The sequence below is a fragment of the Paraperlucidibaca wandonensis genome, from assembly GCF_042677145.1.
Lineage (GTDB): Bacteria > Pseudomonadota > Gammaproteobacteria > Pseudomonadales > Moraxellaceae > Perlucidibaca > Perlucidibaca wandonensis.
In genome coordinates this window covers 1890522-1947438 of sequence record NZ_JBHTIT010000001.1, presented here as the reverse complement: position 1 = coordinate 1947438, position 56917 = coordinate 1890522, and the positions used below count along the sequence as shown (strand labels likewise).

Here is a 56917-nt window from a genome sequence, read left to right as displayed (position 1 = left end):
CCGACGCGAAACAGCGCTTCATTGGCGTAAATATTGCCGACACCGACCACCACGTGACTGTCCATTAGAAAGCTTTTGATCGGTGCAGATTTTCCGCGGCTGAGGCGAAATAGGTGTTGGTCATCGAAGGCTTCACTTAATGGCTCGGGCCCCAGCGATACCAAAAGTGGGTGTTGCTCGACGGGTAGCTCCAGCCATAGGCAGCAACCAAAGCGCCGCGGGTCGTGGTAGCGCAATTCCCATTGCGGCTCGGCATCTAGATCGTCTTCGCGATCGCTCAGACTAAACACCAAATGATCGTGGGTTTTACGATCGGTGCCAGGCTCAACTAAGCGCAGGCTGCCGGACATGCCTAAATGCACCATCAGCACGCCAACATGACCGTTGGCCTCGTGCTCGCAATACAGCAGCAAATACTTCCCACGTCTGTCGATGCGCTGAATGAGGCGGCCAGTGAGAGTGTCGGCTAATGATTCGGGCACAGGCCAGCGCAGGCGTGCGTTATGCACAGCAACTTCGCTAACGCGGCGGCCGATGCAATGCGGCGCGAGGCCTTGGCGGGTGGTTTCTACTTCGGGTAATTCAGGCATGGCTTGTTGGCGTGGCAGATTAATGGCGCAAGCGTAACCCATGTGCAATGAGATCGCGTAAGACTGTGCGCACCATGGTCGCGACTTCTTGTGGATGTGCTTGAGGCATAGCGCTGCAAATGCGTGCAATGAGCTCAGAGAGTGCGAGCGGTGCTTCGGCCTGAGTTAGCGCTTCGAGCAAAAAGGCGGCAAATGGCGTGATCTCATGTATTTGCAGCGAGAGTGCGGCGTCATCAGCGCGCAAGGCCATTAAGCAGACAGACTCTTGCTTTACGACGCTTAGGTCGCTGTCTTCGCGCCATTCATGCACGCGCCATTGGTAGGCTAGTGCCCATGCTGGACCGGCGAGCTGAAGTTGCGGGTCATGATCGGCCGAGAGCGCCTCATCCAAGGCGTTGGTATCGACGCCTAAAGCCATTGGGCGATCATCGATGTCGGCAACCAGCTCCATCCATTCGTAATGCATGAGCGACTCTAGCCAAGGCAAGGCGAGGAGGTCTGGCCAATCTAAGCTTTCAGTGAACTCTCTGAAATGTAGCGAAATATCGTAAAAAAATGGCGAAGTGCAGTTAAAGTCGGCGAAAAAGCGATTAGTAAGTCGCGACCATAAGGCCTCGCCAAGCTGCGCTTTGGCGATAGGGAAAGTGATATCGACAAAATTAATGACGTTGTTAAACAGCAGCTCGCGATAAGTCGCTAAGCGCTCGGACTTAATGCCTACTGGTGCGGCGGCTGCTTCGGGGTCGCGCAAATGCGCAGTGAAGGCGTATTGCAGGCGCTGAAACTCGGGCAGGTGGGCAGATTGATACTTGGTTTGCTGCGCACTCATGGCCTCAGCCTCAGTTGAGACAGATGCTTTAAGCGGCACGGCTAATGGCCTGTGTTTGTGCGCGGCGAATCAGCTGCATTTCGCTCAATAACTCGGCCATTGGCGGAATATTAAAGTCGCGCTCAAGCAATGTTGGCAGCACGCCGAAATGCGCATAGGCCTGATCAAGTAGAGCCCAAACATCATCGCAAACCGAGTCGCCGTGAGTGTCGATGCGTAAATCTTCAGCCTCGCGATAATGCCCAGCAATATGCACATAGCTGATGCGCTCAGCCGGTAAGGCGAGCAGGTATTCGCGAGCATTGAAGCCATGATTGATGCTGTTGACGAAAATATTGTTCACATCCAACAACAAACCGCAGTCGGCAGCTTTTAGGACTTCGCTGACAAATTCGTGCTCGGCCATTTCTGAGCCGGGCGCGGCATAGGTCGAGACATTTTCCAAAATTAAGCGGCGACCTAAAACATCCTGCGCTTGGCGCACGCGAGCGGCGACATAGTCCACGGCTTCACGCGTCATCGGGATGGGCAGCAAATCATAGAGATGGCCTTGATCACCGGTATAGCTCAAGTGCTCGGAATAGGCGCGAATCTGATGTGTGTCGAGGAAGTCGCGGATGCGCTTGAGTAAATCAATATCGAGTGGTGCAGGGCCGCCAATAGATAGGGACAAGCCATGGCATAGAAAGGGATAGCGCTCGGTGAGTTGGCGTAAGTCACGAGCATAGCGGCCGCCAAGACCAATCCAGTTTTCAGGTGCTATCTCAAAAAAATCGGGGCGTGTAGCGTTCGTGATGGCTTCCGACTCGGTGAGAAACTCAGCCATAAAGCTGCGTCGCAAACCGAGACCGGTGCCATTCACCGGAAAACGTGGCTCAGAGTGAGAGACGTTCATCCGACTATCAATAACTTACTTTTTAGCGCCGCATTTAGCTTCGCCGCACTTGCCTTCGTGTGCCGCTTTTTCTGCGCCGCATTTAGCTTCAGCAGCTTTCGAGGCGGCTTCTGTTTTAGCGGCTCCGCATTTGGCTTCTTCAGCTTTCTTTGCGCCACAGCTAGCTTGAGTAGCTTCGGTTTTAGCCGCGCCACACTTGGCTTCGCCAGCTTTAGCAGCGGCGGTGTCGCCAGCGTGTACAACGCCAGTCATGGATAGAGCCAACATGGCGGCGATTGGAGTCAGAGTCTGTAGCTTTTTCATCGGTATTACCTCAAAAGTTAGGACGCTTGGCATCGTGTTTGCGCCATCGTCACAGCTTAGACAACGACGCTAGCAACAACGTTACATACAAAAAGAAACATTTTTCATTTTGTTTGCGAATAACGCTGAGCCAGCAGCGAGGCCATGGGCTCAGCTAACACAACGGTTATCAGTGAGGGTGCGTGTGGTTATGCTCTTCGAGTGCTTGCAGCCAAGCCTGCACTTGCTCTTCGCTAACAGGCTTAGCTTCACGCTTGCGCAGGGCTATCAGCATGGTGATGATTTGGATGACAGCGCGTCTGCAGTTAGCGCAGCGCACCACATGCCATGTCACCAGCAAGTTGGTTTTGATTGGCAGTGCACCGGATAAAAACTCGGTGGCATTAGTGCCGACATCACGACAATTTAGCATTCGCCTGTCTCCTCGTAATGCGACACCATAGTAAATACGCGGATTCGCGCCCTGTGCAGCAAGACACGAAAGTTAGACTGCGAAATGGCCAAGGTGTTACAAATTTCTTTCGGGGAAAGCCCTTCAATATCCTTCAGTGTTAGTGCCATGCGTTGACCATCGGGCAAGTCGGCCATGTGGTGTTCTAGGCAGTCCTGCAGCACATGCGCTTCAAGCAATGCTTGTGGGGTGTCATCGGTCCAGCGCTGAAATTGCACGCCCCATTGCGTACCGAAAGGTCCGCCAGGCACAAAAGCATTAGCCAGTGGGTCGTGCTCACCCTCGAGGCCCTCTAACGACACTTCACGTTTTTGGCTGCGAATGATGTTGTAAGACTTGTTCATGGCAATGCGTACGAGCCATGTTTTCAGGCCTGAACGGCCTTCAAAGTTGGCGATGGCGGAATAGGCCGAAATCCAGCTCTCTTGCACAGCATCTTCGGCATGACGCGGCGCAATGCTGCGTGCGGCTGCAACCATTGCACCGCCAAAGCGACGCATGGCCTCACCCCAGGCCGATTGTTGACCCCCGCGCAAGGCAGCAAGTAAATCACGTTCGCTACTGTCGGCATTGATTTTCGATTCGGTGGCTGTGGCCATCCGTAGTCTCCCTCTAGCTATTATTTTTGGACGTTGAGTTGCTGTGATCCTACCCAATGACGGGCAAATTGCTGTGCCACGCGGCCACTGCGTGAGGCTCGAGTTTGAGCCCAACGTAGGGCCTCGCCACGGATATTTTTACTCCATTCGGTGTACCCGAGCTGCTGTAAATGATGCTGCACCAAGCGCTCGTAATCGGCCTGCGAGAAGGCTAAGAATGATAGCCAGAGGCCGAAACGCTCCGACAGCGAAATTTTCTCTTCGGTGGATTCGCCGGGATGCACTTCGTCGTCTATCCATTGAAACTCTTTGTTATCGGCATGCACAGTGGGCATGAGAAAGCGGCGATTACTGGTTGCATAGATGAGCACATTATCGGCGGGTGCTTCAATGCCGCCATCGAGTGCGGTTTTCAGTGCAATAAGCGCTGGATCGGCGTTAGCTACAGAGAAATCATCAACATATAAAATAAAGCGCTCGGGCTTGCCGCGTAATGGTGCAACGATTTCTGGTAAGTCGATGAGGTCGTGTGGCGGCACTTCAATTAAGCGCAGGCCCTCATCGGCAAACTCATTGAGTAATGCTTTCACGAGGCTGGATTTGCCTGTGCCACGAGCACCGGTCATTAGAGCGTGGTTGGCGGGAAGGCCAGCAACAAACTGAGCGGTGTTTTCGCGTAGGGCAGCCTTTTGGCGGTCGATGCCGAGCAAGTCATCAAGGCGAATAGCATCAATGCGGTCGATAGCTTGTAGGGCATGGTGGCGCCAGCGCCAAGCGAGAGTTGAGGTGCTGTTCATAGGGCTCAATGATAAAAACACCACTTGAGTATAGGGGAACAAAGTCGATTCATAGACTAAACAAGATGATGTGTCCGTGAATATTCTAGCAACTGTGCTTGGATGGCTGTGAATCAGGTATTACAGTGCAGTAATAACAAGAAGACTCCTAAGGGGCGCTGCATGAAAATCGGACACTCGTTTTCGTTAAAGATGCGCCAAGCTTTAACGGTAGTCGCTGCTTGCAGCTTGATAGCTTGCGGCGATAGCGATAGCAGCAGCACTAGTTCAAGCGCTAATAATGGCAATGCTGGTGGCGCGCGTGTATTACGTGCTGAGACAGTCTTGCCTCCTGGCCAAAGTGGCAACGTCAGCTTGCTTGGACAGGCGCAAGGCTTGCTGAGTGGTAGTCCTGCCAGTTATGGCTCGCATATCGACGATCAGCGCGAGTTGTACTGGTCGTTTCGTGCAAAGCCGGCGGTGCTAGGGACACGACCTGGCAGCCCTTCCTCGCCAAAATCAGGCATAAGTATTTATCGTGATGACTTTGGCGTGCCCATTGTCTATGCCGATAACACGCAGGATGGTTGGTATGGCGTGGGCTATGCCATTGCCGAAGATCGTTTGTTTTTACTCGATGCGGTGCGTCGTACAGCCAAAGGCACGCTTGCTGAGTTGACTGGCTGCAGTGCAGTTCCAGCAGATATACAGCAGCGCCTACTGGCCTATACCGAGGCTGAATATCAAACCATGTTTGATGCCGCTACAAGCGAAGCTAAAGCCTCGGTTTTGGGCTATGTCGATGGTGTTAATGCGCGCATTGCGGCGGTGCGCAACAACCCCACTTTATTACCAGCTGAGTATGGCCTGCTCACTAGTTTGCCTGAGCCGATTACAGTAAGTGATGTGTTGGCGTCAGGGGTTTATATCACGCGCTTTGTGGCTGCAGAGGGTGGTAATGAGATGGCCAACGTGGAGCTGCTAAAGTCGTTATCGACAAGCCTAGGCTCTGAACGGGCGGGCAAAGATGCATTCCTCGATTTTACTTGGTTGGATGATCAGCAGGCAGCGGTAAGCGTACCGTCTAGCGGGCCACGTTTTAGTAATCACACCACGCCGAAGCCTGCTAGAGAGGCTGTTTTTGAGCAACAGGCGACATGGGCGATGACTTTGCCGGTTACTTTAGCTAATGGTTTGGGCACGGGCGCAGCTCCGGCGCCAGTGCCATGTGGGTTGCCGGTCATCGCTATGGCAACATCGGCCTCATCCGCTCTTGCGAGCGCGGTGCCGCGTGAAGTGCTGGTGCCGAAGGCTGGGCAAAAAATGCTGGCATGGGCTGAGCGACCATCTACATGGGTGCTAGCAAAGTCAGCATTAGTGTCACCTACTGCCGCGCAAAAATATGCAAGCCGCGAGTTGACTCAGCGAGTACAGGTGGCCATGAATGAGCTGCGTGCCTATCTGCATGGCGGTTCGCATGCCTATGCCATAGGCTCAAGTAGAACAAAGAGTGGTGGTACTTTATTGGTTGCTGGGCCTCAGCTGGGCTATGCCTATCCACTCTTGTTAGTAGAGTTTGAGATAAATATACCAGGAGTATCTGCGCGTGGTGCTTCGGTACCAATTTTGCCAGCTGTGGGCATTGGCTATAGCAATCATGCGGCGTGGGGCTTAACAACGGGGTATTCAAAAACAATAGACAGCTTCATTGAGACGCTCTGCTCCACGGCACAGCGTGGACAAGGCGAGTGTCTCGCAAATCAGTATTTCCACGATGGTTTATGGAAAAATATGAGTTGTCGGCAAGAGTCGATTAAGTATCGAGCAGCGACGCAGGGTGTGCCGTTATTGCCGGCGCTACTGAGTACATCTGCGCAGCTGTGTCGAACGCTGCACGGGCCATTGGTGGCACGAGACGATGATGCAGGCCTCGGGCGTAGTGTGAGTTATGCCATGTGGTTGCGCGAGATTGAGACTATTGAGGGGATTCAAGCGTGGAGTCGAGCGAAAACATTTGCAGAGTTTGATGCTGCCATGGCGCTCGTCACTTGGAATGAGAACACTGTCGTAGCCACTCGGGATGGCCATATTGCGTTTTATCATCCTGGGCTTCATGCCAAGCGCCATCCCAGCACTGATATGCGCCTGCCCATCAAAGGTACCGGTGAGTTTGACTTCGATGGCACCTTATCATTTAGCGCAACTCCTCAAATACGTGATCCGGCTCAAGGCTATCTGGCGAACTGGAATAATAAGCCGGCATTGGGCTGGCTTGATGGCGAAGGCTTGGGCAGTACGAGTCGTCCAGGTGGTGCTGGGCAGCGGGTGACAATTATCGCCGACCTGCTGGCCAGTCGGCATGATTGGGCTTTTAGTGATTTGATTGCGCTTGATGAAGCGGTTGGTACGACTGATCCGAGGGCACGTGAGTTTGTGCCTATCCTGCAGCGCTTTTATGATGCCCAGGCGAGTCAGCTCAGCGCGCCAAGTCGTTTATTACTTGAAGCCATGTTGAGCTGGGATCGTCGCCATTACGCTAAGGGTTTAGATATTAAGGATCCGATGGCGCGTGACACTCCTGGTGCGACAGTATTTGATGAGTGGATCAGGTCCCTGCGCGATAGCCTATTTGCGCGCCTGCGTGAGGCTCCTCTGGGCGAGGGGAGCGCCTATGATCGCTTTGCTGGTGTAGGCAGCCATGTTTTTGATCAAAGTGTGATGGATAACGTGGCGCTGCGTATTTTGGCGCCTGGTCGCTCGAGCATTGCCACGCGATGGCCGTGGGCGGCAGGGCGTAGCTTGGAGCAATTGATGGTTGAAAGCTTAAACTTGACGGCCAGTCGCTTGAGTCAGACGTGTGCCAATGGCGGCGAGCTCACGCCGGGGTTATTGGCGCAATGCCGTCGGGTGCACCCACGCAGCCAGCTTTGTTCACTGTCTGGTGTGATTGGCCCAGGCGCATCGACGGTGCCAGGCACATCGTGTGTGACCATGCCCTACCAAGATCGCGGCAGTTGGGTGCAGCGAATTGGTTTTGAGTAGATTAATGGTGCCATCTTAGGCAGATAATCAGTAAGCACAAAAAAGCCCGAACAATGTCGGGCTTTTTTGCGAGAAGCTGCAACTAATTGCTAAAAAACGGCAATTACTTGATTTTAGCTTCTTTGAACATCACGTGTTGACGGATTTTGGGATCAAATTTTTTGATCTCCATTTTTTCCGGCATAGTGCGTTTGTTCTTTGTGGTTGTGTAGAAATAGCCAGTGCCAGCAGTGGACACAAGACGAATCTTATCGCGCATGATGTGACTCCTTTACCAGCGGCTTAAACAGTAACGCCCTGAGCGCGCAGATCAGCAACGATCACGTCAACACCCAGTTTGTCGATGGTACGCATGCCTTTAGTGGACACGCGCAGACGCACGAAGCGTTTTTCGCTATCTAGCCAAAAACGTTTGTAGTGCAAATTTGGTTCGAAGCGACGCTTCGTTTTGTTGTTCGCGTGCGATACGTTGTTGCCAACAATCGGACGCTTGCCTGTAACTTGGCAAACTTTAGACATTTCGGTCTCCGCAATTCATTCAGCTCGCCGCCAAACGGCGGCCGACAGCGAGGGCGCGATTTATACCAGAACAAGTCGCACGCTTCAACGTAAACGGCGAAATTTTGTTCCAGATCGCCTATATTTGGCGTTTTCTACGATTCACGACGAGTAAAACAGAGAAATTACGCATGAGCAGAGAGATTATTTCATTAAAGTTGAGCGGCGCAAAGCACATGCAGAGTGTCATCGCTAAAAAAGCATTGCCGGCGGTCCTTCGCGCCACGATGCGTCCTTTATGGGCGAGCAAAATACCTGTGCCTACCATGCGCAGCCTCACGGAAGGCCTGTTGCGCTATGGCTTGATACCTCGTGCTGCAAAAATTAGCAGCACTCGATTGGCAGGCCGTGACTGTGAATTGATTACGCCGGCAGCAGGTGCCAGCGAGCAAGTGCTGTTTTTTGTCCACGGTGGCGGCTATGTCGCCTGTTCGCCGCGTACGCACCGGCCTTTAACTAGTCGTCTGTGTTTGGCGCTTAAGGCCACAACCTATGTGCCGACGTATCGTTTGGCGCCAGAGGCTCCTTATCCTGGCGGGCTCGATGATGTGCATCAAAGCTATCTTGCGCTGTTGAAGAAAGGTGTTTCGCCCGAGCATATCTCGCTAATGGGCGATTCTGCTGGCGGTGGCATGGCACTAGCGCTGGCTCTGCGTCTGCGTGATCGTGGCGAGCCGTTACCAGCGCGGATGGCATTGATTTCGCCTTGGGTCGATCTCACGCTGCAAGGTGAGTCGCTACAGTCTAAAAATGATCTAGATCCGATGCTTAGTCAGGCATGGATATATGCCAAAACGCCGCTCTATTTAGGCAAAACAGCTGCCGATGACCCCGGCGTGTCACCATTATTTGCTGATCTGGCAGGTCTGCCGAAGACATTGGTGCAGGTTGGCACGAATGAGATCTTGCTGAGCGACTCGGAGCGCTTAAAGGTGCGTGCAGATGCCTGCGGCTGGGCATTGCAGCTGACGGTTTGGGATGGCATGTGGCATGACTTCCAAATGCTGGCCGATATGCTGCCAGAGGCGAATGCCGCGATTGAGGCTATTGCCGAGTTTGTTGAGAGCACAAAATAGTCGCGGGCCTAGTTGAGAGGCTAGCGCGGTGCGCTCAGCCGCAATTAAGCCGAGTGATCTAAATGCGCTAGCTCGTCGCCCGTGCGAGCTGGCGCTGAGCTTGCCAATGCGCCCGATAATCGCCGGGCGTCATCCCTGTCCAATGCTTAAACGCCTTAATAAACACCGCTGCTTCGCGAAAGCCAATATCTCGCGCCACCGCGTTGATACTGGTCTGTGGCTCGCGCAGCAGCGCCATGGCATGCTCGCGGCGCAGCTCATCCTTAATTTCCTGATAGCGCGTGCCTTCGACCAAAAGCTGTCGGCGCAATGTCCGGCCAGTCATAAATAGCTCGCCAGCGACGACATCTAAGCTGGGTAGATCGGCCATGCCGCCCTGCACCAATCGGCTGCGCACGCGGTGGCTGAGGCTGCCTTGAAACACCGGCTTGATGAAAAACCCCAGCGGCAACTCACGGATTAAGACTTTCAGCTCATCTCGACTGCGTGTGACTGGCAGTGCCAAGACACGAGCGTCGAAATGCAGCGCGGTACGGTCTTGGTTGAAATGATGCGGGCAGGGATAGAGCTGATGGTACTCGGCCTCATGCGGCGGCGGCGGATAGCTAAAGTGGGTATCGGTGAGCAAAATACGGCGGTTAATTAGCCAGCAGGCGAGACGATACCAGCACAGTAAAATCGTCTCGGTGAGCACATGGCCTGGATCGCGCTCAGGCTCGCGCAGGCGCAACTCGAACTCAGCGACACCATCGCGCTCGCTAAGACGCAGCGAAATGCTATCGGTGAGTACGCGATAAAAATGCGCACCCTGGCTTAGCGCTTGCCCCAGGGTGTCGGCACTAAGCACGCTGTGCATCATCAATGGAAAGGTACCAACGCGGCTGGGCTCGGCAGAAAAGCCCATAAACTCATCATTGCTGCAGCGCCACAGAGCGCGCATGAGATTGGCGAATTGCAGCGGAAGTAGGCGGCCGCTGGTGTCCTCTAGCCAATAGCTGGGAATGCCGGCCTCTTGCAATAAAAGCTCAGGATCGAGTCCGGAATTGATGGCGTGTTGCAGCATGGCTGGCACGACGTGGCCGGAAATGGTCTGATGCAAGGGGTTCATAGCGGTCTCTTGAGCACGGCGTATCGTGTCCCAATTTACAAGTAAAAAAAGCTATAGATCGGGATGATAGCGGTTTTATAGCCAATATGTGTCCGAATTTATCAATTTTCTAGCCGCTTTTCACATTGCCCCAAGGCTCTAAGCTAGCCACACTCGCAGACGTTCAATTCAGCCTGCAAAAAGGTGTGCTATGCATTATCCAACCCTAAATCATGATCTCGGCGACACCATCGATGCTCTACGTGACAGCGTGCGTCAGTTTGTCGACGCGGAGATTCGGCCGATTGCCGACGCCGTCGATCGTGACAATGAATTCCCTATGCCGCTATGGCGCAAGCTCGGCGATATGGGCTTGCTCGGCATCACCGCACCGGAAGAGTTTGGCGGTGCAGGTCTTGGTTATTTGGCCCACACCGTGGTGGTAGAAGAGATCAGTCGCGCTTCAGCCTCGATTGGTCTGTCGTATGGCGCACACTCCAATCTTTGCGTGAACCAATTAACCAAGAATGGCTCACGCGAGCAGCAGCAAAAATACCTGCCCAAGCTCATCAGCGGTGAGCATGTCGGCGCCTTGGCGATGTCTGAGCCTAATGCTGGTTCGGATGTGGTGAGCATGAAGTTGCGCGCTGATCTGCACGGCGATCATTACGTACTAAACGGCAACAAGATGTGGATCACCAACGGCCCCGATGCCGATGTCTTGGTGGTGTATGCGAAAACCGACGTTAGTGCCGGCTCACGCGGCATCACAGCGTTCATCATCGAAAAAAGCATGCCCGGCTTTAGCACGGCGCAGAAGCTCGACAAGCTCGGCATGCGCGGCTCTAACACCTGCGAGTTAGTGTTCCAAGATTGCAAGGTGCCAGTGGGAAATGTGCTGGGCAGCGTCGGTCGCGGCGTCAATGTCCTGATGTCTGGTCTCGACTTCGAGCGCGTTGTGCTTGCTGGCGGCCCTGTTGGCCTGATGCAAGCATGCCTTGATGTGGTACTACCCTACCTTCACGATCGCAAACAATTTGGTCAGTCCATTGGCGAGTTTCAGCTCATGCAGGGCAAACTCGCCGATATGTATGTTGCGCTCAGCACCAGCAAAGCCTATCTCTACAGCGTGGCGAAAGCCTGCGACCGTGGCGAGACCACGCGCAAAGATGCCGCTGGCGTGATTTTGTACACCGCTGAGCAGGCCACTTGGATGGCCGGCCAAGCTATTCAATGCTTAGGCGGCAATGGCTATATGAACGAAAACCCCTGCGGCCGCTTCTGGCGCGATGCCAAGCTTTATGAAATTGGTGCAGGAACTTCTGAGATTCGCCGCATGCTCATCGGCCGCGAACTTTTTGCCGAAACTCTTTAATTGCAGTCGGAGATTGCCATGAAATCTATTCGTATCGGTTGTGCCTCGGCGTTTTGGGGTGATACCTCCACGGCTGCTGAACAGCTTGTAAGCCACGGCAAACTCGATTATTTGGTGTTCGATTATTTGGCCGAAGTCACCATGTCGATTTTGGCTGTGCAGCGCATGAAAGACCCAGCACAGGGTTATGCGCGCGATTTTGTTGAAGTGATGACGCCATTACTGACGCAGGTTAAAGCGCAGGGTATTAAAGTCATCAGCAATGCAGGTGGCATGAATGTCGGTGCTTGCCGTGATGCCTTAGTAGCTGCAGCGACAAGTGTTGGCATTGAGCTGCGCATTGCCGTAGTTGAGGGCGATGACCTAACCGCGCGCCAAGGCGAGTTCCGCGAAGCTGGCATTACTGAGATGGAAACTGGCTCGGCTTTCCCCGGCATGTTGGTGAGCATGAACGCTTACCTCGGCGCGCCAGCCATTGCCGAAGCGCTGCGCCAAGGCGCCGATGTCGTTATCACCGGTCGTGGTGTCGACAGCGCGGTCACGCTAGGGCCAATGATGTATGAGTTCGGCTGGACTGCCACCGACTACGACAAATTGTCACAAGGCTCGCTTGCCGGTCATATCATCGAATGTGGCGCGCAATGCACTGGCGGCAACTTTACTGATTGGCAAACCGTCTCCAATGGCTACGAAAACATGGGCTTCCCCTTTGTCGACGTACGCGAAGATGGCTCATTCCTCGTCGGTAAGCCCGAAGGCACTGGCGGTGCCGTCACGCTCGGCACCGTCGGTGAGCAAATGCTTTATGAGATTGGCGACCCGCGCGCGTATTTATTGCCCGATGTGCGCTGCGACTTCACCACCGCACGCCTCAGCCAAGTCGGCAAAGACTCTGTCTTGATCGAAGGCGCTACCGGCTACGCGCCGCCAGACACGTATAAAGTTTCTGGTACTACGCCACGTGGTAATCGCATCACTTCAACCTTTTTAATGGGTGGTCGCGAAGCGCCAGCCAAAGCTCAGCGTGTTGCTGACGCATTAATTAAAAAGTGTGAAGCCCTATTTGCCAGCAAAGGCTGGGGTCCTTTCACCGAAACATCGGTAGAGCTGCTGGGTGCTGAGTCGATGTATGGCGCTAACGCGCGCGAAGGCGCATTGGCCACGCGTGAAGTCATTGTGAAAATTGCCGCTAAGCACAAAGAGAAAGCAGCCTTAGTGTTGTTCTCAAAAGAATTGGCACAAGCTGCAACTGGCATGGCGCCTGGCCTTACCGGATATTTCGGCGGCCGCCCCAGCGTGCAGCCGGTGGTGCAGCTATGGTCATGCAAAGTGCCGAAGCGTGATGTCACTATTACCGTAGATTTTGAAGGCGTGCGCACTCCGATTGTGGTCGAAGAAGGCCTGCCATTTGATGCTAGCCAGCTCGCACCACAAGCCGCTGGTGAGGTGTGGGCTGCCACGGCAGACGCTGTGAAAGTGCCACTGATTCGCTTAGCGGTTGCTCGCAGCGGCGATAAAGGCGATCACGGCAATATCGGCGTCATGGCGCGCAAACCAGAGTATGTGAAGTACCTGCGTGCGACGCTCACCGAGGCTAATGTTTCTAAGTATTTTGCCCACACGTTGGCTGCTAATAGCACCGTGTCGCGCTGGGATTTGCCGGCTAGCAACAGCATGAACTTCCTGCTCAAGCATGCCTTGGGTGGCGGTGGTATCGCCTCATTGCGTACTGATCCGCAGGGCAAATGCTTTGCGCAAATGCTGCTCGACTACGACATTGCTGTGCCAGCCGAGTTGGCTGCTAGCTTGCCAACGATCAATGAGCCTGTGAGCGGCTGAGCGCTTTTTAAAAGCACTGGCGGCACTGACAGAAGAGATTATTTATGACTATTTTAGAATCACGAATTAACCCGCAAGACGACACCTTCAAGGCCAATCGAGAAGGCATGTTTGATGCCATCAATGCCTTACGTGCAGTCGAAAGCTCGGTGATTGCCACCGAAGAAAAGGTCCGAGCGAAATACCATAAGCGCGGACAAATGCTGCCGCGCGAACGAGTGCACTTATTGCTTGATCGTGGTTCGCCATTTATGGAGCTGTCGACGCTTTGCGGCTACAAAATGCATGACGATAAAGACGGCTCGCTGGCGGGCGGCAATACCATCGCTGGCATTGGTTATGTAGAAGGCGTGCGCTGCCTGATCGTGGCGTCAAACAGCGCCATCAAAGGCGGCACCATGACGCCATTTGGCGTGCAAAAAACCTTACGCTTGCAAGAAATTGCGCTGCAGCAAAAGCTACCGGTGGTCTCCCTCATTGAGTCTGGCGGTGCCAACCTGATGTATCAGGCTGAGCTGTTTATCCCGGGTGGTAAAACCTTCGCCAACCAAGCGCGTTTGTCGGCGGCAGGCATTCCGCAAGTCACTGTGGTGCATGGCTCGTCAACCGCCGGCGGTGCGTATATGCCTGGTCTGTCGGACTACGTGGTGATGGTGCGCAAGAAAGCTAAAGTATTTTTGGCCGGCCCACCATTGCTGTTGGCGGCGACTGGTGAGATCGCTATCGACGAAGATTTGGGTGGCGCCGAGATGCACACCCAACAAGCTGGGACGGCAGAATTTTTGGCTGAGAGCGATGCTGACGGTATTCGTATTGCGCGGGAAATTGTCCGAGGCCTGCATTGGAATGCCGACAAGCCTGATGTGCCACGCTTAGCTGCTAAAGCACCGCGCTATGACATCGATGAGCTCTGCGGCGTGGTCTCTAGCGATTACCGCAAACCGTTCGATTGCCGCGAAGTCATCGCTCGCTTGGTTGATGACTCCGAGTTTCTCGAGTTTAAGTCCGAATACGACAAGCAAACCGTCTGCGGCCGCGCCGTGATTGATGGTCATGCTGTCGGCATTATTTCCAATAACGGCCCAATCACCACCGCAGGCGCGACCAAGGCTGGGCAATTTATTCAGCTCTGCTGCCACGCCAATGTGCCGATTATTTATCTGATGAACACCACCGGCTATATGGTCGGCACTGCTTCAGAGCAGGGCGGCATTGTTAAGCATGGTTCGAAAATGATTCAGGCCGTGGCCAATGCCACTGTGCCGCAAATCACGCTGGTGATGGGTGGCAGCTTTGGCGCCGGCAACTACGGCATGTGTGGTCGCGGTTTTGGCCCACACTTTATTTTCGCCTGGCCAAACTCGCGCACCGCAGTAATGGGCGGCGAGCAAGCTGCGAAAGTGATGTCAATTATCACGCGAGAAAAATGGATCAAGCAGGGCAAGGAAATTGGTGAGCAAGAAGAGGGCATCTTGAAAATGCTGGAGATGCAAATCATCAATAAATTTGACGAAGATTCGCATCCCTTTGCTGCCTCCGCGCGTCTGTTTGACGACGGCATTATTGACCCGCGCGACAGCCGCCGCGCCCTAGCATTGACCTTGTCGGTGTGCCGCGAGTCCCAGCGTCGTGAGTTGCGCCCTAATAGCTTTGGCGTTGCCCGTTTCTAAGGCACTGAGAAGGAGACTGTTATGCTACCTAGCTGCCAATTTTTACATCTTAGCCACGATGAAAGCGCCGGCATTTTACGCGTTTCGCTAAACCGTCCGGATGCACGAAATGCACTCACGGTGGAGATGCTCGCTGAGCTTATCGCCCTGTTTGAACACTTAAAGACCCGCGATGATTTACGCGTGGTACTGATGCGCGGTCACGGTGGCCACTTCTGCGCTGGTGCTGACTTAAAAGGCGTTTTTGGCGATGCGCAAAAGCCGGTAGTCGCCGGTGAAAAAGACCCTGTAGTGACCATGAATCGCGCCTTTGGCGAGATGCTGCGCGTAGCTGAGCGCATCCCGCAAGTACTGATTACTGTGCTCGAAGGCGGCGTGCTGGGCGGTGGCTTTGGTCTGGCTTGTGTGTCAGATATTGCCCTTGCGCATCAAGCAACAAAGTTTGGTATGCCAGAGACATCTCGTGGCTTGCCGCCCGCGCAAATCGCGCCTTTTGTGGTGCAGCGCATGGGGCTCACGCAAGCGCGCCGTTTGTGCTTAACCAGCGCACAGTTTAATGGCGATGCGGCGTTGCGCTACGGTCTTGTGCACGACGTATTTGCCGATGAGGCCGCGCTCAATACCTTGCTCGCCGATACGCTAAATCAAGTATTGCGCTGCGCTCCAGCAGCGAATGCGCGCACTAAAGAGATTTTGCTCAGCGTCGGTCATATCGACCCCGATGAAGTGCTGGATAACGCCGCTATGCATTTCGCCGCTTGCGTGCGCAGCCCTGAAGCACCGGAGGGTATTGGTGCATTTTTGCAAAAGCGCCAAGCCAACTGGGCTCATACCTTTACGGCCGATGATGTGGCGCAGGCGCAAGCCGCGATCACTCAAGACATCACAGAAAAGAATGTTCAGGAGACGGCACAATGAGCCGCTTTGATACCGTATTAATTGCCAACCGTGGCGAGATTGCCGCACGCATCATTCGTGGCTGCCGCAGCCAAGGTTACACAACGGTAGCCGTTTATAGCGATGCCGATGCGCAGGCGCGTCATGTGCTAGAAGCCGATACCGCCGTGCGTATTGGCCCTGGCCCGGTGGGCGAGTCGTATTTGTCCATTGAGAAGTTGATCGAAGCAGCGAAAGCTTCTGGCGCTGGCGCGATTCATCCCGGCTATGGCTTTTTGTCGGAGCGCCACGATTTCGCGCAAGCCGTGCAAGATGCTGGCCTTGTGTTTATCGGGCCAGATCCCGATGCCATCGAAGCCATGGGCAATAAAAGCGCGTCGAAAGTGCGCATGATTGCCGCCAATGTGCCGTGCGTTCCAGGTTATCAAGGCGCTGGCCAAGAAGATGATTTGCTGGTGGCTGAGGCCATCAAAGTCGGGCTGCCGGTGATGGTCAAAGCTGCTTCCGGTGGCGGTGGCCGCGGCATGCGTTTGGTGCATGAGGAGTCGGAATTAAAAGCGGCGATCCAGTCGGCGCGTAGTGAAGCCACTAACGCCTTTGGCGATGGCCAGCTGCTTATCGAGAAGGCTGTTCTCAATGCTCGCCATGTCGAAATCCAGATTTTTGGTGATCGCCACGGCACGGTAGTGCACTTAGGCGAGCGCGATTGCTCAGTGCAACGCCGCAATCAAAAAGTTATTGAAGAGGCGCCATCGCCTGCGGTTAGCAGCGAGTTACGTGCACGTATGGGCGAGGCTGCCGTTGCCGCCGCTAAGGCTGTGAATTATGTCGGCGCGGGCACGGTGGAGTTTATGCTCGCGGCCAATGGCGAGTTCTATTTTCTTGAGATGAACACGCGCTTGCAGGTTGAGCACCCCGTCACCGAAATGATTCATGACGTTGATTTAGTGGCCTGGCAGCTCATGGTGGCCAATGGCGATCCGCTGCCGATGACGCAGGCTGAGATTGATGCCCGTCGCCACGGTCACGCCATCGAAGTGCGTCTGTGCGCCGAAGATCCGGCCGCGGGTTTCTTGCCGCAAACTGGTCGCGTATTAACCTGGCATACGCCCTCTGGCGATGGCTTGCGCGCTGATCATTGCCTGATTGAAGGTGGTGTTATCTCGCCATTTTATGACTCGCTGCAAGGCAAGCTCATGGCTTGGGGCGAAACGCGCTTGCAAGCCATCCAAAAGCTCATTGCCATGCTTGGTGATACCGCACTGCTGGGTTTGGCGAGTAACCGCGATTTTCTCATTGAGCTGTTATCGCAGCCTGAGTTTCAAGGCCCGGGCGTGACCACCGGATTTATTGCTGACCAATACCCCGCTGAGCGCATCAAAGCCTTAGGCGAGCCTGACCATGTGCATCAAGCTTTAGCCGCTGCGTTGATGGTTGAGAGCGATGCACTGGCGCTGCAAAAAGCCAACGATCTCGATGCCAGTTTACTGAGCTGGCATAGTGCCAACACCGCACCGCTGGTGATGAAGCTCGCGCGTGGCGAAAAAACGGCTGTGCTCGAAGTTGAGTGCCTGCCCAATCGCGAATACCGCACTGACATCATCACCACGCAAGAAGAGGAAGATGAGGCCGCGCGCTCAGTGCGCTTGCTCAGCATCGATGGTTCGCGCGTGAGCTATGTTTCTGAAGGTCGCCGCTTGCAGGCGCATTTTGCTCGCACTGGCAGCCAGCTTTGGCTATCCACGCCGACCTGCACCGCTTGCTATGAAGATGTGACGTATCAACCTGAGCAAGGTGCTGAAGCGGGCAGCGATGGTCGCATTCTGGCGCCTATCGACGGCAAGGTGATGACGGTCTCTGTTGTTCCCGGCCAAGTCGTCGCCAAAGGTGAGCTGCTTTTAGTACTAGAAGCCATGAAAATGGAATTCCGCCTACAAGCGCCGGTAGCGGGCACGGTGGAGCTAGTGAATGCCGGTGTCGGCGCGCAGGTCGCATTGCGGCAGCTGATTGTTCAAATCACGCCTGATGAGGTGTCTGCCGAGTAGAAATATCGAAGCGCTTGTCGCCGTGCTAATGCTATTAAAATATAGAAGCACGGCTCAAGCTACGCTGTTGCAATCTGCATAAATACAACTTATGTTCGATCCAAAGAATAATAAGAGTAGTTTGCTATGCGTAGCACCCCAGCATTCGTTATTTTGGCGCTCAGTGCAGCGCTAGCCGCCTGCGGCGGCTCATCAGATTCAAACGCTATTGCGACACAAAACCCCGAAGCCGCCAAAGAAGACACTTCACCGCTCGCAGCACTAAGTGCCATTCCATTAGTTGGCGGTGTCTTGGGTGATGTCGCCGGTGGCGTGCCCGATGACCCGAAATGTGGCAGCTACACTTCGCCATCAGCCGAATTTGCCGCCTGTGAGGCAAAGAACTTTGCACGAATAAGCGAAGCACCTCGCGAAGAATTAACCAACCCTATCTTTGTCCAACGCTTACTTGCGCTAGGTCTAGTCAACACGGGCGACTACTTGATGCGCGCGCTCAGCGATCCGAGCAGATTATTACTTAGCCCACCCATGAGCGTGTCGCTTAATACGCCGCTAACACCTTTGTGTGCAACGTATGCCTTGCCTTGCTCTGGCGATCCATTTCGCTACCCAGACATCGATCCGTTTTATAAAAATGAAGCCGTTGTAGAGAAGATCGACTTCTATGATCGTGACTGTGCACGTTTGTCTGGTCGTGTTTGGCGCCCAATCAACAGCAATGGCAAGCTATTACCGACTGTAGTTATTGAGAATGGCTCTGTGCAGGCGCCCGAGCCGCTTTACTGGTGGATGGCGCAAGCCTTGGTGCGTAGCGGTTACGCGGTAATGACATTTGATCCGCGTGGCCAAGGCCGGTCTGACCAGCAAACACCGGCATTTGGTCAGGGCACGAATATCAATCCCGCCGTATTTTGGGAAGGCTTGGTTGATGCCATCGATTTTTTCCGCTCGACACCGAGCAAGCCATATCCGCATAACGGGACATGCCAAGCTAGCTACCCTACGGCTGTGACTGCGTTCAATCCACAATACGCCGTACAAGATAAAGACCGCTTAGGCATTGTTGGGCACTCTTTGGGTGGCACAGGGGTCAGCGTCGTGCAGTCATACGGAGCCACTGGCGCTGATCCATGGCCTGGCCTCATGGACGCCGAAAATCCTGTCGATGCAGTTGTTGCATGGGATGGTCTGGCTACGCCCGGCGCTGATGGTGGAGGCTTTATTCCAAGCATGAGCGAGCGGCCGCCTGTGGTGCCACGCGTGCCTAGCATGGGGCAAAACAGTGAGTACGGTCTTGCGCCTATGCCCAACTTGCAAGCTCCTGATCCTGAAGCCAAGCTCGGCCCATTCCGTGCTTGGCAAGCGGCTGGTGTGCCAGCGTATGAGTTCACCATTCGTGGCTCAACGCACTTTGAGTGGTCATTGATCCCACTATTCCCGGCGACGTCGTGGTGCCCCGAGGTCGTCGATAACAAGTGTGTTGGTGGCTGGGGTCGGCCGATGGCTGAGTTCTTTAGCATGGCTTGGCTAGATCGCTGGCTAAAGCGCAGTGGCGAGGCGGGATTTTCTGACGCCGATGCGCGCTTGCAAAGCCAGAGCTTCAATGAACGCTTAAGCTTTTATTCACGATCGGCTCGGGATTATCCGGCTAAATCGGGCCAGCGCGTGCATTGCGAAAACTTACTAGAGGGCTGTGCGCCATGAAGACGTATGGCAAGCGCTTTGGTTTTATGAATAATCCCGCTGTTGCCGCTGAGATTGCCAGTTTAGATGCAAAAAAAGACTGCCAGCGTATTGCTCATTTGCTCACAGCCTATGAGTTTTCATGGGATCTGACGCGCTCGCTAGAGGTCGCACTTTTTTACACTTACGGCAGCGACACAGTAGCCAGCCTGCTCGATAAAACCGGTGAGTTTGAGGCTCATGGGCAAAAGCGCTATGACGACACGCGCTTACTCATCGCCCATTTTATGGATACGGGCTGGGAGCACGGCGAGGGTGCTCGTGCCTTAGAACGCATGAATAAAACGCACAGCAATTACCGCATTCCGCAAGACGATTTTCATTTTGTGCTCTGGACCTTCATCGATTTCCCCATCGAATGGATGGCTAATTACGCACGCCGCGCCATGACAGCGCACGAGCAGCAAGCATGGTTTAACTTTTGGATAGGTATTGGTGAGCGCATGGGTCTGACAAATTTACCCGCTACCAAAGCCGAGCTTGATGCTGCTGTTGATGCCTACTGCCAGCAACACATGGTGCCCAATACGGCCTCCGCACGCGTAGCCGCTGCGACCGTACGCATCATGGAAAACTGGCTGCCTAAGCCGCTGCGTGGGCTTGTTAATCCGTCGGTCTATAGCCTGATGGAAGATGATCGCTTCATCGCCGCCGTGAGCCAACAACGTCCATCAAAAGCTTTCGCCACGATGGTGCGCAGTAATTTGAAGTTGCTTGGCAAAGTACGCAAGGTTTGGGCCATTGGTGCCTATCCACAATCGGTAAAAAGTACGCTCAACCGTACCTACCCAGGCAATCAATACGAGATCGAGCAATTACAGCCTGTGCACTTGCAGCGCCGTGAAGCGCGCGCTGTAGACAATGCGGTAGACTAAGTCGGTTTAGAGCAAATCGGAGCGCATCCATGCGCAGCGTATCGCTACATCCCATTGCCATTGTTTTATTAATCTTGCGTGTTGCTGCAGTGAGCGCGTGGTTGGTTGGCGAGTTGCATTGGGGCTCGTTAATGGCGGGTATTACCGCTGTGCTGGGCTCGCTATATTTTCCATTGGTTGCCACTATTTTAGGCTGCATCGGCGCTGTGCAAGTTTGGGGCTGGCCAATTTGGGTGGCAGTGCTCGTGTTTTTGCCCGGGCTGGTGTTATCTATTGCGGCGCTGCTCGGCATTGGTGCGGCAGGCTTTATGGCTTGGCGCAAACCGGAAGTGCGGCAGGCGTTTCGTTGGGCGAAAGGCCAGCGTGCTCAACAAGAGCGCTATAGCGCTGGCTCGGCAACTCAATCGGAAGATGAGCCTACTTATACCAATCGCCGCCCACAGCAGCCCGCAAGTGGCCGTACGCTAGAGGGCGAGGTGATTAGCTCGCGAGTTGATCCTCCAAGCTAAGCTTTTATTTAGCAATGAAAAAGGCCTGCATTAGCAGGCCTTTTTGTTTAAACACATCGTCACCCCATAGCGATATAAAGCGCCGCTGTGGTGTGACGAAGCTTATGCTTTTAAGCGTTCAATCAAGCGATCTTTCGCTTCTACCAATTCTTTTGGCAAGTTGTGTGCAAGCTTTTCAAACAGTTCTTCATGCAGCTTGATTTCGATATCCCAGTCCGCTTTGTCGAGGCTGATAACTTGCTCAAATAGCGGTTGAGCAAAGTCTAGGCCATTCCAGCGAATATCTTGGTAGCGTGGGCTGATGCCCATGGCATGTTCTGTGCCTTCAGCTTCTTCTTCGATGCGATCGATCATCCATTTCAGAATGCGCGTGTTTTCGCCAAAGCCTGGCCAGATGAACTGACCGTCAGCATCTTTACGGAACCAGTTGGTCTTGTAGATGCGCGGCAGCTTAGCGCCGGCGGCTTCAAGCTTGGCACCAAGGTTTAACCAATGTTGGAAGTAGTCGCTCATGTTGTAGCCGGCGAATGGCAGCATGGCGAATGGGTCGCGGCGGACAACGCCTTGAGCGCCAAACGCAGCAGCCGTTGTTTCTGAGCCCATGGTAGCGGCCATATAAACGCCCTCAACCCAGTTGCGTGCTTCAGTCACGAGCGGCATGGTGTTGGCGCGACGACCACCGAAAATAAAGGCATCAATAACAACGCCATCGGGGTTATCCCATTCGCTATCGAGCGCAGGGTTGTTAATTGCGGAGACTGTGAAGCGTGAGTTCGGATGCGCAGCTTTGCGGCCGCAATCTGGCGTCCAGTCATTGCCCTGCCAGTCAACCAAATGCGCTGGAGCGGCGCCCAAACCTTCCCACCAAACATCGCCGTCATCGGTGAGCGCGACGTTGGTGAAAATCACGTCTTTGTTCAGCGACAGCATACAGTTTGGGTTGGTTTTCATATTGGTGCCGGGAGCAACACCAAAGTAACCGGCTTCTGGGTTGATAGCGCGGAGCTGGCCATTGGCATCTGGTTTGATCCAAGCAATGTCGTCGCCAATAGTGGTGACGTCCCAGCCAGGCATGCCTGCTGGTGCAATCAGCATGGCAAAGTTGGTTTTGCCACAGGCCGATGGGAAAGCAGCGGCCACGTGATATTTTTTGCCTTGTGGATTGGTCACGCCAAGGATGAGCATGTGCTCGGCTAGCCAGCCTTCGTCGCGGCCCATAGTGGAGGCGATGCGAAGCGCGAAGCATTTTTTGCCGAGCAGGGCGTTGCCGCCGTAACCAGAGCCGTAAGACCAGATTTCACGAGTCTCGGGGTAATGCACAATGTATTTTTCAGTTGGGTTGCAGGGCCAAGCCACATCAGCTTGACCTGGTTGTAATGGTGCACCAACGGTGTGCATGCAAGGTACGAAATCGCCATCGGCGCCGAGCACATCAAACACAGGGCGGCCCATGCGGGTCATTTTCTGCATATTCACGGCAACATAGGCGCTGTCGGAAAGCTCAATGCCAATGTGGGCAATCGGTGAGCCTAATGGGCCCATGGAGAATGGCACTACGTACATGGTGCGGCCAGCCATACAGCCATCAAATAATGGGTTCAGAATGGCGCGCATTTCAGTTGGCGCTTTCCAGTTATTGGTTGGGCCGGCGTCTTCTTTTTTCTCGGAGCAAATGAAGGTGCGATCTTCAACGCGGGCGACGTCGGATGGGTCGGTCCAGGCTAAATAAGAGTTGGGGCGTTTTTCGGCATTAAGTCGCTTGAAGCTGCCGGCGGCGACTAAGGATTCGCAGAGAGCATCGTATTCGGCGTCGGTGCCATCGCACCAATGAATAGCGGCAGGCTTGCAGAGAGCCGCCATTTCAGTGACCCACGCCACCAGGCGTGCGTGTTTGACGTAGGCGGGGGCATTTATGGCGACGTGTGTCATGACAACTCTCAAGGACAGGGGAATGGCAGCCGCAGCTGAGCTAGTAGATCACAGCAAATTCAATGAATTAGCACAGAGATAGCGGCAGTTCGAGCAGATTATATGCGAAATTGCACAAGCGTGGGGCGTAAAAAGATAGGCAGCAGCTGCAAGCTAGGCCAAATGGCCTGCTGAAAAAAATGAATTTTCGCAGCTCATGGCCAGCGAAGGCCATCTGCGAGTAAAATGCGCCACGTTATTTCACGCGCTATTTCATTAGCAGCTAAAATACAAGGAGTTAGTGATGGGTCAGCGCACGTCGTTGTATCAAGCACATGTCGCGCTCGGTGCCCGCCTAGTAGATTTTGGCGGCTGGGATATGCCCGTGCAATATAGCTCGGTGATCGATGAGCATCATGCTGTGCGCCGTGATCAAGGCATGTTTGATGTCTCACACATGACTTTTATCGACCTCACTGGCCCCGACGCCGTGGCGTATTTGCAGAAGCTTTTAGCCAATAATGTCGCCAAACTCAAATTGCCGGGCAAGGCCATTTATTCGGTCATGCTCAATGATGCTGGCTGCGTGCTCGACGACCTCATTGTCTATGCGCCCACACCTGAACAGCCAGAACTCTGGCGCGTCATCGTTAATTGCGGCACTCACGACAAAGACATCGCGTGGATGCAACGCCAAGCCGCAAGCTTTCGCATCAGCCTAAAAGAGCGCACCGATCTTGCCATGATTGCCGTGCAAGGCCCGAATGCTCGCGCCACCGTTGAGCGTCTGCTCGGCGAGGCTCGTGCCCAGCGCATTGCCGAGCTCGCCCTGTTTCAGGGCGTAGACTTAGGCGATGACTGGTTTGTCGCGCGTACCGGCTACACCGGTGAAGACGGCCTAGAAATCATGCTGCCCAATGAGCAGTCAGGAGCATTTTGGCAACAGCTGCTCGATGCCGGCGTTGCGCCTTGCGGCCTAGGCGCACGCGATACTTTGCGTCTAGAAGCAGGCATGCCGCTTTACGGTAATGACCTAAGCGAAAACGAATCGCCACTGAGCTCCTGTGTGGCGTGGAGCATTGATTGGGCGCATGACTTTATTGGCAAAGATGCGCTAGTTGCGGAGCGTGATGCTGGCGTTACTCATCAGCTTGTTGGCCTCGTGCTCGAAGGTAAGGGCGTGTTGCGCTCACATATGCGCGTGATAATTGAAGGCGTGGCGGATGGTGAAACCACGTCTGGCACCTTCTCGCCAACGCTGCAGCAATCCATCGCGTTTGCCCGCATTCCCCTGACAGATGCCACGCAAGCCCATGTCGATGTACGCGGAAAGTTATTGCCTGTGCGTATTGTGAAACCCATGTTCGTGCGCCGCGGCGCTGCGATCGTTTAAGCTTTTTTAAAACCTATTGAGTCGGCTTCTGCCGCATGAGAGATTCCATGAGCCAATTACCTGCTGAATTGAAATACGCCGCTAGCCACGAATGGGCTCGCTTAGATGGTGATGTTGTTACCGTCGGTATCACCGATCACGCCCAAGATGCACTCGGCGACTTAGTTTTCGTTGAATTGCCAACCGTAGGCGATGTAGTCAGCGCTGGCCAAGAAGCCGGTGTGGTGGAGTCGGTTAAGGCCGCCTCAGATATTTACGCACCAGTATCGGGCGAAATCATTGCCATCAATGAAGCCTTGGTTGATGCACCAGAAATCGTCAATACCGAGCCCTACACTGGCGGCTGGTTGTATCAAATCAAAATTACCGATGCCGCTGAGCTAGATGAGCTGCTCAGCGCTGAAGCATACGCCGCAAAGCAAGACCACTGATTCTTCGCTAAACCATTGGGCCCTGCTTGCTCAGGGCTTTTTGCTATTGAATATGCAGCGCCGACGCCGGCCTGCTGGAGTGAATGATGCCGTTTATCCCGCATACCGCTGGTGATGTGCGCCGCATGCTCGACACCTTAGGTGCTGAGTCGCTGGACACCTTGTTTGATGAGATTCCGCAGGCGCTGCGCTCGGGCCCGCTAACCGGCATTGCTGATGGCCTGTCGGAAATGGACGTGACGCGCATGATGCGTGAGCGTAGCGAGCAAGATGCTGGCGCGCTCTGCTTCTTGGGCGCTGGCGCCTATGAGCATCATATTCCAGCGGCGGTATGGGACTTAGCATCGCGCGGCGAATTTTTGACCGCCTACACGCCGTATCAGGCCGAAGCATCGCAAGGCACGCTACAAGTTATTTACGAATTCCAATCGATGATGGCGCACATCACTGCCATGGACGCTAGCAACGCCTCGGTCTACGACGGCGCTTCTGGTCTGGCCGAAGCCGTGCTGATGGCCATCCGCGCTAATAAGCGCTCGAAGTCACGCCGCATTTTGATGCCACGCACGGTGTCACCGATGTATCGCGCCGCTGCTCGCGCCATTGTTGAAGGTCAGGACATTGAACTGGTCGAGCTCGACTATGACCATGCGCAAGGCCGTATGGATCCAGCCTCTTTGGCAGCGTATGAAGGTGAAGATTTTGCCGCGCTAGTGATTCCGCAACCAAACTTCTTTGGCGTGCTGGAAGACGTACATGTGCTCACCGACTGGGCGCAGGCGCAGGGCATGTTGGTTATTGCTGTGGTGAACCCGATGGCACTGGCCTTGTTCACGCCGCCGGGCGAATGGGGCGCTACTGGCGTCGATATCGTCGTTGGTGAAGCCCAGCCTTTTGGTATTCCGTTGTCATCAGGCGGCCCGTATTGCGGCTTTATGTGCTGCAAAATGGCGCATATCCGCCAAATGCCTGGCCGTATCATTGGCCGCACCGTCGATCTCGATGGCAAGCCTGGCTATGCCCTCACGCTGCAGGCGCGCGAGCAACACATCCGCCGCGCCAAAGCGACATCGAATATCTGCACCAACCAAGGTTTGGCGATGACTGCCGCGACCATTTACCTAAGCCTGTTGGGTGCTGAAGGTTTGGAGCGTGTGGCTTTGGCCTCGCATCAAAACATCCAGTCGCTGACGGCAGATTTGCCCGCTGGCGCAACTCGTGCGTTTGCTGCGCCGGTGTTTCATGAACAGGTCATTCGTTTGAATCAGCCCGCAGAAGCTGTTTTGGCGAAGATGGCCGATCAAGGTGTGTTGGCCGGCGTCGATTTGACTGCAGATTATCCGGAACTGGGTTCGGCTATCGTGGTGTGTACCACGGAGACGAAAAATGCCGCCGATTTGGCGCGTTATCGTGCAGCGCTTAGCGCCGCCTTGGCTTCGGAGTAATCGCCATGACTTTGATTTTTGAACGTGGTGAAACTGGCCGCCGTGCTACCTCGCAAGCGCCACAGCAACACGCCGATTTAACGGCTATTCCTGAGTCACTGCGCCGCCGTACGCGCGCGATTTTGCCGGAAGTGTCTGAGCTGCAAGTGGTGCGTCATTACACCAACTTATCGCGCAAGAACTTCTCCATCGACACGATGTTCTACCCTCTGGGTTCGTGCACGATGAAGTACAACCCGCGCGGTGCTCATCGCGCCGCCATGTTGCCGGGCTTTTTGCAGCGCCACCCACTCGCGCCTGAGTCACACTCGCAGGGCTATTTGGCCTGCCTGCATGACTTGCAAGAAACGCTGATGGAAGTCACTGGCATGAAGGGTGTGTCGTTAACACCTATGGCTGGTGCGCAGGGCGAATTTGCCGGTGTCGCGATGATTCGTGCCTATCACGAAGCCCGCAACGACATTGAGCGCGTTGAAATGCTCATCCCTGCAGCGGCACACGGCACTAACCCCGCAACGGCCGTGATGTGCGGCTATAAAGTCCGCGAGATTCCTGTGTTGGCCAATGGCGACGTCGATCTAGAAGCCTTGAAAGCCGCTGTTGGCCCGCAAACCGCTGGCCTGATGATGACCAACCCATCGACTTGTGGTGTGTTTGAGCAGCAGATCAAAGAGATCGCCGAAGCCGTGCACACAGCTGGCGGCCTGCTGTATTACGACGGAGCCAACCTCAACGCCATTTTGGGCAAAGTTCGCCCCGGCGATATGGGTTTTGACGTGCTGCACATGAACTTGCACAAAACCTTCGCCACGCCACACGGCGGCGGCGGCCCAGGTGCTGGTCCAGTCGGCGTCAGTGCACGTTTATTGCCATATATGCCAACGCCGATTGCCGGTAAAAATGACGATGGCAGCTATCGCTGGCTCACGGAGAAAGATATTCCTGGCACTATCGGCCGTTTATCGGCGTATATGGGCAACGCCGGTGTGCTGCTGCGCGCGGCCTACTATGCCTATGCGCTTGGCCGCGAAGGTCTGCATCGCGTTGGTGAGTACTCCACGCTCAACGCCAACTACTTGATGAAGCGTTTGGCCGATGCCGGCTTCCAGCTCGCCTATCCTGAGCGCCGTGCCTCGCACGAATTCATCATTAGCTTTGCGAAAGAAGCCAAAGAGTTAGGCGTGAGCGCGATGGATATTGCCAAGCGTTTGCTTGACTATGGCTACCACGCGCCAACGACTTACTTTCCGCTGCTAATTCCAGAGTGCTTCCTCATTGAGCCGACCGAAACCGAGTCGCCTGATGAGCTCGATGGCTTTGCTGAAGCCTTGATCAAAATCATGGAAGAGGCGCGAACCACACCAGAGATGGTGCGTAATGCTCCGCATACCATGCCAGTGCGCCGTCTTGATGATGTGCGCGCCGCGCGTGAGCTGGACTTAGTCTGGCGCCCGCAAGCTTAACTACTGAGATAACCATGACTGATTTGCCCCGTTTACGCTTAAAGACCAGTGAAGAGCGCCGTTTGCGCGAAGGCCATGTGTGGATTTTTTCCAACGAGGTCGACATTGCCGCAACGCCGCTGAAAGCAATAAACCCGGGCGATCAGGTTGTTGTCGAAGATAGCAAAGGCAAGGCTTTAGGCTTGGCGATTGTTAATCCCAACGCCTTGATTTGTGCGCGCCTGTATAACCGCGATGTCGCACATCCCTTGTCGACTTCACTGTTTGTGCATCGCCTGCAAATCGCACTAAGCCTGCGTGAGCAATGGTTCGACGAGCCGTATTACCGTTTGGTTTATGGCGATAGCGATGGCTTGCCGGGCGTGGTCATCGACCGTTTTGCCGATATTTTCGTTGTGCAAATCTCCAACGCCGGCATGGAACGGATGAAGTCGGAACTTGTTGATGCCATAGTGAAAGTCTTCAAGCCCAGCGGCGTCTTGTTCAAAAATGACGGCAAAATGCGTGTTGTTGAAGGCCTAGATTCCTATGTCGAAGTCGCTTACGGCGAAGTGCCTGATCGCGTACCTTTGCGCGAAAATGGTGTGGCCTTTGAAGCATTGGTGCGTGAAGGCCAAAAAACCGGCTGGTTCTATGACCACCGCGATGCCCGTGCGCGCTTAAAAGGCTTGGTCGAAGGCAAGCGTGTGCTCGACGTGTTCTCGTATTTGGGCGGATGGGGCGTGCAAGCTGCCGTCTTTGGTGCCGCTGAAGTGCATTGCGTCGATGGCTCGGAAAAAGCCTTAGATCAACTTATGCGCAATGCCGCACTCAACGGTGTTGAGTCGCGCGTGCAGACTTTGCAAGGCGATGCCTTCGACGCACTGACAGCGCTTAAGCAAGAAGGCGAGCGCTTCGATGTCGTCATTATCGATCCGCCAGCCTTTATTACCCGTCGCAAAGATCATAAAGCCGGCCTGCAGGCTTATCGCCGCATCAATGAGCTGGCCATGCGCCTGCTTAATCGCGACGGTCTGCTGATTAGCGCATCTTGCTCGATGCATTTGGGTCGTAACGAACTGGTGGATGTGATTCGCGCCAGCTCGCGTCATATCGATCGCCAAGCGCAGATTGTTCATCACAGTCATCAGGGCGCTGACCACCCGATTCACCCAGCGATTCCTGAAACTGAGTATTTGAAGGCCGTGTTTGCGCGCGTGTTACCGATCTAGTTAATCGACAGAGTGAGGGCAGCTGATAGCAAGAAAGGCCCCGACCTCCTAGCTAGCGGCCATCGCTCTCGCTAAAGAAACACGCTCTCGTGCCGATATAGAGTTACTTCTTAATTCGCCACGAGAGCCCTCATGTCGGACTCTTCACTGCTCAATGCCTTGTCGGAAGACGAGCTCGCCCACGCGCTCCTGCAACAGCAGGTAGCGCTGTTTGAGCGCGCGCTCGACGATATTGCCGAACACACGCCTGAAATTTCGCTCAATCAAGCCGCGGCTCGCGTAGGTGGTCTAAAAAGCCCTGTGCCTGGCTTGTGGTTGGTTATTACCTCTGACTTATACATTCAGCATGCCAACGAACAGGCAGGGCGCTTGCTCGATATGCAGTCGGTGGCATTGCTCGGACGACCATTGGCTGAGTTTTTGCCGGACGCGAAAGCACTGCTGTCGCAAGTCATTGACTCGCAAGATGCCGAGATTACCGTTGAGGCGCAATTTCGTGGCTATGATGGCCAGCCAGTGCCGGTCCTGCTGTCTATTGCCCAAGAGAAAGATACGCAAGATCGCGTGCAATACGTGCTCATTGGCGTCGATCTTCGGGAATATCACCGAATTGAGCTCTTGCAGCGTCAAGCTCACAAGTTAGAGGCTATGGGCAGTTTGGCGGCCGGGATTGCCCATGAGATCAATACGCCGCTGCAGTATTTAGGCGATAACCTAAGCTTTATTGATGAAGCCTGCAGTGAGTTATTGGATGTTTTGGCGCTAGCTGAGCAAGAGACGAGCAAGTCACCCGCAATGAATGAGTTGCTGCAGCGTATCGACTCGACATTTATTCGTGAGAATCTGCCGGCTGCGCTGAAACGCAGCCAAGAGGGCGTGTCTCGAGTACGCGACATTACTCGCAGCATGCGCAGTTTCACTCACATCAGCGAGACCGCGAACCCTGAGAATATGGCTGTACTAGTGCAGGAAGCTATTACGCTTTCTGCACATGAGGTGAGTCAGGTCGCCAAAGTGGTTCTTGAGCTGCAGGATGTGCCTGCCGTGATCTGTCGTCGCGATCATATAGTGCAGGTTCTGATTAACTTACTCACCAATGCCTGCCATGCCATCGATAGTCGCCTGAATATGCAGATAGACTCAGGTCAGCCAGGCCAAATCACCATCGTTTTGAGTCAGCATGAAGGTCATATTCGCTTGGTGGTGAGTGATAATGGCAGCGGCGTAGAAGAGTCGCTGCGGCATCGAATTTTTGACCCATTTTTCACCACCAAAGCTGTTGGTCAAGGTACAGGCCAAGGCCTGCCTATTAGCCGAGCGCTTATTGTTGATCAACATAAAGGTAAGCTGTGGTGTGAGCCTGCTGTGCCGCAGGGCGCCAGCTTTATCATTGAGCTACCCATACAGGGCGTGTCGACATGAGTGCGGAGCTGCCTCAAATCCTATGTATTGATGACGATGTGCAGGTGCTACAAGGCCTGAGGTTGTCGCTACGCCAGCTAGGCGAAGTGCATCTCGCTGAAAGTGGTGAGGCGGCACTGGCACTGCTTGCTGACTTGCCGCGGCTGGCGGTGATTATTTGCGATATGCGCATGCCAGGCATGACCGGCGATGCAGTTTTGGCGCAATGCCGCCAGCGCAGCCCATTGGCCACACGCATGCTTTTAACTGGCTATAGCGATATCGATGCCGCCATGCGCGCAGTCAATCAAGGCCATATTTTTCGCTTCCTCAATAAGCCTTGCCCGCGCGACGAAATTCATCTCGCGGTGAACGATGCTTTAGCGCAATACCGTTTGGTGACTGCTGAAAAAGAGCTGCTAGAGAAAACAGTTAAGGGTTGTATGCAGGCGCTAGTTGAAGCCTTGGCGATGGCTAGCCCAGCTAGCTTTGGTCAGGCTCGGCGTATTGCTGATTTAGTTCAGGGCGTGAGTACGCGATTGCAGTTGGAAGCGTCTTGGGCGAGTTCGATGGCGGCCATGCTAGTGAATCTGGGCATGGTCAGCCTGCCGGTGTCATTGCAGGAAAAGGTTATGCGTGACTTGAAACTGAGTCAGGCTGAGCAGCGTGATCTTGCTTCGGCGCACCAGCGTACTTGGGATTTGCTGGCCAATATTCCGCGTATTGAGCCAGTGTTGGAATTGATTTGTGCGATTGAGCCGAGCTTGGCGCATAAGAAGCGATTGTCGTCGTTTAGCTTAGCCGATCAAGCCCATGTGATTCGCGTGGTGCAGGCTTATGTACGGCTTGAGGCATCGGGTTTGCCGACGAGAGAGGCCATGGCCATGCTGGCTGAGGTCTACGGCGATGATGGCCGAATATTGCAGGCGCTGCATGAGGAGCTTGGGCCGCAATCAGATATTTCGCGCCAGCTGAAGCTCACGCCAGATATGTTGCGTGAAGGCATGGTGTTGCTAGAGGCGGTGAATACCCCGCGCGGAATATTGCTGGCGCCGGCAGGCTATGTGGTCAATGACAGCTTTGTTGAGCGGCTAATCTATAACTGCCCAGAAATGAAAGATGAGCGTATTGCGGTGCTGATTCCGCCTGAGCTGATTGGTTATTTACATCATCAGCTACAGACGAAAGGTGCGGGCCCTGATGAGCCCGAGGCGCTAGCGAAAGAATAGCTGATAAGCTGGGTTGGCGCTTTCATCGGCGTAGGGATAACCCACTGCATCTAGCGATTTGATTAGCTCTTTCAATGGCTTATCGCCAAGCTGCAAGCCAATCAAGACGCGGCCATAAGCGGCGCCATGGTTGCGGTAATGAAATAATGAAATATTCCATTGCGTGCCTAGCTCGCTTAGAAATGCCATGAGCGCACCGGGGCGTTCAGGAAATTCGAAGCGGAATAAGCGCTCATCGCTGAGGCCAGCATGGCCACCGACCAAATGCCGCGTATGCAATTTCGCGGTTTCATCGTCAGATAAATCCAGTACTTCGTAGCCTTTCTTTTGCAGGCTACTAACTAGTTCCAAGCGCGCATCGAGCCCGGGCTTGAGCGACACACCCACGAAGACATGCGCGGCGGTAGCACTGGCATAGCGATAGTTGAATTCGGTGATATTACGTTTGCCAATAGCTAGGCAGAAGGCTTTGAAAGCACCGGCTTTTTCGGGAATGGTCACTGCCATCACGGCCTCGCGGCCTTCGCCTAATTCGGTGCGCTCGGCAATATGGCGCAGGCGATCAAAGTTCATATTGGCGCCAGAGTTAACTGCCACCAATGTCTGCTGTGTCACGCCTTCGCGCTGCACATATTTTTTCAGGCCGGCGATGGCGAGTGCGCCCGCTGGCTCAGCAATCGAGCGGCACTCATCGAAAATATCCTTGATGGCCGCGCAAATTTCATCGGTATTGCAGGTGATGACTTCATCGACACAGTGCTGAGCAATCTCGAATGTGTATTTGCCGATTTGCTTGACGGCAACGCCATCGGCAAATAGACCGACGTGCGGCAGCACCACGCGCTTGCCGGCCTTCATGGCAGCAGCTAAGCAGGCAGAGTCTTCGGCCTCAACCGCGATAACACGGATTTCTGGTCGCACATGTTTGATATACGCCGCCATGCCAGCCATCAGGCCGCCACCGCCGCAGGGAATAAATACCGCATCGATTTCGCCGCTGTGCTGGCGCAAGATTTCCATCGCCACCGTGCCTTGACCGGCAATAGTGTCAGGGTCATCGAAGGGATGAACGAAGGTATAGCCCTTCTCATTCATCAGCTCTTGAGCGTAGGCAAAGGCTTCATCGTAGTTGTCGCCATGCAACACAGCCTGAGCACCCAGCGCACGCACGGCATTCACTTTGATGTCGGGCGTGGTTTGCGGCATGACAATCACGCCTTTGATGCCGAGCTTTTTAGTCGCCAAGGCCACGCCTTGGGCATGATTTCCCGCCGATGCGCAAATCACGCCACGAGCACGATCAGCCTCTGGCAGCAGGCGGATTTTGTTGTAAGCGCCGCGCAGCTTGAAGGAAAACACTGGCTGTAAATCTTCGCGTTTTATTAGCACACGATTTTTTAGGCGCTTCGAAAGCAGGGCCGCTTCATCGAGTGGGCTTTCAATAGCTACGTCATAGACGCGAGCCTGTAAAATGCGTTTGACGACGGCATCGAGCATGGTCGGATAACTCTTAAGCAATGGCAGTGAGTATACTACGCGACATTATCCCTGCCCGTGATGCCCGTGGAGTTTGCTATGCCCGCTGTTTTATCTGCCGATGCCCTAAAACGCGCTGTTGCCGAGGCCGCCATTGCCTATGTGCAGCCGGGTGAAATACTTGGTGTTGGCACTGGCTCTACTGCCAATGCCTTTATTGATGCGCTGGCCAGTGTCAAAGGCCACGTGAAAGCGGCGGTCGCGAGCAGTGAATCCACCCGTGAGCGTCTGCAGGCTATTGGCATAGAAGTGGTGGATTTAAATCAGGTCGACCGCATCAGTATTTATGTCGATGGCGCTGATGAAATCACTCCGGCCTTGGCCATGATCAAGGGCGGCGGCGGCGCTTTAACGCGCGAGAAAATTGTCGCGGCATTGGCCGATAAATTTATCTGCATCGCCGACTCCAGTAAGTTGGTTACCACTTTGGGTACATTTCCATTGCCAATAGAAGTGATCCCGATGGCGCGCTCGATGATTGCTCGCGAGTTGGTGAAAATGGGTGGCAGCCCGGTCTATCGCACCGGTTTTGTCACCGATAACGGCAACGTCATTTTAGACACTTACGGCCTGCACATTAGCGATCCAGTCGAGCTTGAGCAGCGCTTGAATAACCTTACCGGCGTTGTTACCAACGGACTTTTTGCTGCGCGTCCTGCTGATGTTTTGTTATTAGGAACAGTCGATGGTGTACAAACCCATCATCGCCAGACATAATACAAAAACATAAACTATTGAGTGTCATGGCATGGCTATCCCTGAGAGTTTCCAAGCGGGCTTAATTGGCGGTATGGCGATTGGTTTTGCGTCGGTCGTGCTGATGCTTGGCATCGGCCGAATTGCCGGCATTAGCGGCATTGCTGGCAGCTTATTACAGCGTATTCCGAATGATGAGCGGGCTTGGCGTCTGGCATTTCTGCTCGGCCTTATTGGCGTTGGTGTGCTCATGGCACCGGCAGTAAGCTTGCCCACTGAAGGTAATTATTTGCTGCTCGGCATCGCTGGCGTATTGGTTGGTTTTGGCACACGTCTCGGCAGTGGTTGCACCTCAGGTCATGGCGTGTGCGGATTGGCACGTCGCTCCATGCGCTCATTAACTGCCGTGATAGTTTTCATGCTCAGCGGCTTCATCACCGTCTACTTTTTGCGTCACGGAGGTGCATAAGATGGGCATCATCATGGCGTTATTAGCGGGTGCGGTGTTCGGCTGGGGCCTGATTTATTCCGGCATGTCCGACCCGTACAAAGTGCAAGACTTCCTCGATTTAGCCGGTAATTGGGATGCTACATTGGCTTTCGTGATGGGTGGCGCAGTTGCCATCACCGTGCCGGCCTTTGCGCTGCTGCGGAAGCTGCCTAAGCCATTATTTGCCGCAAGCTTCAGCTGGCCCAGCATCAATATCATCGATAGCAAACTAGTTATCGGTGCCATGCTCTTTGGCATCGGCTGGGGTTTATCTGGCCTTTGCCCAGGCCCAGCTCTGGTCAATATTGGCACCGGTCAGGGCGACATTTTATTTTTCTGCGTCATGCTGCTGGCGGGCATGTGGCTACATGACCGCTTGATGCTCAAACGCTAATAGTTACCAACGAGAGTATTGCTATGCCCATGGACACAAGCTCGCTGAGCATTCCAAACCTGCTGCACATTGCTCCTAACGAATATGTTGGCGGGTTTGTCTCACCGGAGTCGCTGAGCGAAGTTGCGGCCTTGGGCTTCACGCATATCATCGATATGTTGCCTGAGCATGAGCACGGTGGTTTCGATGAGGCCGCAATGGCCGCTGAACTTGGCCTGTATTACGTGCATCTGCCGATAGTTGGTGGTCATGACTTAAATCGTAGTAATGCCGAGGCGCTTGATGCGCTGCTGGCCAGCGTCGGTGAGACGCCGGTGTTGGTGCATTGCATGAGCGGAAATCGCGTTGGTGCTTTGTTTGCCTTGCGCGCGGCATGGCTCAAAGGCATGAGCCATGATGAGGCGCTGCTAGAAGGCCGCCGTTATGGCCTTACCAAGCTTGAGCCTTTGGTGGTGCAGTTGCTGCAGCAAGGCTAGCAGCCCTACGTCATTGATACTGCGTCGTAGTCGGCGCGGTGTCACGTTTCGGCGCTTTCACCCATCGACTTTGGCCATTTAGCACAGTGGCTTTGCCATCTATGAGTAGCGTGATATTCCAGCGTTGCACAGCTTTCGTTGACGCTCCAGCGGCAGGCAATGTGCGCGGCTCCACCCAGGTATAACGCGGCGTGGCCGATATCTTTTGCCAGGCCTGTGCTTGCGCTTGCCGTAGCGATGACTGCACCGCTGTCTTTTGCCACAGGGCGCTATGCGTATTGGCAAAAGTGCCTTTGGCATTTAACCGCAAAAATGGCTGCTTTTGATCATCTAAAACCTCCACTGTCTGCCGGCTGCTATTGCTCAGCATCAGGCCAAAAGGCTGGCCGGGGATGAGTAATATCGACACGCCTTTGGGCAATTTTGGCGCACTCTGCCAGCTTGATTGCCACAGTCCATTAGCCAATGCCGCAACAAATTTACCGCTGATGACGGCATCGACATCGCCATAACGTACGGGAATACGCCAGCTATCGCCCTTGGCGTTTTCGACTTTCAGGCGCTCATCGAACCAACCCCAATGCGAGGTTTTGCGCACCATGCGCCAGTCGGGTTTATCGCCTTCGCCATCGATGGTTTTGCGATGCGGCAGGCCGCCAGGCAAGTAGCTATCGAGCCAGGTCTGATGGCGGACATTGGCATCCACACCTGCGCTACTGACGCGTAAAAATGGCTTGCCATCGTTAGCTAAAATCACCAAAGGCTTAGCGGTTTTATTGTCTATCACCAGTTGCGCGCCCAGTGTTTCGACCAGCTGCACAGTGACACCTTTTAGCGCATTCGGCAGAGGGTCAATGCTGGCGCGCCTGTCTTCGTTATGAGCAGCGTGTGACCATGCGGTGGAGCTTATAAGGCTAGTTAAAACAACAGCGGCCAGGCGTAAGCCCGGCCGCATTGAGTAGCGAGTATTGATCATCGTTGCGCAACCACCGGCTGCGCTGTGCAGACAGGGTTAGTGGTTTCAGGGGTGGTCACGCGCAATGAAGTCGACTCCGACGGGATGCGCTCGCCTTTGGCATTTTCTGTGATGACAAAGAGCATATAGGCGCCAGCTGGAGTTACTGCTTTTTGTATAGGCATACGTGCATTGAGCGTGTTGCCTGAACGCGTGAAGGGCAGTGACACGGTGCGCTGATCGCCATCGACAATGTGTGTGAGCGTGGTGCGTTTGACCAAAACCACATCGACAATATTGTCAGCATTCGCGACACCAATGTTTAAGTTATCGCCGTGTGTGGCACGAGCTGGCGCGCTGGTAATGCTTGGGCGTGGGCCAAAGACATAGGGTGGGCTATAGATTTCGAAGCTAGGGTCGCGGCCGTCGTTGGGTGATAAGCCAGGGATATTGATCGAGAAAGCGTATGCGGTGTTAATGGGTGAGTGGCCACCGATCAAGATGCGACCATCGGGCAGCAGCATGGCGGTGTTGTGGTAGGTGCGTGGATTGTGCGCGGTTGCCATCTCGGTCCATGTTTCTGTTGCTGGATCGAACATCTCTGATTTTTTGATCGGGCCGCCTAAGCCGGGCAATACAACTTCGTCACGGTCAGCGCCAGAAAACACCATGACTTTGCCCGTTGGCAGTAGCACACCAGTGCCATACCAACGTGGTGTGGTCATATTGCCGGTGATGCGCGAGACATACTCCATGCTGTCGTCTTCAGCGATATTGATGCGGTCGATGCGCGATAAATTAGTCGGGAAGTAGGAGCCTGGGCTGCCCACTGTGATCAAGCCGAGCACGCCGCCGCCAGTGAGGAACTCAGCGTGATCATAACGGCCTTGCTCGTTGGGCTTTAACGGCATCTGGATGGAGAATGTGGAGCCACGGAAGCCTGAGCCAATAGCGTTCATCAGTGTGCCGGACGGGTCGCCGCTGAGTGCATCGGTGAGTGGGCTAAGTGCAGACATTGGATCTTCTAAAATGCTGCCGAGCAAGCCAGTGAGCGTCGATTGAATATCGGCGGCGGCATCTGGATTAGTGATATTAAGTGCCGAGCCAATACGGTCTAGGCCCATTTTATTGAACTGTAATGGCAGGCCTGCGTAGCCGAGGTCGGTCCATTTATTAGTATCGGGGCTATAGGCAGCGACAATATTCCACAGGGCTTGGTCGTAGGACTGGCCGAATGGGTTGAAGGCTTGGCCGCCGGCGTTATAGAGCACGTAGCCATTAGGTAATAAATGTTGGCGTGGATACAGCGGTAATGAGCGTTCGCCGCCACCGCCGTTGCTTGACCAAGTGCCGCAGCCAAAATCGTAAGTTTCAGACTCTGTGACATTGCGGCCTGAGGTTAAGGGGTTTTCTGGATATACCGGTTTGATCAGCTTAGTAACGCCAGAAGTAACAAAGATATTGCCATTGGCTAGAGTAGTTAGCGACGGGTACCAGCGACCATTTTTCATATCGCCTGTTTTCGACCAGCTATTATTAGCAGGGTCAAAAATACGCGCATTTTTAATGCCTTCGAGTTCTGATAGACCAAGCGCGATTGGGCCATCTATGCCGGGTTCAAAATAATAGTCAGTGCCGCCAACAGCCATGATGCGGCCATCCGCCAGCATTTCTAAGTCTGCGCAAAATAGCGCGCCGTCATTATTGTTTCGTTTTCCTGCTGTGTCAGTTAGGCCGCCGGGCAAAATCACGGTCGATTTCGCACCGTCAGGGTTGGCGCCACCATCAACTGGCGTTGGTTGCATCCAGCCGGCCTTACGGCCGCGGAGGCTCATCACACGTGTTTGGTCATTGGTGACAACCGCGCCTGCTTCGAAGAAGATCGAGAACTCGGCGTCTTCTGTGCCCTCAAGCGCGTTGAAATAAAGCACGCGACCATCCTCAAGCAGAGCAACGGAGCCAGCAGCTGGTTTGCATTCAGTTGGGCGACCATCGGCATTGCGAATGCAGCGATCGTCCTGCGGAACCATTTTTAATGGGTTTTTCAGGTTGCCTTTCGACGTTAGCAGGCCCATGGAATCGAGCAGGCCATCGAGCATGTCTAGTGGGTTTGCGCTGGCCTCTGCGGCTTCTTCGTCTGCCACTTCGCGGGCCATGGCCTTCATGCTGCTAGGGCCAAACGGCTCAACAAATGGCTTAGTGAAGCCGCCATTTTTCATGCACTCGTCGGTCGTGCAGTCGGGCTCGGAAATATTTGATTGGCCGGTTTCGCGTGCGCTGATGCCATTCGCTGAGCTGCTATTGCTAGAGCTACCACCGCAAGCGGCAAGCGCAAGTGAGGTGCCAACGAGGAAGAGTGGCGCTAGTTTGTTTCTTGTTATTTTTTGCATGATTTTGTAATCCTGACACAAGTCGGGAAATACTGGTCACTAAGTAAACACTTGGCAAGTTAGACAAACCCACTCTCGATGAGTGGCAGGAATTCGCGCTAAACGGTCGTATTTGTCTAATCGATGTATGGTTAAGGCAATAACATGGATGTTTTGAGCGCTTACGGCAGCAGTAAATGCCAGGCAGTGACGGTGAATAATGACATCACAATGCCGATGCCGAGAATGGCATTGGCGAGGTCTGGTTCTAGATCATTTTGGTCGGCAAGAATTGCGGCGGAGATCATCGGTGCCATGGCCGCCTGTAACACCGCAATGCTGAGCACATTGGCCGAAACGGCGAAGGCGCTACCGAGGCCGAGTATGGCTAAGGGCGCAAGCAGCAACTTCCAGCTTAGACCTATCATGACCGGCATGAGCTGGTATTTATATAGCGATAGCCGTAAGCGAAGGCCAACAGAAAATAGTGCTAGTGGCGTGAGCGTGGCGCCAATACGCGACAAGATGCTATCGATTTGATCTGGCCATCCACCTAGTTGCCCAACAATAAGCCCGATGATCAGTGCAATAAATGCTGGAAATAGCAGGATTTTTTTCGCAACGGCGGAGGCGCTAGTAGAAGCTCCGCCATAAACAGCAGTAACCAAGACGCCACCGACACTGAGCATGATAAAGCAGCCAAGTTGGTCGGCAACCACGCCGAAAGCCAAACCTTCGCGGCCGCGCAGGGCCTCGAGCATTGGGTAGCCAATGAATGAGGTATTGCCAAGCCCGCAGACCAAGATCAGTGCGCCGATGCGGGCGCGCGACCATCCTAGCCAGCTACCAATTAGCTGAAACACAATAGCCGCGCCAATAAACACCAGCCATTGCGAGATGACCAAATACCATAGATCGATATTGAAGCTTAGGCGTGGAATTAGCTCGAGCACGATGGCTGGCAGCGCGATTTGAATCACCCACCAGTTCAATGCCGGCGCCATATCTTTTGGCGGCGAGGCAAAGCGTGCGACTAAAAATCCGAGGAATAGGCAGCTAGGAATAAGCAGCAGAGAATCCATGAAAATACTCCACCGCTAGCAGGGGGAATGGTGCGCCCGGCGGGATTCGAACCCACGACCACCGGTTTCGGAAACCGATACTCTATCCAGCTGAGCTACGGGCGCGTAGATAGCAATAAGCCTTAAGCCTGCTGACTTAAGGCTGCGCATCATAACGATTGCTGCCGAATGCGTCCACGCTGGTGCGCGTGATTCCGCACTCTTATAGCGTTTACTTATTAGCTCATGGCATCAAAGTCTTTTACAAGGATAAGAAAATTGCTAATCATCCGCGACATTATGAATTCACGCGTCTTTTAGTCGCTGAGGGAAACACCAGATGAAACGAGTTATGGCGCTCGCACTGAGCTTAGTCAGCACGGCTGCATTTGCTACTAATGGCTATTTTGCTCACGGTTATAGCGCTTCGCAGCGCGCGCAGGGTGGTGCTGGTACGGCAACTAGCGATGACGCCTTAATCGCAACCATTAATCCCGCAGGCATTGGCCGCATTAAAAGCATGCGTTGGGATGCCAACCTCAGCTTGTTTGTGCCGCGCCGGCAATTTGAGGCTACCGAGCCAAATGCTAATGGTCTTGGCATTTTCGCTACCGATGCTGGCACAGTGAAAAGTAGTCACAATATTTTTGCTATCCCTGGTTTTGCCTTTGCTGCGCCAATTAACGAAACCTTGTCGGCAGGCTTTGCGCTCTATGGCAACGGTGGTCTGAACACGGTGTATAAGCAGAGTGAAAGCAATGCCACCTTTTTTGGTGTAAACACCGCGGTTGGAAATAATGCTGGCTTGGTCGGTTCACTGCTTAATGGCCTAGGCAACCCAATAGCTAATGTAGGAAATAGCGTTGTTAGTAGTCGTTGCCAGGGTGCCTTTGGCGGTGGTGCAGCACTTGCGAACAATCCTGATCTACTGGGCTTTTGCGGTAATGGCAATGGCACTGCATCAGTTGATTTGATTCAACTGTTTGTTGTGCCTACGCTAGCCATTAACGTAAATGAACGCCTATCTTTTGGCATCTCACCTATCTTTGCTGTGCAGCGATTTGAGGCCAAGGGTCTACAGGCATTTGCCGCATTTTCTAATGAGCCCGATAAAGTTACTGATAACGGCACCAGCTTTTCCTATGGCGGCGGTGGGCGTATCGGCATGCTTGCTACCATTGCACCGGGTTTAGATTTTGGTGCGTCTTGGCAGTCGCGTATCCACATGACGAAATTTAAGGAATACGCCGGCTTGTTTGCTGAGCAGGGCGATTTCGATATTCCGACAACTTGGAATCTTGGGCTGGCTTGGCAGCCATTACCGGCGCATCGATTCCTGCTCGATTATCAGCATATTTCGTTCAATGAGGTGGCTTCTGTTGGTCGACCGCTTAACCCGCAGGCCTTTGTTAGCGGTTGCGCTCTGCCAAGGCTGGCAGGTTCTAGTCAATCCAGTCCATCCTGCCTTGGTGCCGACACGGGCCCTGGCTTTGGCTGGCAAGACATGAGCATTTATAAGTTTGGTTATCAATACACGCAAGGTGACTGGAAATGGCGTGCGGGCTACAGCCAGCCTGACTCTCAACCCATTCCATCTAGCGAAGTAACATTAAATATGCTGGCGCCAGGCGTAGTGGAGCAGCATTACACACTGGGTGTGAACTGGCAGGCGACACCACGATGGGGTTACGATTTAAGCATGATGTATGCCGATGCTAAGCCAGTACGTGGTCGCAATCCGTTGAGCAATGTGCAGCTACTCCAGGGTGGTTTAATTAATGCGGGAATAGATGATGGTGACCAAGAAATTGCCCTCGATATGCGCCAGTATGAACTGACGCTTGGCATGAATTACACCTACTAAGTTATGTCCTGCACTTGTGCGGCAGAGCAGCAAAGGCTTTTGGCGCACAATGAATGCGGGTATACTTTTCCCGTTTCGGCAGCGCTGATGGCCTGCCGCTTTGCCCAAGTGAGGTTGACGTGAAAAAAATTGCATTGATGCTGGCTAGCGTTGGTTTGGTGTTGTCGATGGCAGCACAAGCGAAATCGACCAAAGATATTTCCGAATACCCTCTAGGTGAGCGTGGCTTATTTAGCGAGCGCGCGACTATTGAGCGCATCAATATGGCGGGCAAGGTGTGCTATGAGGGCGATCCATGCGCCGCTGCTGTTGCCGCTGCTCCTGCTGCTGCGACCGGCCCACGCTCTGGCGATGAAGTTGTTACTGCTGTCTGTGCCGCCTGCCATAGCGCTGGCCTGATGGGTGCGCCAGTGATTGGCAATAAAGGCCAGTGGGGTCCACGTATTGCCCAAGGCGCAGCGACTTTGCATAAGCACGGCATTGAAGGTATTCGCAGCATGCCACCGAAAGGCGGTTGTGGTACTTGCTCCGATGACGAGATCATTGCGGCAGTTGACGTGATGATTGCCAAGTCTAAATAAGCTTACGCTGCAATGAAAAAGCCGCCCATCGAGGCGGCTTTTTTGTGGCTGGAGTTTGCTTAAGCGGCACTGATGCGTGTTGTCGTGCCGCTTAAGCCGCGGCTACCTGCAGCGGCGCTAACCCAATAAGTCTCGCAAATTAGTCAAATGCGCGCGACCAATAGCCTGCTTTTGCTCGGTGCTGCGGCCACTGCTTTTACCTTCCCAGTCGAGATCGTCAGCTGGCAGCTCATCGAGAAAGCGGCTAGGTGTGGTGGCCATCATTTCGCCAGCCGATTTGCGCTTAGCAGAGTAAGTCAGCGTTAGCGTTTGCTTGGCGCGAGTGATGCCGACATACATCAAGCGCCGCTCTTCTTCGACAGTGTCGGCCTCAATACTGTTCCGATGCGGCAGCAAGTCTTCCTCTAGGCCGATTAAAAACACATGCGGAAACTCCAAGCCTTTAGCCGCGTGTAGCGTCATCAGCTGGACTTTGTCACTGTCATCTTCCTCAGCTTGCTGCTCTAAAAGATCGAGCAAAACCAATTTGCGAATTACCGCTTCGATATCGCGGTCTTCTTCATCTTCGGCTTTTTCCCAAAGCCGCTGCACCGAACTCAAGAAACTATTCACCGACTCCATGCGGCGTTCGGCCGCTTGCGGTGTGGCCGATTGCTCCAGTAAATAATCGTTGTAGTCGATGTCCAAGAGCATTTGTTTGATGTCATTGAGCGGTTCATTTCCGCCAATGATGGCGCGCGCGGTGCTGCCTATCCACGCCGAGAACTCTTGTAGGCGGGTCAATGCACGGTCGCCGACATGCAGGCCAAGGCCAAGCTCATCGCAGGCCAATAACATCGGGCATTCGCGCTGCTGTGAGTAGCTGCCGAGCTTCTCCAGCGTGGATGGGCCGATTTCGCGCTTTGGCGTATTAACGATGCGCAAAAATGCGTTGTCATCTTCGGGGTTAATGATCAGACGCAAATACGCCATGACATCTTTGATCTCTGAGCGCGCAAAAAACGATTGGCCGCCGGAAATTTTGTAAGGAATCTGGAACTCGCGCAGCTTGGTCTCCATCACGCGCGCTTGAAAATTGCCGCGATAGAGCACGGCATAATCGCGAAATTCGCAGCGCTGCATGACCTTATGATTGAGCAGCTCAGTCACCACTTTCTCGGCTTCGGCATCTTCTGTGGGGCATTGCACCACGCGGATGTTTGCGCCCATGCCGTGCTGGCTCCACAGGTTCTTCACAAACGTATGTGGGTTGTTGGCAATGACGGCGTTGGCGGCCTTTAAAATGCGACTGGTCGAGCGGTAGTTCTGCTCGAGCATAATGACTTTTAGCGCAGGATAATCATTTGCCAAATCCGCCAAGTTTTCTGGCCGTGCGCCACGCCAAGCGTAAATCGACTGGTCATCGTCGCCGACGGCGGTGAAGCAAGCGCGGCTGCCGACCAAGAGCTTGACCATCAAATACTGAGCAGAGTTGGTGTCTTGATATTCATCGACTAAGAGGTAATGCACTTTGTTCTGCCATTGCTCGCGCAAAGCATCGTTGTCGCGCAAAGCCAGTGTGGGGCGAACAATTAAGTCATCAAAATCGACGGCGTTGTAGGCGCGTAAATGGCGCTCGTAAGATTCATAAACCATGGCGGCAAAAAGATCGCCTTCGCTTTCGGCGCGGCTAACCGCTTCGGCCGGCGTCACCAAATCATTTTTAAAACTCGAGATTATGCTGCGCACCAGCTTGATTTTGTCGCTGGCATTTTCTTTATGCAGCAATTCGCCGAGCAGCGTGTTTGAGTCTTCAGCGTCAAATATTGAGAAATTCTTTTTCAGGCCAAATTGCTCGGGCGAGCGCTTGATCATGGTAAGGCCGAGGGTGTGAAAGGTCGACACGGTGAGGCCGCGTGCGATAGGGCCGCTGACTAATTTACCAGCGCGTTCTTTCATCTCACGTGCGGCTTTATTGGTGAAGGTCACCGCTAAAATTTTGCTCGCCGAGATTCCGCACTCATTGATCAAGTAGGCGATTTTTTGCGTGATCACCGAGGTTTTGCCAGAGCCGGCGCCGGCGAGCACCAACACGGGGCCGGAAATGGCTAAAACGGCTTCGCGTTGACGAGGATTAAGCTGATTCACACACACTTCCGAGCAGCTGGGCGGCGGGGCGATAGTGTAGTGGGCTGGGGCTGCTTATTCTACGCTTTGCTGTCGAAAGTGGCTGCGAGACTGGTTGGCATAGGTGACAGATATCACTCGATGCCGTAAACAGCCTTCCAGTGATTCATCGCGCGCGTGGTGTCGCGTTGCCAAGGGTGAAAGCTAGGTTTGTAGTAAGACAAATAGGCTTTGCCCATTTTGCGTAACCAACCGGGCTTAACGAATAGCTCTTTCAGGCCTTCGCGATGCATTTTCCAGTCGCGCTGAATGCCCCGAGCTTTGAGAAGTTGATAGGTGTGAAAGCTAGAGAAGAAGGCGAACTCGATGGAGTTGATCACCATTTGTGAGCTACGAATCCAGTAGCTGCCAACTTGTTCTTGGAAGACATCAAAGGCGACGGCTTTATGTTCGCTTTCTTCAATGGCATGCCAGTACCAGAGTGGCTTTACACGCTCATCCATAGGGCCGAAAAACTCAGGGTTTTCTAGCGCCAGCTCGGCGAGAATTGCGGTGAAATGCTCCAGCGCACAGGTCATCGCCAGCTGACGCTCGGGTGAAAGCTTGCGGCGCATAAACCTCATGCCTTTTTCCACGAACTCGTCGATCTCAGCCATTGGTAAGCCTTTGCGACCCATGAATGCGTTAAAAGCGGTGTGTTCGCGGCCATGGTGGGCTTCTTGGCCAATAAAGCCGCTGACTTGCTTGGCTAGATCGGGGCTAACGCGCTTTTGATAGTGACGCACGGAGTCGACAAAAAATCGCTCGCCCTCGGGGAACGTTGCCGACAGCGCTGTGAGTACCATGGTTTTGAATGGGCTGCCGCCAAACCAATCCATAGGAATACTGTCGTCGAAGACGAAGTCCATGCGCCGTGGTGTTGGGCGATTAACCTGGTTGAGGATCTTTGCTTGGGATGTCATGGCTAACTCACCATTTGTCGGTAATGCTTTAAATATACACGGTCGCAACAAATTGACAACCTCTCATGTCTGATCCATCGCCGCTGTATATTTAGAGCCTATGTGGCCCAATATTCAGCGTTTTTATTTGTGCTTGCGAGAGCTCATTGAAATGCGAATTGAATGCGAATAAGACTTCGCATTATGGTTGAGAACTTCCAATAGGCGAGTTAGGCCATGTCGATACCATCTGCGCCGAATACCGTACCGAGTCGCGTTCGTCCCTTTGCTAAAACGCAGCGGCCAACGCCGCTCTTTTTGCGCATGATGCTGGGCCGCCAATTAGCGCCCACACGCCCTGAATTTGATGCCGCCGTGGCGGATTTGCAGGCTGGTGATCCAGCCATGGATGCATTGCTGGACTGGATGCTGAGTTATGGCATGGGGCCAGCGCGTAAGCTTTTTGCGCAAGCCATTGCTAAAGGCGTCGATAGTATTGCTGATTGTCCCGAGCCATTACGCGTGTTTTTTGCGGTGCTCGAAGCCGAGCCGGAATGGCTAGATTGGGACTTGCTCAACGAGGGCATGGGTTTTATTCACGGCGCAGGCCTAACGGCATTGCAAGTCATGCGTGACTTAGCGCTCATGGGCGGCTATTTATTATCGGGCTTTAACCAAGCTTTAGTAATGACCGGTGCGCTAACGCGAGGCACGGCGCAGCGCGTGGGCGAAACTGGCAAATGGTGGATGGATTGCACTGAGCCAGATGGCCTTCGCCGCTTTGGCCCCGGCTTCGCCACCACACTGCAAGTACGCATGGTGCACGCCGTGGTGCGCCGCCAGCTCGATAAGCGCGCTGACTGGGAGCATTCGGTCTGGGGTCTGCCGTTAAATCAGATCGATATGGCGGCGACCTATTTGGGCTTTAGCGTGGTCATGCTCGGTGGCCTGCGCAAGCTTGGTGTGCAGGCAACGCCTCGTGAATCTCGCGGGGTGATGATGCTGTGGAGTTACGCCTGCTGGCTGATGGGTGTCGATGCACGTTGGCTGCGCTTTAACGAACGTGATGGTGCGGTGTTATTGCACGCGGCCTTGATGACGCAGAGCCCGCCAGACTGGACGAGTCGTGAGCTGGGCCTGGCCTTATCGAAAGAGCCATTGGAGCGGCATTTTTTAACGCAGGAGAATCTACGTCGCAAAGTGGCCTATCAAATTCATTTAAGCATTAGCCGCTATTTTTTGACCGCTGAGCAAATGCAGCAGCTTGGATTGCCTAGTAATATCAAACCGTGGTTTCCCTTACTGACATTGTTGCCACGCACTGTGCTGTATACAGGGCAGCGTTTGCGGCCCAGATGGCATGCGGCGCAGCAAGCGCGTGGGCGAAAATTACAAAAAATCGCCATGAAGCAAAGTCTTGGTCAGCGTCCAGCAGGAGTTGTTGATGCTGAGTTGGCTCATCAACGCAGTGCGGCTAAGCAGGCCGATATGAGTGCGGCTAAATGAGCTGGCTAGCTGAGCGGCGAGAGCGCCGTGACATGCTTTCGCGCATCCCTGAAGCTAAGGGCTTGCCGATCTTAGGGCAAACGCTGAACTTCTTTTTCCGACCAATCTCCAGCGGCATCGACATGCACTTACGCCATGGTCCTGTGGTGCGTGGTAAGGCATTAGGCATTAGTTCATTGGCCTTAAGTGGGCCCGATGCGCTCGCCTTTGTGCTGAAAAACGAAGGCAATGTCTTTTCCAGTGGCGAAGGGTGGACGCCATTTATTGGGCCATTTTTTACTCGCGGCATCATGCTGCTCGATGGCATGGAGCATCGCCAACATCGCGGCATTATGCAGGCGGCATTTAAGCGTCCGGCCATGGAGGCTTACCTCGAGGGCATGAATGAAGCGGTGCTTAATGGCATCGCGAATTGGCATCCGCGCCAACGTTTTAAGCTCTATCCAGCGTTGAAAGAGCTCACTTTAGATATCGCCACGCAAGTGTTTATGGGCGAGCAATTAGGCCCCGAGGCTGACCGAATTAACCATGCTTTTGTCGATTGCGTGCGTGCTGGCACGGCCTTGGTGCGCTTCCCTGTGCCGGGCGGGCGTTGGCACCGTGGTTTGCAGGCGCGGAAAGAACTGGAGCAGTTTTTTCGCCAGCGTATCGCCTCCAAGCGTGACAATTTAGGGCCAGATTTATTCAGCTATCTACTTAGTGCTGAGGATGAGGACGGCATTGGCTTTCAAGACCAAGATATCGTTAATCACATGATTTTCTTGATGATGGCTGCGCATGACACTAGCACCATCGCACTCAGCTCGATGAGTTACTACTTGGCACGATACCCAGAGTGGCAGGAGCGTCTACGTGAGGAAGCTCAAGCATTAGACAAAGACACGCTGAGCTATGACGACCTCGCGGCATTGCCACTCATGCAGCAGGTATTTTTCGAATCATTGCGGCTACTTTCACCGGTACACGTGCTACCGCGACGAACAAAGAAGGCCTGCCATTTTGCCGGCATGGATATTCCGGCGAAAACGTATGTGATTATCAGCCCTTTAGTTACGCATCATTTGCCACAGTATTGGCGCAATCCCGAGCTATTTGACCCTGAGCGCTTTAGTCCTGAGCGTGCCGAGCATAAAGGCCATCCGTATCAGTACGTGCCGTTTGGCGGCGGTGCGCATAAATGTATCGGCATGCACTTTGCTGAGATGGAAGTGAAGACCATTCTTTATCATTTGCTGCGGCGCTATCGCTGGTCAGTCGCCTCGGGCTATCGTATGCCGATCAATTTTACGTCATTGCCGACGCCAGCCGATGGCTTGCCGGTGCGGTGGCAAACATTAGAAACATCTGAGATGAGGAGTGCTGTATGAGCGCATGGCAGGGAAAAACGCTGTTTATGACGGGTGGAAGCCGTGGTATTGGACGTGAAATCGCGCTGCGCTTTGCCCGCGAAGGGGCCAATGTGGTCATCGCAGCAAAGACCGATCAACCGCATGCGCGCTTGCCCGGCACGGTGCATAGTGTGGCTGAGGAGATTAAAGCTGCAGGCGGGCAAGCGTTGGCATTAGTTGTCGACGCTCGTGATGAGGCGCAGCTGGTAGCCGCTATAGCGCAAACAATTGAGCATTTTGGCGGCATTGATGTGCTGGTGAACAATGCCGGGTTTATTGGTGTGACGCCGATCGCCGCGACGCAAACCAAGCATTACGACTTAATGCATGCGCTGAACTCGCGCGCACCTATGATTACCATGCGTGAATGCCTGCCGCACCTGCTTAAAAGTGGTGGTCAGGTGCTCAACCTATGCCCTCCAATAAACCTGGACCCGGGCTGGCTGGGTGCCTTCGCGCCGTATACGAGTACCAAATACGCCATGACTTTGTTAAGTCTCGGCTTCCAGCAAGAGGTCGCTAATCGTGGTGTGCAAGTCCGTACATTGTGGCCGGCAACCTTAATTGCTACCGCCGCAGTGGGCATGACCGCAGGTGAGGCAGGCCTAGCCATGGCACGCAAACCCGCCATCATGGCTGATGCTGCTTATGCGCTTTTAACTGAGGGTGAGCGCTTCGCAAATGAAGTCTGCTGGCTCGATGAAACCGCGCTACGCCATATTGGCGTTACTGAGTTAGATGGCTATGCCAACGATCCATCGCAAGCGGCAAACATTCAGCGCGACTTCTATGTCGGTACGTTTTAATGGACTTTACGCTTAGCCCCGAAGTCGAGGCGCTCCGCCAGCAAGTAGCTGATTTTGTCAGTCAAGAATTGCTGCCGTTGGAGTCGCAAAAAGGCTTTATGGATGCCCATGAAAACATCGACGAGACCGTGCTGGCGGGCTTACGTGTTAAGGCCAAGGCCGCTGGATTGTGGGCCTTTCAAATGCCCGAATCGCGCGGTGGCCGTGGTTTAAGTCACGTGGGCATGGCGGCAATTTACGAAGAGGCGGCGCGTTCGCCATTTGGGCCAGTAGTGTTTAACTGCGCCCCGCCTGATGACGGCAATATGCAGGTGCTGAATAAAGTGCTGAAAACCGAGGCGCTGAAGCAGCGTTGGTTGCAGCCAATTATCGATGGCAAAGTGCGCTCGGCTTTCGCCATGACCGAGCCGAAAGGCTGTGGCTCTGATCCATCTCTGACTTATACCAAGGCTGAAAAAATTGGTGATCAGTGGCGTATTACTGGCCGTAAATGGTTTATCACAGGTGCTGAGGGTGCGCAGATATTCATCTTGATTGCCCGCACCAGCGATGATGAGCGCAAAGGTCTGACTGCATTTTTATTCGATGCCGACTCGCCTGGTTGGCGCATTGAGCGGCGCATTACCATCATGGGCCCCGAGGAGCACGGCGGCCATTGTGAGCTGGTGTTTGACGGCCTGATGATTCCGGACGAGCAGCGCTTATTGGAAGTAGGCGATGGCCTCAAAGTCACGCAAATACGTTTGGGGCCAGCGCGCTTAACGCATTGCATGCGCTGGCTTGGGTTGAGCAAACGTTGCTTAGAAATTGCCGGCGCATATATCCGCCAGCGCCAAAGCTTCGGCATTACCTTGGCCGAGCATGAGGGCGTGCAATGGATGCTCGGCGCTGCCGCCATGGACATTCATATCGGTCGGTTGCTCACGATGAATGCTGCCTGGATGCTTGATCAAGGCGACTTTGCTCGCAAAGAAGTATCGATGGCAAAAGTGCATGTCGCAGATACATTACATAAGGCCGCCGATACTGCCATTCAGCTCTTGGGTGCACAGGGCTATTCGAAAGACACGTTGGTGGAATGGGTGTATCGCTACGCTCGCCAAGCGCGTTTGGTCGACGGCGCTAGCGAGATTCATAAAATGGTTCTGTCTCGTAGCTATTTAGCCGATGAGACTGAGTTTTTCCGCTGGCACTGAAGCAGGCATGCAGGCTATATAAATCATTATTAAGCCGGTAGCGCTTAGGTCGGGCGCTGACGATAGGTCAGTGCTTCGGCCACTATCGCCGCACTCACCACATCAGCTGCCTCTAGGTCGGCAATCGTTCGCGCCACGCGCAATACGCGATGATACGCCCGCGCCGACAGCGCCATCCGCTCGCCAACGCTTTGCAAAAACTCATTCGCTTTCACGTCTAGTTGCGTCTGCAGTCCCGCTGCCGGCAAGTTCGCATTTAACACATCACCTTGGCGCGCCGCTTGCCGTGCTCTAGCCGTCATCACACGCTTACGCACCACCGCACTGCACTCACTCGGCGCACTATTGGCCCGAAGCAATGTCAGTAGCACCGCATCAACACGAATAGATAAATCCAGCCGATCGAGCAATGGCCCAGATATGCGCCCAGCGTAGCGCGCCGTCTGCTCCGGTGTGCAGCGGCAGATGTCGGGTTTAGCGCCTTTATGGCCGCAAGGGCAGGGGTTCATCGCGGCGATCAGCTGAAACTGAGCGGGATAGCAGAGCTGATGTTTGGCGCGAGCAATCCATACCTCGCCGGACTCTAGTGGCTCGCGCAATGACTCCAGCACATGGCGGTCAAACTCTGGCAACTCATCGAGAAATAAAACGCCAGCATGAGCTAATGAAATCTCGCCGGGGCGCGGTATGCCGGAGCCACCACCGATCAGCGCTGGCCGTGTTGCACTGTGATGCGGCGCACGAAAAGGCGGCTGGCTAGAAAGTTCGCGCGGATGATTTATCAGTGAATGCAGTGCTGTGACTTGCAGCTGTCGCTCGCAGTTCAGCGGCGGCAAGATGCTCGGTAAACAGCTCGCCAGCAATGTTTTACCTGAGCCAGGCGGCCCATACAGCAGCAATGAGTGGCCACCAGCGGCAGCTATTTCCAGCGCTCGGCGAGCGCCAAACTGGCCTTTTACTTGGCTTAGGTCATGACGAAATACCGCATCATGTGAGATCACCGCAGGCAGAGACGCATGCTCGACCGCATCTTGCTGGCCGCGTAAAAACTCCACTACCGAGCTTAATGTGCCAGCTGAGAGTACTCGTGCCTCCGTGACTAGTCTTGCCTCCAATGCATTCGCTTGCGGAACTAATAAACGCTGGCCAGCCTGCAAGGACGCCAAACTATCAGACAAGACACCGCGCACCGCACGTAGGTCACCCGATAAGCCTAGCTCACCAACACAGCAGAGCTGATTCAACGCTGATTCAGGTAATTGCTGGCTAGCGGCTAAAATACCCAGTGCTATGGCTAAGTCAAAGCGTGCGCCTTCTTTTGGCAGCTCAGCCGGCGCAAGGTTGATGGTGATGCGTTGTTGCGGAAAGGTGAAGCCGCTATTAATGATGGCTGAGCGCACGCGATCTTTGCTTTCACGCACGCCGGCTTCCGGCATGCCGACCATCGCTAAGCCCGGTAGTCCGGCTGATAAATGCACTTCAATGCGCACCGCCGGCGATTGCAGGCCAACGCTGGCGCGGCTGTCGACACTGGCTAAGGCCATGGCGGCTCTCCATACCTATTATCAATAGGTATGGCTCAGCCATTGCCGTAGCGCTAGGTCGAGGACGTTATTTTTTTTCGAGGGCGGTGAGCTGTGCTTCGAGCTCACGCAGCTGAGCTTCTAGTGCGTCTACTTTGCTGCGCGTGCGAGCGAGCAAGGTTTGCTGGACATCGAACTCATCGCGAGTGAGCAAGTCCATCCGCGACAGGGCATCGCGCAATAAGCCTTTGAGCGTGCCTTCAAGCTCGCTACGGGCAGTCTGCAAGCTGCTCGGCAGGCGCTCGCCAAACTGTTGGCCGAGGCGATTAATTAAGGTTTCGTGTGCCATGGGTCTATCTCCTAATGTGTCGGAGTTTACTGCATGGCTAGGTGTGCTGACGAGCGCATGGCTATGCATCATTTTGATGCGCAGCGGTGCAACTAATAGGAGTAGCCACATCATTGCACCAATTTGGTGCTAGCCACGAAGTGGTAGATATGGCAAGTGTTTATGCCTATTTAGTGGCTACGACCTCAGTATTTATGCCGCTTTGGCGGTGCAAACTAAGCGCGTTGAGATGTGTTTTGTGAAGTTGGCACGGCAGCTGCAATGTTTATCGTGCACATCGTGGAATCAATACCGCGAGTCATCCTAAATAGAGTGAATGGAGTTTGACCATGAAACTGACCAAATTATCACATGCTGTTATCGCTGCTTCTTTAATGACTGTCGGCGCAATGGCTCACGCTGAAATTACTACTTCTGGTTCGGTGGCATTAACTAGCGACTACAAGTTCCGCGGTATTACACAAACATCTAATAGTGCAGCTATACAAGGCAGCTTGACTGCATCTCATGATAGCGGTGCTTACGCAACGGTGTGGGGCTCAAGCGTTGATGGCCTAGTTGGTGGTTCAGAAATGGACTTCATGCTTGGTTATGCTGGCGAATCTGGCGATATTTCTTACGATGTGGGCGTAATGCGTTATGCCTACCCAGGTGCTAATAGCGGCAATGCTGGTGGTGCTGAGCCTGATTACAATGAAGTTTATGGCTCTGTTGCAGCGTATGGCGCGAAGCTTGGTGTTGCTTACTCAGATGATTACTTTGCTGAGACAGGCAAGTTTAGCTATGTGTATGCATCTTATGGCACAGAGGTTAAAGGCTTCGGATTGGCGGCCTCAGTTGGTTACAACAAACTTTACGATAGCGGTCAGTTCTTTGCTGGTACAGATGATGACTACATTGACTACAAAGTTGCCGTTAGCAAAGAGATTGAGGGTATTGGCCTAGAAGTGGCTTACATCGGCACAGACTTTAGTGAGTCAGACTTACCTGGTCTGAGCATCGACGGCTCCTTCGTAGTCACCGCCTCAAAATCCTTCTAATCCCATCGTTTTTCGACTGCCCTTCGGGGCAGTCATCTCCCAAGTATGGAGTACGCCAACATGAAATTGGTCACTGCTGTCATTAAGCCATTCAAGCTCGATGATGTTCGCGAAGCGCTCTCAGATATTGGAGTGCAGGGCATCACCGTTACTGAAGTGAAGGGTTTTGGTCGCCAAAAAGGCCATACCGAACTGTATCGCGGCGCTGAATACGTCGTGGACTTTCTGCCCAAAGTGAAAATTGATATCGCCATTGGCGACGAGCAAGTCGATCAAGTTATCGAAGCTATTACCAATGCGGCCAACACCGGAAAAATCGGTGACGGCAAAATTTTTGTCACGGCGCTAGAGCAGGTCATTCGTATCCGCACCGGCGAGTCCGGCGTCGATGCCATCTAAGATTAAGCTAGGAGAAGTCTCGTGACTGAACTTACTGAACTAAAATATGCGTTTGATACGTTTTATTTTCTCATGTGTGGCGCCTTGGTGATGTGGATGGCGGCTGGCTTCACGATGCTGGAGTCTGGCCTCGTTCGCGCCAAGAATACCGCTGAAATTCTCACTAAAAACGTGGCGCTGTATGCCATTGCTTGCATCATGTACATGCTGGTCGGCTACCAAATCATGTACGGCAGTGCTGAAGCAGGCTGGATGCCATCACTCAGTTTTATGATTGGCGCTGAAAACACTGCCGATGCCATGGTTGGTGAAGATGCTCCTTACTACTCGGTGATGTCGGACTTCTTCTTCCAAGTCGTGTTCGTCGCGACCTGTATGTCGATTGTTTCCGGTGTCGTAGCTGAGCGTATGAAGCTATGGGCATTCTTAGGCTTTGCTGTCGTGATGACAGGCTTCATCTATCCTGTACAAGGCTATTGGAAATGGGGTTCAGGCTGGTTGAATACAGCTGGCTTCCTAGACTTTGCAGGCTCTGGTGTCGTTCACATGGCAGGTGCTGCTGCTGCTCTGGCTGGCGTACTGTTGCTCGGCGCTCGTAAAGGCAAGTACGGTCCTAATGGTCAAATCAACCCTATTCCTGGTGCCAACATGCCGCTTGCAGCACTCGGTACGCTGGTTCTGTGGTTAGGTTGGTTCGGTTTCAACGGTGGTTCACAGTTGAAAATGTCGACCTTCGATGATGCCAACGCGGTTGCTGCCATCTTCGTTAACACCAATATGGCAGCTGCTGGTGGTTTGGTTGCTGCTCTGCTCTTGGCCCGATTACTGTTCGGTAAAGCTGACTTAACCATGGCTCTGAACGGTGCCTTGGCCGGTCTGGTAGCGATCACCGCTGAACCATTAACGCCAAGTGCTGGTCTTGCAACGTTGATCGGTGCTGTGGGTGGTGTACTAGTAGTGTTCTCCATCTTGGCCTTCGATAAACTGAAAATCGATGATCCAGTGGGTGCGCTGTCGGTGCATGGTGTGGTCGGTATCTGGGGCCTCTTGGCCGTGTGCATCAGCAACCCAGATGCAACTCTGGTTGCTCAGTTGACCGGTATTGCTGCCATCTTCGCTTGGGTATTCTTCGCTAGCCTGATTGTTTGGGGCTTGATCAAAGTAGTCTTCGGGCTGCGCGTAACAGAAGAAGAAGAGTACAACGGTGTCGATACAGCTGAGTGCGGTTTGGAAGCTTACCCTGAGTTTACTCGCGGTAAAGTGAACTAAGCTTGCAGTGCGCTTAGTTGATTAAAGAGGGAGCCTACGGGCTCCCTTTTTTCATGCTGAAAAATTTTAAGATTAATGGCTCATTATTTACGCAACAGCACTGGTCAAATGCCTTCAGTCGTTGCAGCATCACATCTTGTATAGCAGGTGGAGAACTGGCCATGGCCGATAACGATTATGACTACGATGAAGACGACATAGCTAACGATGACAATGATGCCGCTGAGGCGCCCGAGGTCGATGTAGACCCCGAAGTCGCTGCGCGCAAACGCAATGAGGTGAGCGAGGCGGAAAGCTTAAGCCCATCGGCAAAAGAATCGCTACGTCGCGAATTAGAGGCCGAAATGGAGCGCTTTTTAGCATCCGGTGGACGCATAAACGAAGTGCCACCTGAGGCCGACTCGGGCGCTCACGGGTGAGCCACTCTGTAAACGCTAAAGTGCCACTAAGACTCTCGCGGCTACAAAAAATGGCCGTGCTGTCTATCATCACGGCCTTGGCAACGATGGCGCTAAAAACGTGGGCGTGGTCGCTGACTGGCTCGATAAGCATTCTGTCTGATGCGCTAGAGTCATTAGTTAATCTCGCTGCTGCCGGCTTTGCGCTTTATGTGCTCACGATCGCCGCGCAGCCAGCAGATGCAGAGCATCCATTTGGCCATGATAAAGCAGAGTATTTTGCAGCAGCAGCCGAGGGCTTGTTAATTATCGTGGCTGCTGTTGGCATCGCTGCTGCCGCCTGGGGGCGTCTACAGAGTCCAGCACCATTAACGCAGATGAGCTTTGGCTTGCTTATCACCGTGCTCGCTTCGGCACTAAACGGGGCTACAGCGTGGAAGCTATTTCGTGTCGCACGTGAGGAAGATAGTCTTGTGCTGCGCGCCGATGCCGAGCACCTACTTTCTGATGTTTGGACTTCGGTAGCTATTGTTGCTGGCTTGGCGGTGATCTGGCTTTTGCCTTCGCAGGCCTGGCTAGATCCAATATTAGCCTTAGCAGTTTCAGTGCATTTATTTCTCACCGGTCTGCGTGTGTTAGCACCAGCTTTAGCGGGCCTGATGGACGAGGCTTTGCCGGCGAATGAGTTGCGCAAGCTAGATGAAGCATTAGCAAAAACATTGCCTACTGGTACTGAGGTTAGTGCGCTGCGAACGCGAAAGTCTGGTCGTCGACGTTTTGTTGATGGCAACTTATTGGTGCCAGGACAGCTTAGTGTTGGTGAGGCGCATACGCTCTGTGATGAGGTCGAAGATGCGGTGCGTGCTGTACTGCCAGAGTGCGATATCACGTTACACATGGCGCCGATGGCTGAGCGCGAGCGGCACTAGCCTGCGAGTAAAATGCCAATCTAGCAGAGCGCTAGATTGAACATAGTTTTCGGCCAAGTAGGCCACCATCAGTGTAGCCTTAATTAAGCGAAGTAATTGCTTCCGCCAAGTCCGCTAACGCATGTACTTCGGCATCTGGTTTGCCAGCCAATGGCCATGCTGCGCGCTGCGGATTAAACCAAATCGCGCGCATGCCCACCGCTTGCGCCGCCGCCACATCTTGCTCGGGATGATCGCCAACATGCACTGCGCCGCTTGGACTAACGCCGGCGTATTTCAGTGCCGCTAAAAACGGCGCTGGATCGGGCTTAGCTGCACCGACACTTTCAGCCGAAAAATTCGCCCGAAAATACGGCGCAATTGGCATTTTTGTAATGTCGGCATTGCCATTGCTAATTGCGTGTAAGTCGTAACGATTCGCCAAGGTTTGCAGCATCTCGATGGCATCATCAAACAGCGTGATGTTATTGCGTTCAGCATAAAAAACCGCAAATGCCGCGCGCGCTGAGAGCTGCGCTTGCTCATCGCTAATGCCGCATTGGGCCAGTGCAATTTCTAACGTCGTAATACGCAGTGCAGTCATATTATGGCGCTGCTCGACAAGCAGCTCCCATGCCTCGCGTCGACACGCTAAAAAGTCGGCGTGTGCGAGCGCTTTCCATTCGGGATGCGCTTGTGCAAGCCAGTTGTGCATGGCGGCATCGGCGCGAACAATCACCGGCTCCACATCCCAAAGCGTGTTGTCGAGATCGAAGGTAATCAGGCGAATCGGGGTCATGCGTACTCCCGCGCCATATGCGCTTTAGGGTTTGGTTTTTGCGCGCGGATGGGCTTGGTCGTAGACCGCCGCCAAGTGCTGAAAATCTAGGTGTGTGTAGATTTGAGTGGCGCGAATATCGCTATGACCGAGCAGCTCTTGCACCGCGCGCAAGTCGTGGCTGGACTCTAGCAGATGCGAGGCAAAAGAATGCCTCAACAAATGCGGATATAAGCGCCTATCGAGGC

At 53.9% G+C, this 56917-nt stretch carries 52 protein-coding genes, 1 tRNA gene and 1 pseudogene (2 of these 54 only partly in view); 32 read left to right on the top strand and 22 right to left on the bottom strand.

The window, feature by feature from the left end:
- From mutM to ACFQ0F_RS09195, 7 genes are all read right to left on the bottom strand, one after another.
- Positions 1 to 590 carry the 5' portion of a bifunctional DNA-formamidopyrimidine glycosylase/DNA-(apurinic or apyrimidinic site) lyase gene (mutM, locus tag ACFQ0F_RS09225; RefSeq protein WP_340676145.1) on the bottom strand. The gene continues 271 nt to the left of window position 1, outside the view, so the window shows 590 of its 861 coding nt (coding positions 1-590); its start codon is at positions 588 to 590; its stop codon lies beyond the left edge, outside the window.
- 19 nt (positions 591 to 609) lie between these two features.
- Positions 610 to 1419 (bottom strand): HvfC family RiPP maturation protein, encoded by an 810-nt coding sequence (locus ACFQ0F_RS09220; protein WP_379071379.1) that lies wholly within the window; start codon positions 1417 to 1419, stop codon positions 610 to 612.
- A 28-nt stretch (positions 1420 to 1447) separates the two neighbouring features.
- The gene (locus tag ACFQ0F_RS09215; protein ID WP_379071375.1) at positions 1448 to 2314 is read right to left on the bottom strand and encodes an HvfB family MNIO-type RiPP peptide maturase; all 867 of its coding nucleotides are present in this window, start codon (positions 2312 to 2314) and stop codon (positions 1448 to 1450) included.
- Between the two features lie 15 nt (positions 2315 to 2329).
- Positions 2330 to 2617, bottom strand: coding sequence for an HvfA family oxazolone/thioamide-modified RiPP metallophore (locus ACFQ0F_RS09210; protein ID WP_340675982.1), 288 nt, complete (start codon positions 2615 to 2617; stop codon positions 2330 to 2332).
- Positions 2618 to 2786: 169 nt separating this feature from the next.
- Complete coding sequence (locus ACFQ0F_RS09205; RefSeq protein ID WP_340675983.1) at positions 2787 to 3029, bottom strand: hypothetical protein; 243 nt, start codon at positions 3027 to 3029, stop codon at positions 2787 to 2789.
- The gene (locus tag ACFQ0F_RS09200; RefSeq protein WP_340675984.1) at positions 3023 to 3667 is read right to left on the bottom strand and encodes an RNA polymerase sigma factor; all 645 of its coding nucleotides are present in this window, start codon (positions 3665 to 3667) and stop codon (positions 3023 to 3025) included. The genes ACFQ0F_RS09205 and ACFQ0F_RS09200 overlap by 7 nt, the downstream gene beginning before the upstream one ends.
- 20 nt (positions 3668 to 3687) lie before the next feature.
- The gene (locus ACFQ0F_RS09195; protein ID WP_340675985.1) at positions 3688 to 4464 is read right to left on the bottom strand and encodes an ATP-binding protein; all 777 of its coding nucleotides are present in this window, start codon (positions 4462 to 4464) and stop codon (positions 3688 to 3690) included.
- Positions 4465 to 4626: 162 nt separating this feature from the next.
- Here ACFQ0F_RS09195 and ACFQ0F_RS09190 point away from each other — a divergent pair, with 162 nt between their 5' ends.
- Positions 4627 to 7485, top strand: a complete 2859-nt coding sequence (locus tag ACFQ0F_RS09190) for a penicillin acylase family protein (RefSeq protein ID WP_379071370.1) — start codon at positions 4627 to 4629, stop codon at positions 7483 to 7485.
- Positions 7486 to 7588: 103 nt separating this feature from the next.
- Here the strand turns inward: ACFQ0F_RS09190 and rpmG are convergent, their stop codons facing one another.
- Complete coding sequence (rpmG, locus tag ACFQ0F_RS09185) at positions 7589 to 7744, bottom strand: 50S ribosomal protein L33 (protein ID WP_116207284.1); 156 nt, start codon at positions 7742 to 7744, stop codon at positions 7589 to 7591.
- Positions 7745 to 7767: 23 nt separating this feature from the next.
- Positions 7768 to 8004 carry a 50S ribosomal protein L28 gene (gene rpmB, locus ACFQ0F_RS09180; RefSeq protein ID WP_340675987.1) on the bottom strand — a complete coding sequence of 79 codons (237 nt, stop codon included), beginning with the start codon at positions 8002 to 8004 and terminating at the stop codon, positions 7768 to 7770.
- 170 nt (positions 8005 to 8174) lie between these two features.
- Between rpmB and ACFQ0F_RS09175 the strand changes: the two genes are divergently transcribed.
- Positions 8175 to 9119 carry an alpha/beta hydrolase gene (locus ACFQ0F_RS09175; protein ID WP_379071366.1) on the top strand — a complete coding sequence of 315 codons (945 nt, stop codon included), beginning with the start codon at positions 8175 to 8177 and terminating at the stop codon, positions 9117 to 9119.
- A gap of 67 nt (positions 9120 to 9186) precedes the next feature.
- Here ACFQ0F_RS09175 and ACFQ0F_RS09170 read toward each other — a convergent pair whose 3' ends face one another.
- Entirely contained in the window at positions 9187 to 10227 is a 1041-nt protein-coding gene (locus tag ACFQ0F_RS09170; RefSeq protein ID WP_379071363.1) for an AraC family transcriptional regulator, read from the bottom strand.
- 190 nt (positions 10228 to 10417) lie between these two features.
- On the opposite strand from ACFQ0F_RS09170, the gene ACFQ0F_RS09165 reads away from it, so the two are divergent.
- The 8 genes from ACFQ0F_RS09165 to ACFQ0F_RS09130 all read left to right on the top strand — a co-directional run bounded on the left by ACFQ0F_RS09165 (position 10418) and on the right by ACFQ0F_RS09130 (position 21159).
- Positions 10418 to 11581, top strand: a complete 1164-nt coding sequence (locus ACFQ0F_RS09165; RefSeq protein ID WP_340675990.1) for an isovaleryl-CoA dehydrogenase — start codon at positions 10418 to 10420, stop codon at positions 11579 to 11581.
- 18 nt (positions 11582 to 11599) lie between these two features.
- Positions 11600 to 13420 (top strand): acyclic terpene utilization AtuA family protein, encoded by a 1821-nt coding sequence (locus ACFQ0F_RS09160; protein ID WP_379071360.1) that lies wholly within the window; start codon positions 11600 to 11602, stop codon positions 13418 to 13420.
- Positions 13421 to 13464: 44 nt separating this feature from the next.
- Positions 13465 to 15090 (top strand): acyl-CoA carboxylase subunit beta, encoded by a 1626-nt coding sequence (locus ACFQ0F_RS09155; protein ID WP_379071357.1) that lies wholly within the window; start codon positions 13465 to 13467, stop codon positions 15088 to 15090.
- A gap of 21 nt (positions 15091 to 15111) precedes the next feature.
- Positions 15112 to 16008, top strand: a complete 897-nt coding sequence (locus ACFQ0F_RS09150; protein WP_379071354.1) for an enoyl-CoA hydratase/isomerase family protein — start codon at positions 15112 to 15114, stop codon at positions 16006 to 16008.
- Entirely contained in the window at positions 16005 to 18032 is a 2028-nt protein-coding gene (locus ACFQ0F_RS09145) for an acetyl/propionyl/methylcrotonyl-CoA carboxylase subunit alpha (protein WP_379071351.1), read from the top strand. Before ACFQ0F_RS09150 ends, ACFQ0F_RS09145 begins: the two co-directional genes overlap by 4 nt.
- 126 nt (positions 18033 to 18158) lie before the next feature.
- A complete protein-coding gene (locus tag ACFQ0F_RS09140; RefSeq protein WP_379071348.1) occupies positions 18159 to 19736 on the top strand; it encodes an alpha/beta hydrolase family protein in 1578 nt (525 codons plus the stop codon).
- A complete protein-coding gene (locus ACFQ0F_RS09135) occupies positions 19733 to 20650 on the top strand; it encodes an oxygenase MpaB family protein (RefSeq protein WP_340675996.1) in 918 nt (305 codons plus the stop codon). Before ACFQ0F_RS09140 ends, ACFQ0F_RS09135 begins: the two co-directional genes overlap by 4 nt.
- Positions 20651 to 20679: 29 nt before the next feature.
- On the top strand, positions 20680 to 21159 hold the full coding sequence (locus ACFQ0F_RS09130) for a hypothetical protein (protein ID WP_340675997.1): 480 nt from the start codon (positions 20680 to 20682) through the stop codon (positions 21157 to 21159).
- A 102-nt stretch (positions 21160 to 21261) separates the two neighbouring features.
- Here the strand turns inward: ACFQ0F_RS09130 and ACFQ0F_RS09125 are convergent, their stop codons facing one another.
- Positions 21262 to 23088 carry a phosphoenolpyruvate carboxykinase (GTP) gene (locus ACFQ0F_RS09125; RefSeq protein WP_379071344.1) on the bottom strand — a complete coding sequence of 609 codons (1827 nt, stop codon included), beginning with the start codon at positions 23086 to 23088 and terminating at the stop codon, positions 21262 to 21264.
- 283 nt (positions 23089 to 23371) lie between these two features.
- Between ACFQ0F_RS09125 and gcvT the strand changes: the two genes are divergently transcribed.
- The 7 genes from gcvT to ACFQ0F_RS09090 all read left to right on the top strand — a co-directional run bounded on the left by gcvT (position 23372) and on the right by ACFQ0F_RS09090 (position 31640).
- Entirely contained in the window at positions 23372 to 24460 is a 1089-nt protein-coding gene (gene gcvT / locus ACFQ0F_RS09120; protein ID WP_379071342.1) for a glycine cleavage system aminomethyltransferase GcvT, read from the top strand.
- Between the two features lie 47 nt (positions 24461 to 24507).
- Complete coding sequence (gcvH, locus tag ACFQ0F_RS09115) at positions 24508 to 24891, top strand: glycine cleavage system protein GcvH (RefSeq protein ID WP_379071340.1); 384 nt, start codon at positions 24508 to 24510, stop codon at positions 24889 to 24891.
- An 86-nt stretch (positions 24892 to 24977) separates the two neighbouring features.
- Entirely contained in the window at positions 24978 to 26336 is a 1359-nt protein-coding gene (gene gcvPA, locus ACFQ0F_RS09110) for an aminomethyl-transferring glycine dehydrogenase subunit GcvPA (RefSeq protein WP_379071337.1), read from the top strand.
- 5 nt (positions 26337 to 26341) lie between these two features.
- Positions 26342 to 27799: an aminomethyl-transferring glycine dehydrogenase subunit GcvPB gene (gene gcvPB, locus ACFQ0F_RS09105; protein WP_340676002.1), complete on the top strand. Its 1458-nt coding sequence runs from the start codon at positions 26342 to 26344 to the stop codon at positions 27797 to 27799.
- Positions 27800 to 27813: 14 nt separating this feature from the next.
- Complete coding sequence (locus tag ACFQ0F_RS09100; RefSeq protein ID WP_379071334.1) at positions 27814 to 29010, top strand: class I SAM-dependent rRNA methyltransferase; 1197 nt, start codon at positions 27814 to 27816, stop codon at positions 29008 to 29010.
- A 132-nt stretch (positions 29011 to 29142) separates the two neighbouring features.
- On the top strand, positions 29143 to 30432 hold the full coding sequence (locus ACFQ0F_RS09095; protein ID WP_379071331.1) for a two-component system sensor histidine kinase NtrB: 1290 nt from the start codon (positions 29143 to 29145) through the stop codon (positions 30430 to 30432).
- Complete coding sequence (locus ACFQ0F_RS09090) at positions 30429 to 31640, top strand: response regulator (RefSeq protein ID WP_340676005.1); 1212 nt, start codon at positions 30429 to 30431, stop codon at positions 31638 to 31640. The genes ACFQ0F_RS09095 and ACFQ0F_RS09090 overlap by 4 nt, the downstream gene beginning before the upstream one ends.
- Here ACFQ0F_RS09090 and ilvA read toward each other — a convergent pair.
- Positions 31626 to 33137 (bottom strand): threonine ammonia-lyase, biosynthetic, encoded by a 1512-nt coding sequence (gene ilvA / locus ACFQ0F_RS09085; protein ID WP_379071327.1) that lies wholly within the window; start codon positions 33135 to 33137, stop codon positions 31626 to 31628. The two genes, ACFQ0F_RS09090 and ilvA, sit on opposite strands and share 15 nt — an antisense overlap.
- 78 nt (positions 33138 to 33215) lie before the next feature.
- On the opposite strand from ilvA, the gene rpiA reads away from it, so the two are divergent.
- The 4 genes and pseudogenes from rpiA to ACFQ0F_RS09065 form a co-directional block, all read left to right on the top strand.
- Complete coding sequence (rpiA, locus tag ACFQ0F_RS09080; protein WP_340676007.1) at positions 33216 to 33893, top strand: ribose-5-phosphate isomerase RpiA; 678 nt, start codon at positions 33216 to 33218, stop codon at positions 33891 to 33893.
- Between the two features lie 31 nt (positions 33894 to 33924).
- Complete coding sequence (locus ACFQ0F_RS09075) at positions 33925 to 34341, top strand: YeeE/YedE family protein (protein WP_340676008.1); 417 nt, start codon at positions 33925 to 33927, stop codon at positions 34339 to 34341.
- Between the two features lies 1 nt (position 34342).
- Complete coding sequence (locus tag ACFQ0F_RS09070; RefSeq protein ID WP_379071323.1) at positions 34343 to 34756, top strand: DUF6691 family protein; 414 nt, start codon at positions 34343 to 34345, stop codon at positions 34754 to 34756.
- 23 nt (positions 34757 to 34779) lie between these two features.
- Positions 34780 to 35118, top strand: a pseudogene (locus ACFQ0F_RS09065) (beta-lactamase hydrolase domain-containing protein); the annotation flags it as partial.
- Positions 35119 to 35242: 124 nt separating this feature from the next.
- Here ACFQ0F_RS09065 and ACFQ0F_RS09060 read toward each other — a convergent pair.
- From ACFQ0F_RS09060 to ACFQ0F_RS09045, 4 genes are all read right to left on the bottom strand, one after another.
- The gene (locus tag ACFQ0F_RS09060) at positions 35243 to 36208 is read right to left on the bottom strand and encodes a hypothetical protein (protein ID WP_340676011.1); all 966 of its coding nucleotides are present in this window, start codon (positions 36206 to 36208) and stop codon (positions 35243 to 35245) included.
- Positions 36205 to 38577, bottom strand: a complete 2373-nt coding sequence (locus ACFQ0F_RS09055; RefSeq protein ID WP_379071320.1) for a galactose oxidase-like domain-containing protein — start codon at positions 38575 to 38577, stop codon at positions 36205 to 36207. Before ACFQ0F_RS09055 ends, ACFQ0F_RS09060 begins: the two co-directional genes overlap by 4 nt.
- A gap of 161 nt (positions 38578 to 38738) precedes the next feature.
- The gene (locus ACFQ0F_RS09050; protein WP_379071317.1) at positions 38739 to 39638 is read right to left on the bottom strand and encodes an AEC family transporter; all 900 of its coding nucleotides are present in this window, start codon (positions 39636 to 39638) and stop codon (positions 38739 to 38741) included.
- 28 nt (positions 39639 to 39666) lie between these two features.
- Positions 39667 to 39743: transfer RNA gene (locus tag ACFQ0F_RS09045), tRNA-Arg, on the bottom strand.
- Between the two features lie 214 nt (positions 39744 to 39957).
- Here ACFQ0F_RS09045 and ACFQ0F_RS09040 point away from each other — a divergent pair.
- Positions 39958 to 41481: an OmpP1/FadL family transporter gene (locus tag ACFQ0F_RS09040; RefSeq protein ID WP_340676014.1), complete on the top strand. Its 1524-nt coding sequence runs from the start codon at positions 39958 to 39960 to the stop codon at positions 41479 to 41481.
- Positions 41482 to 41600: 119 nt separating this feature from the next.
- Entirely contained in the window at positions 41601 to 42062 is a 462-nt protein-coding gene (locus tag ACFQ0F_RS09035; RefSeq protein ID WP_340676015.1) for a c-type cytochrome, read from the top strand.
- A 117-nt stretch (positions 42063 to 42179) separates the two neighbouring features.
- Here the strand turns inward: ACFQ0F_RS09035 and rep are convergent, their stop codons facing one another.
- Together rep and ACFQ0F_RS09025 are read right to left on the bottom strand one after the other, a co-directional pair.
- Positions 42180 to 44189: a DNA helicase Rep gene (gene rep, locus ACFQ0F_RS09030; protein WP_340676016.1), complete on the bottom strand. Its 2010-nt coding sequence runs from the start codon at positions 44187 to 44189 to the stop codon at positions 42180 to 42182.
- Between the two features lie 113 nt (positions 44190 to 44302).
- Complete coding sequence (locus tag ACFQ0F_RS09025) at positions 44303 to 45130, bottom strand: metal-dependent hydrolase (protein ID WP_379071313.1); 828 nt, start codon at positions 45128 to 45130, stop codon at positions 44303 to 44305.
- Between the two features lie 216 nt (positions 45131 to 45346).
- Between ACFQ0F_RS09025 and ACFQ0F_RS09020 the strand changes: the two genes are divergently transcribed.
- The 4 genes from ACFQ0F_RS09020 to ACFQ0F_RS09005 are packed head-to-tail and all read left to right on the top strand — an operon-like array spanning position 45347 to position 50005.
- Positions 45347 to 46615, top strand: coding sequence for an oxygenase MpaB family protein (locus ACFQ0F_RS09020; RefSeq protein ID WP_379071310.1), 1269 nt, complete (start codon positions 45347 to 45349; stop codon positions 46613 to 46615).
- On the top strand, positions 46612 to 47982 hold the full coding sequence (locus ACFQ0F_RS09015) for a cytochrome P450 (protein ID WP_379071308.1): 1371 nt from the start codon (positions 46612 to 46614) through the stop codon (positions 47980 to 47982). Before ACFQ0F_RS09020 ends, ACFQ0F_RS09015 begins: the two co-directional genes overlap by 4 nt.
- On the top strand, positions 47979 to 48809 hold the full coding sequence (locus ACFQ0F_RS09010; RefSeq protein ID WP_379071305.1) for an SDR family oxidoreductase: 831 nt from the start codon (positions 47979 to 47981) through the stop codon (positions 48807 to 48809). Before ACFQ0F_RS09015 ends, ACFQ0F_RS09010 begins: the two co-directional genes overlap by 4 nt.
- Positions 48809 to 50005: an acyl-CoA dehydrogenase family protein gene (locus ACFQ0F_RS09005; protein ID WP_379071302.1), complete on the top strand. Its 1197-nt coding sequence runs from the start codon at positions 48809 to 48811 to the stop codon at positions 50003 to 50005. The genes ACFQ0F_RS09010 and ACFQ0F_RS09005 overlap by 1 nt, the downstream gene beginning before the upstream one ends.
- Positions 50006 to 50049: 44 nt before the next feature.
- Here ACFQ0F_RS09005 and ACFQ0F_RS09000 read toward each other — a convergent pair whose 3' ends face one another.
- Together ACFQ0F_RS09000 and ACFQ0F_RS08995 are read right to left on the bottom strand one after the other, a co-directional pair.
- On the bottom strand, positions 50050 to 51549 hold the full coding sequence (locus tag ACFQ0F_RS09000; protein ID WP_379071299.1) for a YifB family Mg chelatase-like AAA ATPase: 1500 nt from the start codon (positions 51547 to 51549) through the stop codon (positions 50050 to 50052).
- Positions 51550 to 51616: 67 nt separating this feature from the next.
- Positions 51617 to 51877, bottom strand: a complete 261-nt coding sequence (locus ACFQ0F_RS08995; RefSeq protein ID WP_340676023.1) for an accessory factor UbiK family protein — start codon at positions 51875 to 51877, stop codon at positions 51617 to 51619.
- Positions 51878 to 52206: 329 nt separating this feature from the next.
- Between ACFQ0F_RS08995 and ACFQ0F_RS08990 the strand changes: the two genes are divergently transcribed.
- The 5 genes from ACFQ0F_RS08990 (at position 52207) to ACFQ0F_RS08970 (ending at position 55912) form a co-directional block, all read left to right on the top strand.
- Entirely contained in the window at positions 52207 to 52917 is a 711-nt protein-coding gene (locus ACFQ0F_RS08990; RefSeq protein WP_340676024.1) for a TorF family putative porin, read from the top strand.
- Between the two features lie 60 nt (positions 52918 to 52977).
- Positions 52978 to 53316 carry a P-II family nitrogen regulator gene (gene glnK / locus ACFQ0F_RS08985; protein ID WP_379071295.1) on the top strand — a complete coding sequence of 113 codons (339 nt, stop codon included), beginning with the start codon at positions 52978 to 52980 and terminating at the stop codon, positions 53314 to 53316.
- A 21-nt stretch (positions 53317 to 53337) separates the two neighbouring features.
- Positions 53338 to 54585, top strand: a complete 1248-nt coding sequence (locus ACFQ0F_RS08980; RefSeq protein WP_379071292.1) for an ammonium transporter — start codon at positions 53338 to 53340, stop codon at positions 54583 to 54585.
- Between the two features lie 161 nt (positions 54586 to 54746).
- Complete coding sequence (locus tag ACFQ0F_RS08975; protein WP_379071289.1) at positions 54747 to 55004, top strand: hypothetical protein; 258 nt, start codon at positions 54747 to 54749, stop codon at positions 55002 to 55004.
- 50 nt (positions 55005 to 55054) lie between these two features.
- The gene (locus ACFQ0F_RS08970) at positions 55055 to 55912 is read left to right on the top strand and encodes a cation diffusion facilitator family transporter (RefSeq protein WP_379071286.1); all 858 of its coding nucleotides are present in this window, start codon (positions 55055 to 55057) and stop codon (positions 55910 to 55912) included.
- A gap of 79 nt (positions 55913 to 55991) precedes the next feature.
- On the opposite strand, the gene ACFQ0F_RS08965 is transcribed toward ACFQ0F_RS08970, so the two are convergent.
- Both ACFQ0F_RS08965 and ACFQ0F_RS08960 read right to left on the bottom strand, forming a co-directional pair.
- A complete protein-coding gene (locus ACFQ0F_RS08965) occupies positions 55992 to 56690 on the bottom strand; it encodes an HAD family hydrolase (RefSeq protein ID WP_379071283.1) in 699 nt (232 codons plus the stop codon).
- A 24-nt stretch (positions 56691 to 56714) separates the two neighbouring features.
- Positions 56715 to 56917, bottom strand: partial view of a tyrosine recombinase XerC gene (locus ACFQ0F_RS08960; RefSeq protein WP_379071280.1) — the 3' portion only. Its footprint extends 712 nt past the window's final position; only the last 203 of its 915 coding nucleotides appear in the window; its start codon lies off the right edge, out of view; it ends in the stop codon at positions 56715 to 56717.

Coding starts and splice junctions, on each gene's coding strand:
- ACFQ0F_RS09220 (WP_379071379.1), bottom strand. CDS start 1,419: ATGAGTGCGCAGCAAACCAAGTATCAATCTGCCCACCTGCCCGAGTTT.
- ACFQ0F_RS09215 (WP_379071375.1), bottom strand. CDS start 2,314: ATGAACGTCTCTCACTCTGAGCCACGTTTTCCGGTGAATGGCACCGGT.
- ACFQ0F_RS09210 (WP_340675982.1), bottom strand. CDS start 2,617: ATGAAAAAGCTACAGACTCTGACTCCAATCGCCGCCATGTTGGCTCTA.
- ACFQ0F_RS09205 (WP_340675983.1), bottom strand. CDS start 3,029: ATGCTAAATTGTCGTGATGTCGGCACTAATGCCACCGAGTTTTTATCC.
- ACFQ0F_RS09200 (WP_340675984.1), bottom strand. CDS start 3,667: ATGGCCACAGCCACCGAATCGAAAATCAATGCCGACAGTAGCGAACGT.
- ACFQ0F_RS09195 (WP_340675985.1), bottom strand. CDS start 4,464: ATGAACAGCACCTCAACTCTCGCTTGGCGCTGGCGCCACCATGCCCTA.
- ACFQ0F_RS09190 (WP_379071370.1), top strand. CDS start 4,627: ATGAAAATCGGACACTCGTTTTCGTTAAAGATGCGCCAAGCTTTAACG.
- rpmG (WP_116207284.1), bottom strand. CDS start 7,744: ATGCGCGATAAGATTCGTCTTGTGTCCACTGCTGGCACTGGCTATTTC.
- rpmB (WP_340675987.1), bottom strand. CDS start 8,004: ATGTCTAAAGTTTGCCAAGTTACAGGCAAGCGTCCGATTGTTGGCAAC.
- ACFQ0F_RS09175 (WP_379071366.1), top strand. CDS start 8,175: ATGAGCAGAGAGATTATTTCATTAAAGTTGAGCGGCGCAAAGCACATG.
- ACFQ0F_RS09170 (WP_379071363.1), bottom strand. CDS start 10,227: ATGAACCCCTTGCATCAGACCATTTCCGGCCACGTCGTGCCAGCCATG.
- ACFQ0F_RS09165 (WP_340675990.1), top strand. CDS start 10,418: ATGCATTATCCAACCCTAAATCATGATCTCGGCGACACCATCGATGCT.
- ACFQ0F_RS09160 (WP_379071360.1), top strand. CDS start 11,600: ATGAAATCTATTCGTATCGGTTGTGCCTCGGCGTTTTGGGGTGATACC.
- ACFQ0F_RS09155 (WP_379071357.1), top strand. CDS start 13,465: ATGACTATTTTAGAATCACGAATTAACCCGCAAGACGACACCTTCAAG.
- ACFQ0F_RS09150 (WP_379071354.1), top strand. CDS start 15,112: ATGCTACCTAGCTGCCAATTTTTACATCTTAGCCACGATGAAAGCGCC.
- ACFQ0F_RS09145 (WP_379071351.1), top strand. CDS start 16,005: ATGAGCCGCTTTGATACCGTATTAATTGCCAACCGTGGCGAGATTGCC.
- ACFQ0F_RS09140 (WP_379071348.1), top strand. CDS start 18,159: ATGCGTAGCACCCCAGCATTCGTTATTTTGGCGCTCAGTGCAGCGCTA.
- ACFQ0F_RS09135 (WP_340675996.1), top strand. CDS start 19,733: ATGAAGACGTATGGCAAGCGCTTTGGTTTTATGAATAATCCCGCTGTT.
- ACFQ0F_RS09130 (WP_340675997.1), top strand. CDS start 20,680: ATGCGCAGCGTATCGCTACATCCCATTGCCATTGTTTTATTAATCTTG.
- ACFQ0F_RS09125 (WP_379071344.1), bottom strand. CDS start 23,088: ATGACACACGTCGCCATAAATGCCCCCGCCTACGTCAAACACGCACGC.
- gcvT (WP_379071342.1), top strand. CDS start 23,372: ATGGGTCAGCGCACGTCGTTGTATCAAGCACATGTCGCGCTCGGTGCC.
- gcvH (WP_379071340.1), top strand. CDS start 24,508: ATGAGCCAATTACCTGCTGAATTGAAATACGCCGCTAGCCACGAATGG.
- gcvPA (WP_379071337.1), top strand. CDS start 24,978: ATGCCGTTTATCCCGCATACCGCTGGTGATGTGCGCCGCATGCTCGAC.
- gcvPB (WP_340676002.1), top strand. CDS start 26,342: ATGACTTTGATTTTTGAACGTGGTGAAACTGGCCGCCGTGCTACCTCG.
- ACFQ0F_RS09100 (WP_379071334.1), top strand. CDS start 27,814: ATGACTGATTTGCCCCGTTTACGCTTAAAGACCAGTGAAGAGCGCCGT.
- ACFQ0F_RS09095 (WP_379071331.1), top strand. CDS start 29,143: ATGTCGGACTCTTCACTGCTCAATGCCTTGTCGGAAGACGAGCTCGCC.
- ACFQ0F_RS09090 (WP_340676005.1), top strand. CDS start 30,429: ATGAGTGCGGAGCTGCCTCAAATCCTATGTATTGATGACGATGTGCAG.
- ilvA (WP_379071327.1), bottom strand. CDS start 33,137: ATGCTCGATGCCGTCGTCAAACGCATTTTACAGGCTCGCGTCTATGAC.
- rpiA (WP_340676007.1), top strand. CDS start 33,216: ATGCCCGCTGTTTTATCTGCCGATGCCCTAAAACGCGCTGTTGCCGAG.
- ACFQ0F_RS09075 (WP_340676008.1), top strand. CDS start 33,925: ATGGCTATCCCTGAGAGTTTCCAAGCGGGCTTAATTGGCGGTATGGCG.
- ACFQ0F_RS09070 (WP_379071323.1), top strand. CDS start 34,343: ATGGGCATCATCATGGCGTTATTAGCGGGTGCGGTGTTCGGCTGGGGC.
- ACFQ0F_RS09060 (WP_340676011.1), bottom strand. CDS start 36,208: ATGATCAATACTCGCTACTCAATGCGGCCGGGCTTACGCCTGGCCGCT.
- ACFQ0F_RS09055 (WP_379071320.1), bottom strand. CDS start 38,577: ATGCAAAAAATAACAAGAAACAAACTAGCGCCACTCTTCCTCGTTGGC.
- ACFQ0F_RS09050 (WP_379071317.1), bottom strand. CDS start 39,638: ATGGATTCTCTGCTGCTTATTCCTAGCTGCCTATTCCTCGGATTTTTA.
- ACFQ0F_RS09040 (WP_340676014.1), top strand. CDS start 39,958: ATGAAACGAGTTATGGCGCTCGCACTGAGCTTAGTCAGCACGGCTGCA.
- ACFQ0F_RS09025 (WP_379071313.1), bottom strand. CDS start 45,130: ATGACATCCCAAGCAAAGATCCTCAACCAGGTTAATCGCCCAACACCA.
- ACFQ0F_RS09020 (WP_379071310.1), top strand. CDS start 45,347: ATGTCGATACCATCTGCGCCGAATACCGTACCGAGTCGCGTTCGTCCC.
- ACFQ0F_RS09015 (WP_379071308.1), top strand. CDS start 46,612: ATGAGCTGGCTAGCTGAGCGGCGAGAGCGCCGTGACATGCTTTCGCGC.
- ACFQ0F_RS09010 (WP_379071305.1), top strand. CDS start 47,979: ATGAGCGCATGGCAGGGAAAAACGCTGTTTATGACGGGTGGAAGCCGT.
- ACFQ0F_RS09005 (WP_379071302.1), top strand. CDS start 48,809: ATGGACTTTACGCTTAGCCCCGAAGTCGAGGCGCTCCGCCAGCAAGTA.
- ACFQ0F_RS09000 (WP_379071299.1), bottom strand. CDS start 51,549: ATGGCCTTAGCCAGTGTCGACAGCCGCGCCAGCGTTGGCCTGCAATCG.
- ACFQ0F_RS08995 (WP_340676023.1), bottom strand. CDS start 51,877: ATGGCACACGAAACCTTAATTAATCGCCTCGGCCAACAGTTTGGCGAG.
- ACFQ0F_RS08990 (WP_340676024.1), top strand. CDS start 52,207: ATGAAACTGACCAAATTATCACATGCTGTTATCGCTGCTTCTTTAATG.
- glnK (WP_379071295.1), top strand. CDS start 52,978: ATGAAATTGGTCACTGCTGTCATTAAGCCATTCAAGCTCGATGATGTT.
- ACFQ0F_RS08975 (WP_379071289.1), top strand. CDS start 54,747: ATGGCCGATAACGATTATGACTACGATGAAGACGACATAGCTAACGAT.
- ACFQ0F_RS08970 (WP_379071286.1), top strand. CDS start 55,055: ATGGCCGTGCTGTCTATCATCACGGCCTTGGCAACGATGGCGCTAAAA.
- ACFQ0F_RS08965 (WP_379071283.1), bottom strand. CDS start 56,690: ATGACCCCGATTCGCCTGATTACCTTCGATCTCGACAACACGCTTTGG.